Annotated in this window: 43 protein-coding genes, 2 tRNA genes and 1 rRNA gene; 45 read left to right on the top strand and 1 reads right to left on the bottom strand. The window is 47.1% G+C overall.

What is annotated here, in order from left to right:
* From rrf to rsmI, 10 genes are all read left to right on the top strand, one after another.
* A 5S ribosomal RNA gene (gene rrf / locus KNO96_RS14510) occupies positions 1-84 on the top strand; the annotation flags it as partial.
* A 73-nt stretch (positions 85-157) separates the two neighbouring features.
* The gene (locus tag KNO96_RS14060) at positions 158-1,576 is read left to right on the top strand and encodes an aminotransferase class I/II-fold pyridoxal phosphate-dependent enzyme (RefSeq protein ID WP_214704417.1); all 1,419 of its coding nucleotides are present in this window, start codon (positions 158-160) and stop codon (positions 1,574-1,576) included.
* Between the two features lie 3 nt (positions 1,577-1,579).
* Positions 1,580-2,218, top strand: a complete 639-nt coding sequence (gene tmk, locus KNO96_RS14055; protein ID WP_026824764.1) for a dTMP kinase — start codon at positions 1,580-1,582, stop codon at positions 2,216-2,218.
* Entirely contained in the window at positions 2,218-2,547 is a 330-nt protein-coding gene (locus KNO96_RS14050) for a cyclic-di-AMP receptor (RefSeq protein WP_026824765.1), read from the top strand. The genes tmk and KNO96_RS14050 overlap by 1 nt, the downstream gene beginning before the upstream one ends.
* A gap of 14 nt (positions 2,548-2,561) precedes the next feature.
* Positions 2,562-3,554, top strand: a complete 993-nt coding sequence (locus tag KNO96_RS14045; RefSeq protein ID WP_026824766.1) for a DNA polymerase — start codon at positions 2,562-2,564, stop codon at positions 3,552-3,554.
* A gap of 6 nt (positions 3,555-3,560) precedes the next feature.
* Positions 3,561-4,391: a PSP1 domain-containing protein gene (locus KNO96_RS14040; protein ID WP_026824767.1), complete on the top strand. Its 831-nt coding sequence runs from the start codon at positions 3,561-3,563 to the stop codon at positions 4,389-4,391.
* 23 nt (positions 4,392-4,414) lie between these two features.
* Positions 4,415-4,750, top strand: coding sequence for a DNA replication initiation control protein YabA (gene yabA / locus KNO96_RS14035; protein WP_012727746.1), 336 nt, complete (start codon positions 4,415-4,417; stop codon positions 4,748-4,750).
* A gap of 60 nt (positions 4,751-4,810) precedes the next feature.
* Positions 4,811-5,548: a tRNA1(Val) (adenine(37)-N6)-methyltransferase gene (locus KNO96_RS14030; RefSeq protein ID WP_214704419.1), complete on the top strand. Its 738-nt coding sequence runs from the start codon at positions 4,811-4,813 to the stop codon at positions 5,546-5,548.
* Positions 5,541-5,819: a GIY-YIG nuclease family protein gene (locus KNO96_RS14025; protein WP_214704426.1), complete on the top strand. Its 279-nt coding sequence runs from the start codon at positions 5,541-5,543 to the stop codon at positions 5,817-5,819. The genes KNO96_RS14030 and KNO96_RS14025 overlap by 8 nt, the downstream gene beginning before the upstream one ends.
* Entirely contained in the window at positions 5,791-6,660 is an 870-nt protein-coding gene (gene rsmI, locus KNO96_RS14020) for a 16S rRNA (cytidine(1402)-2'-O)-methyltransferase (RefSeq protein ID WP_214704434.1), read from the top strand. The genes KNO96_RS14025 and rsmI overlap by 29 nt, the downstream gene beginning before the upstream one ends.
* A 16-nt stretch (positions 6,661-6,676) precedes the next feature.
* Here rsmI and KNO96_RS14015 read toward each other — a convergent pair whose 3' ends face one another.
* On the bottom strand, positions 6,677-6,970 hold the full coding sequence (locus KNO96_RS14015) for a transition state genes transcriptional regulator AbrB (RefSeq protein WP_012727742.1): 294 nt from the start codon (positions 6,968-6,970) through the stop codon (positions 6,677-6,679).
* A gap of 330 nt (positions 6,971-7,300) precedes the next feature.
* Here KNO96_RS14015 and metG point away from each other — a divergent pair, with 330 nt between their 5' ends.
* The 35 genes from metG (at position 7,301) to lysS (ending at position 43,499) form a co-directional block, all read left to right on the top strand.
* On the top strand, positions 7,301-9,262 hold the full coding sequence (gene metG, locus KNO96_RS14010; protein WP_214704437.1) for a methionine--tRNA ligase: 1,962 nt from the start codon (positions 7,301-7,303) through the stop codon (positions 9,260-9,262).
* A gap of 51 nt (positions 9,263-9,313) precedes the next feature.
* Positions 9,314-10,081 carry a TatD family hydrolase gene (locus KNO96_RS14005; RefSeq protein ID WP_214704439.1) on the top strand — a complete coding sequence of 256 codons (768 nt, stop codon included), beginning with the start codon at positions 9,314-9,316 and terminating at the stop codon, positions 10,079-10,081.
* A complete protein-coding gene (locus tag KNO96_RS14000) occupies positions 10,078-11,364 on the top strand; it encodes a 3D domain-containing protein (RefSeq protein ID WP_214704440.1) in 1,287 nt (428 codons plus the stop codon). Before KNO96_RS14005 ends, KNO96_RS14000 begins: the two co-directional genes overlap by 4 nt.
* Complete coding sequence (rnmV, locus tag KNO96_RS13995) at positions 11,357-11,917, top strand: ribonuclease M5 (RefSeq protein WP_214704448.1); 561 nt, start codon at positions 11,357-11,359, stop codon at positions 11,915-11,917. Before KNO96_RS14000 ends, rnmV begins: the two co-directional genes overlap by 8 nt.
* Positions 11,914-12,792, top strand: a complete 879-nt coding sequence (gene rsmA, locus KNO96_RS13990; protein WP_214701484.1) for a 16S rRNA (adenine(1518)-N(6)/adenine(1519)-N(6))-dimethyltransferase RsmA — start codon at positions 11,914-11,916, stop codon at positions 12,790-12,792. Before rnmV ends, rsmA begins: the two co-directional genes overlap by 4 nt.
* An 82-nt stretch (positions 12,793-12,874) precedes the next feature.
* Entirely contained in the window at positions 12,875-13,111 is a 237-nt protein-coding gene (locus KNO96_RS13985) for a Veg family protein (RefSeq protein WP_026824776.1), read from the top strand.
* Positions 13,112-13,211: 100 nt separating this feature from the next.
* Positions 13,212-14,075 (top strand): 4-(cytidine 5'-diphospho)-2-C-methyl-D-erythritol kinase, encoded by an 864-nt coding sequence (ispE, locus tag KNO96_RS13980; RefSeq protein ID WP_214704455.1) that lies wholly within the window; start codon positions 13,212-13,214, stop codon positions 14,073-14,075.
* Positions 14,076-14,148: 73 nt separating this feature from the next.
* Positions 14,149-14,973 (top strand): pur operon repressor, encoded by an 825-nt coding sequence (purR, locus tag KNO96_RS13975; protein ID WP_214704457.1) that lies wholly within the window; start codon positions 14,149-14,151, stop codon positions 14,971-14,973.
* Positions 14,974-15,113: 140 nt separating this feature from the next.
* The gene (gene spoVG, locus KNO96_RS13970; protein WP_026824779.1) at positions 15,114-15,413 is read left to right on the top strand and encodes a septation regulator SpoVG; all 300 of its coding nucleotides are present in this window, start codon (positions 15,114-15,116) and stop codon (positions 15,411-15,413) included.
* Between the two features lie 184 nt (positions 15,414-15,597).
* Positions 15,598-16,953 carry a bifunctional UDP-N-acetylglucosamine diphosphorylase/glucosamine-1-phosphate N-acetyltransferase GlmU gene (gene glmU / locus KNO96_RS13965; RefSeq protein ID WP_214704464.1) on the top strand — a complete coding sequence of 452 codons (1,356 nt, stop codon included), beginning with the start codon at positions 15,598-15,600 and terminating at the stop codon, positions 16,951-16,953.
* Between the two features lie 45 nt (positions 16,954-16,998).
* A complete protein-coding gene (locus KNO96_RS13960; protein WP_012727731.1) occupies positions 16,999-17,955 on the top strand; it encodes a ribose-phosphate diphosphokinase in 957 nt (318 codons plus the stop codon).
* A gap of 56 nt (positions 17,956-18,011) precedes the next feature.
* Positions 18,012-18,569, top strand: coding sequence for an aminoacyl-tRNA hydrolase (gene pth, locus KNO96_RS13955; protein WP_214704466.1), 558 nt, complete (start codon positions 18,012-18,014; stop codon positions 18,567-18,569).
* Positions 18,570-18,614: 45 nt separating this feature from the next.
* Positions 18,615-22,142 (top strand): transcription-repair coupling factor, encoded by a 3,528-nt coding sequence (gene mfd / locus KNO96_RS13950; protein ID WP_214704481.1) that lies wholly within the window; start codon positions 18,615-18,617, stop codon positions 22,140-22,142.
* A complete protein-coding gene (locus tag KNO96_RS13945) occupies positions 22,126-23,673 on the top strand; it encodes a polysaccharide biosynthesis protein (protein WP_214704483.1) in 1,548 nt (515 codons plus the stop codon). The genes mfd and KNO96_RS13945 overlap by 17 nt, the downstream gene beginning before the upstream one ends.
* A gap of 1 nt (position 23,674) precedes the next feature.
* Positions 23,675-25,090: a bifunctional methyltransferase/pyrophosphohydrolase YabN gene (gene yabN, locus KNO96_RS13940; protein ID WP_214704485.1), complete on the top strand. Its 1,416-nt coding sequence runs from the start codon at positions 23,675-23,677 to the stop codon at positions 25,088-25,090.
* The gene (locus tag KNO96_RS13935; protein WP_026824785.1) at positions 25,087-25,359 is read left to right on the top strand and encodes an RNA-binding S4 domain-containing protein; all 273 of its coding nucleotides are present in this window, start codon (positions 25,087-25,089) and stop codon (positions 25,357-25,359) included. The genes yabN and KNO96_RS13935 overlap by 4 nt, the downstream gene beginning before the upstream one ends.
* A 42-nt stretch (positions 25,360-25,401) precedes the next feature.
* A complete protein-coding gene (locus KNO96_RS13930) occupies positions 25,402-25,776 on the top strand; it encodes an FtsB family cell division protein (protein WP_214704494.1) in 375 nt (124 codons plus the stop codon).
* Positions 25,777-25,851: 75 nt separating this feature from the next.
* A complete protein-coding gene (locus KNO96_RS13925) occupies positions 25,852-26,358 on the top strand; it encodes a S1 domain-containing RNA-binding protein (RefSeq protein ID WP_214704495.1) in 507 nt (168 codons plus the stop codon).
* 203 nt (positions 26,359-26,561) lie between these two features.
* The gene (locus tag KNO96_RS13920) at positions 26,562-29,174 is read left to right on the top strand and encodes a YhgE/Pip domain-containing protein (RefSeq protein ID WP_214704497.1); all 2,613 of its coding nucleotides are present in this window, start codon (positions 26,562-26,564) and stop codon (positions 29,172-29,174) included.
* A gap of 141 nt (positions 29,175-29,315) precedes the next feature.
* Positions 29,316-29,392 (top strand) — tRNA-Met (locus KNO96_RS13915).
* Between the two features lie 9 nt (positions 29,393-29,401).
* A tRNA-Glu gene (locus KNO96_RS13910) sits at positions 29,402-29,473 on the top strand.
* 69 nt (positions 29,474-29,542) lie between these two features.
* Entirely contained in the window at positions 29,543-30,790 is a 1,248-nt protein-coding gene (tilS, locus tag KNO96_RS13905; protein WP_214704520.1) for a tRNA lysidine(34) synthetase TilS, read from the top strand.
* A 35-nt stretch (positions 30,791-30,825) separates the two neighbouring features.
* Positions 30,826-31,371, top strand: a complete 546-nt coding sequence (hpt, locus tag KNO96_RS13900; RefSeq protein WP_026824790.1) for a hypoxanthine phosphoribosyltransferase — start codon at positions 30,826-30,828, stop codon at positions 31,369-31,371.
* Positions 31,372-31,476: 105 nt separating this feature from the next.
* Positions 31,477-33,501 carry an ATP-dependent zinc metalloprotease FtsH gene (gene ftsH, locus KNO96_RS13895; RefSeq protein WP_214704522.1) on the top strand — a complete coding sequence of 675 codons (2,025 nt, stop codon included), beginning with the start codon at positions 31,477-31,479 and terminating at the stop codon, positions 33,499-33,501.
* 92 nt (positions 33,502-33,593) lie between these two features.
* Positions 33,594-34,358 carry a type III pantothenate kinase gene (locus KNO96_RS13890; protein ID WP_026824792.1) on the top strand — a complete coding sequence of 255 codons (765 nt, stop codon included), beginning with the start codon at positions 33,594-33,596 and terminating at the stop codon, positions 34,356-34,358.
* Positions 34,359-34,377: 19 nt separating this feature from the next.
* Entirely contained in the window at positions 34,378-35,307 is a 930-nt protein-coding gene (gene hslO, locus KNO96_RS13885) for an Hsp33 family molecular chaperone HslO (RefSeq protein ID WP_051545931.1), read from the top strand.
* A gap of 84 nt (positions 35,308-35,391) precedes the next feature.
* Positions 35,392-36,345 (top strand): cysteine synthase A, encoded by a 954-nt coding sequence (cysK, locus tag KNO96_RS13880; RefSeq protein ID WP_214701496.1) that lies wholly within the window; start codon positions 35,392-35,394, stop codon positions 36,343-36,345.
* A 94-nt stretch (positions 36,346-36,439) separates the two neighbouring features.
* Positions 36,440-37,819 carry an anthranilate synthase component I family protein gene (locus KNO96_RS13875; protein WP_353047602.1) on the top strand — a complete coding sequence of 460 codons (1,380 nt, stop codon included), beginning with the start codon at positions 36,440-36,442 and terminating at the stop codon, positions 37,817-37,819.
* Positions 37,816-38,400 carry an aminodeoxychorismate/anthranilate synthase component II gene (gene pabA, locus KNO96_RS13870; protein WP_214701497.1) on the top strand — a complete coding sequence of 195 codons (585 nt, stop codon included), beginning with the start codon at positions 37,816-37,818 and terminating at the stop codon, positions 38,398-38,400. Before KNO96_RS13875 ends, pabA begins: the two co-directional genes overlap by 4 nt.
* Positions 38,384-39,202 carry an aminotransferase class IV gene (locus tag KNO96_RS13865; protein WP_214704525.1) on the top strand — a complete coding sequence of 273 codons (819 nt, stop codon included), beginning with the start codon at positions 38,384-38,386 and terminating at the stop codon, positions 39,200-39,202. The genes pabA and KNO96_RS13865 overlap by 17 nt, the downstream gene beginning before the upstream one ends.
* An 11-nt stretch (positions 39,203-39,213) precedes the next feature.
* A complete protein-coding gene (gene folP / locus KNO96_RS13860) occupies positions 39,214-39,999 on the top strand; it encodes a dihydropteroate synthase (RefSeq protein WP_214704527.1) in 786 nt (261 codons plus the stop codon).
* The gene (gene folB, locus KNO96_RS13855; protein ID WP_026824799.1) at positions 39,992-40,357 is read left to right on the top strand and encodes a dihydroneopterin aldolase; all 366 of its coding nucleotides are present in this window, start codon (positions 39,992-39,994) and stop codon (positions 40,355-40,357) included. The genes folP and folB overlap by 8 nt, the downstream gene beginning before the upstream one ends.
* Entirely contained in the window at positions 40,354-40,851 is a 498-nt protein-coding gene (folK, locus tag KNO96_RS13850) for a 2-amino-4-hydroxy-6-hydroxymethyldihydropteridine diphosphokinase (RefSeq protein ID WP_026824800.1), read from the top strand. The genes folB and folK overlap by 4 nt, the downstream gene beginning before the upstream one ends.
* 70 nt (positions 40,852-40,921) lie before the next feature.
* Positions 40,922-41,860, top strand: coding sequence for a tRNA dihydrouridine synthase DusB (dusB, locus tag KNO96_RS13845; RefSeq protein ID WP_051546003.1), 939 nt, complete (start codon positions 40,922-40,924; stop codon positions 41,858-41,860).
* 148 nt (positions 41,861-42,008) lie between these two features.
* Entirely contained in the window at positions 42,009-43,499 is a 1,491-nt protein-coding gene (gene lysS, locus KNO96_RS13840) for a lysine--tRNA ligase (RefSeq protein ID WP_214704540.1), read from the top strand.
* Positions 43,500-43,843 lie beyond the last annotated feature (344 nt).

Genomic DNA, 43,843 nt, shown 5'->3' with positions numbered 1-43,843 from the left:
CCCATGCCGAACACGGAAGTTAAGCGTCTCAGCGCCGAAAGTAGTTGGGGGATCTCCCCCTGTGAGGATAGGACGTTGCCAGGCAAACGTAGAAGACGATCAAGCATACGCTTGATCGTCTTTTTTTTAATATTCAACAATTTAGGAGGAATAACAAATGGCTCCTTCTCGGAAAAACCCTTTTACGTTTCTAGAGACTTTAGAACAGCATGTACGTGAACGTCGCGTGTCTTTTCATGTACCGGGTCATCACAACGGTACGGTGGGCAATGATGGATTACCGAGTGCATTCGCAAGAGTCATGCCTTATGATCTGACTGAATTACCACATTTAGATGATTTGCACGATGCTTCCGGGATTATCGAGCAAGCTGAAACAGCACTAGGTAACCTGTATGCGAGTAAAAGTAAATGGCTTGTCAACGGATCGACCGTTGGAAATTGGAGTATGCTTGCGGCAACGGTAAAACGTGGGGAACGCGTATATGTGCAACGGAACTCACATAAGTCTGTTTGGAACGCGATTGAATGGTTAGGATTAAAACCGGTTTTATTAATGCCTATGATTGAGCGTGGTACAGGTATTCCAACAGTCGTAACGCTAGAAACGATTGAACAAGCCGTTCAAGAATTCCCTGGAGGGCGGGCCGTCATGTTGACGTCTCCTACGTATTATGGAGATATGGCTGACATTCGTGCAATTTCGGATTATTTGTCTCATTTAAACATTCCGTTGCTTGTCGATGAAGCACATGGCGCTCATTTGATTCACCCACAGTTGCCCCAGCGTTCTGCAATCTTTGAAGGAGCGAGCGCGGTGGTACAGTCCGCACATAAAACGTTACCTGCCTTAACGATGGGAGCTTGGATTCATTATAAAGAAGATATCGATGAAGTTCAGTTGAAACATGCGTTATCATCCTTTCAAACATCGAGTCCATCTTATCTTATTATGGCTTCATTGGATTATGCACGTTCCTATTTAGAAAGTTTAACGGATGAAGCATGGTCTTCTATTCAGAAAAGTCATGTATCTTTCGTGCTTGAATTGAAACGTGCAGGTTTTTCGGTAAAAGTCGGGGACGATTTCACAAAAGTGACCATCATGACATACCCGAAAAATGGATTAGTCTTTTGTGAGCACCTTGCATCAATTGGAATAGACATCGAATTGGCTGCAGTTGACCACGTGTTATTGTGTCTACCATTAAGGGAAATAAACAAACAGGAAATTGAGCATTGGGTCACATTGATGAAAAAGGCTGCGACTCATGTGCCAATAATCGATGAGGATGAAACCATCTTCCCGTTCCCTTCAACACACCGGGTATCTGAACTGTATACGATGGCAGGGGATGAGCTAATACACCGTGTATCCTTTAAAGAGGCTGTCGGATCGATTTCAGCAGAGACGGTGATTCCTTACCCGCCGGGCATCCCATGGATTTTGAAAGGAGAGCGAATTACAGAAGAGAAAATCCGTGTACTCCTGGAATGGATTTCTTTAGGGAGGAAGCTTCAAGCCGGTAAGCATGTTATGATAGAGCAAATTGACGTTATTGTAGAGGAGTTTTAAAAAGTGAGCGGAATGTTTATTACAGTTGAAGGACCCGATGGATCAGGAAAATCCACACAACTTCAATTATTAGTCGAGAGCCTGAAGCAAAAAGGGTACGATATCGTTGTTACCCGTGAACCTGGAGGAACAACTGTCGGAAACCAGATTCGGGAAGTATTATTATCTCCGGACCATCATGAGATGACACCACGAGTTGAGATGATGCTCTACGCCGCTTCGAGAGCGCAAAACGTGGAACAAGTAATCCGTCCTGCATTAGAGAGAGGTGCGATTGTGCTTTGTGATCGATTCATCGATGCATCTATCGCCTATCAAGGATATGGCTTACAGTATGACCTCGATCAGATTCGGTCACTGAATGAGTGGGCAACAAACGGTTTAACACCCGATTTGACATTTTTGTTTGATTTGAGGCCGGAAAGAGCGAATGAACGAATGAAAGATCGTGGACAACTTGACCGGATTGAAAGTCGCGATCAGACCTTCCATGAGCGTGTCTACAAAGGATTCCAAACTTTACTCAAACAGTACCCCGAACGTATCATTCGAATTGACGCTGATCAATCGATTGAATGCATTCAAGATGAGGTACTTGACTATACAATCGAACGACTACAACAAGGAGGCGTAAAAAGATGATGAAAATGGTGATTGCAATCGTACACGATAAGGACAGCGCACGTTTGTCCGACGCATTAGTTGAACGAGATTTCCGCGCAACGAAATTAGCCACGACAGGTGGATTTTTAAAAGAAGGAAATACAACATTTATGATGGGGATTCCGCAAGAACGTCTCGATGATTTGATGGATGTGATTCAATCAAATTGCTCGAGTCGTGATCAAATGATCACGCCAATCTCACCGATGGGAGGACATGCCGATTCGTATATTCCTTACCCTGTCGAAGTACAAGTCGGAGGTGCGACTGTTTTCGTCTTGCCGATTGAAGGATTCCATCAGTTTTAATGGGAGTTGGGCATATGCGTTTTCAGGAATTACATGAGTCCCAAACAGTGGTGGCTCAAATCATAAAAAATTCAATCGTTTCAAATAAAGTGGGCCACGCGTACATCTTTTCGGGGGACTATGAGCCATTCTTAATTGACACGGCTACGTTGTTTGCGAAAGCGTTATTTTGTGAAACCCCGCAAGGAGCTGAACCGTGTGGACTGTGTCGAAACTGTCGACGTATGGATTCAAAAAACATCGTGGACTACATCGAAGTAGAGCCGGATGGAGCCAGCATTAAAAAAGAGCAAATTCAGCAATTGCTCAGTGACTTGTCGTTACGAGGAGCTGAAGGAGATCGTCAAGTTTACGTTATTCATCAAGCGCATAAGATGACGACTCAAGCCGCGAATAGTCTATTGAAGTTCTTTGAAGAACCGGGTGTCGGAAAGCTTGCTATTTTAGTAACGACACAACCTCATCTACTCCTTCCGACGATTCGTTCGCGCGCTCAACAACTCGCTTTTCGCCCAATCGACCGTGCGCAATTGGCACAAACCATGTCGGAAGAACTGTCTTGCACATATGATTTGGCATACCTTGCCTTAACCGTTTACCCAAAATGGGATGATGCGAAAGAAGCACTTGGACAGGAGTGGTTTGTACAGGCGTACGGGCTAGTGGTACAATTAATTGAAGTATTGACGAAACGACCTCAAGAGTTGCTCTTGTTTGCACAAGAAAAATGGTTAGGACATTTCAAAGGACGAAATGAGTTACGGGTTGGCCTTGAGTTATTCGAACACTGGCTAGAGGAGGCACTCCATTTAAAAGTGCGAGATACGTATGCTCCGAAGCTATTTAAGAATGAGGTTGCTTTATACAACGCATTTATCCAAAATCGATCTGTCTCTAAACTCACACATGCGATTGAAAGTGTGCATGCGGCCATTCGACGACTCGAGGCAAACGTCAATCCTCAATTAACGTTCGAACGACTTTCGTTCGATTTGCAGAAAGGATAGAAGCGTGTGCTTGAAGTAGTTGGAGTCCGTTTTAAAGAAGCGGGAAAAATCTATTACTTTTCACCAGGCGATGCAACGCTTAAACGCGGGAACCATGTCATCGTTGAAACGGTACGTGGAATTGAGTACGGTGAAGTTGTCCAAGTCGATAAACAGCTCGGCGAAGACGAGGTTGTTATGCCGTTGAAGACAATCCTTCGTGTCGCTGACCAAAAGGATGCAGATATCGTACGCGATAATCGACTGGCAGCCGTTGATGCTCACGCCGTCTGTGAAGAAAAAATTCGAGAGCATCAACTAGATATGAAACTAGTCGATGTTGAGTATACATTTGATCGTAATAAAGTAATCTTTTATTTTACTGCCGAGGGTCGCGTCGATTTTCGAGAGTTGGTAAAAGACTTGGCTAGTGTGTTTCGAACACGGATCGAACTCCGACAAATCGGTGTTCGTGACGAAGCGAAGTTACTAAGCGGGATAGGACCATGTGGTCGAGTTCTTTGTTGTTCGTCATTTCTTGGGGAGTTTGAACCTGTCTCCATCAAAATGGCTAAAGATCAGAATCTCTCGTTAAATCCGAACAAGATTTCTGGGGTATGTGGTCGTCTGATGTGCTGCTTAAAATATGAGAATGACACATACGAAGAATTGAAACGTGATTTACCAGACGTCGGCAAGCGAATCAAAATTCCAGAAGGTGATGGTCGGGTAATCGGTCTCAATATTTTGGACCAACTCATTCAAGTTGAGCTCCACGATCGGACGCGAGTCGTCACATATACAATTGATGAACTCGTTGAGGTGGGTGCGATTAAACGAAAACCGTCAAAACAGTGATGGGGTGCTGAGCAGTGGAAAGAATGGACAAAAAAGAAGTGATGATGCGTGTAGATGCGATTGAGCAACAGATGCAACTCTTAACGGAGCACTTAGGCGTGCTAAAAGAACAGCTCGCTTATTTGCTTGAAGAGAATCAGCATATGTATCTAGAGAATCATCACTTGCGCGAAAAAGTCGAACAATTGGCAGAAGTTGATACGACAAATGGCGATTCACAAATCGCATTGTCGGGGAAAGGGCAGAACAACTTGGCTGCGCTTTATCAAGAAGGCTTCCATATTTGTAACCTCCATTACGGACAGGTACGAAAAGATGGGGACTGTCTCTTCTGTTTGTCGATGCTCAATAAACATTAATACGGGGCGATAGATAGGGGTTCCCTATCCATCGCCTTTCTTTTGTAGAAGGAGGAAATGATGGTAACGGTAAAAGATGGAGAACGCCTCGATGATTTACTCGGACGTCCAGGTAAAATCATTCAGAGTGATGATGTGTTCTCATTTTCATTAGATGCGGTACTGCTTGCAGAGTTTGTATGGGTACCGATTCAAAAAGGTCAGTTAGTCGATTTGTGTGCCGGTACCGGAGCAATCCCACTCTTTTTGTCATATCGTACAAAAGGGACCATTACGGGTGTGGAGATTCAATCGAAGTTAGTCGATATGGCGAATCGAAGCATGGCGGTCAACCGTCTCGAAGAGCGGATTCGAGTGGTGGAGGGCGATGTGAAAACGGTAGCGACACAGCTTGGACATGTGCGATATGACGTGGTGACATGTAATCCTCCCTATTTTTTGGCAAATGATACTTCTCTGCGGAATCAGAATGAGCATCATACAATTGCGCGCCATGAGGTATTGTGTACATTGGAAGATTGCGTTAAAACAGCCAGTCAACTCGTCAAACCAGGAGGGAAAGTGGCGTTCGTGCATCGGCCAGAACGTTTACTGGATATCCTGACGTTGATGCGTGCGTATCGAATTGAACCAAAACGAATGCAACTCGTTTACCCGAAAGCGGGACGCGAGGCGAATACCTTATTAATCGAGGGATCGAAAGATGGAAAAGCAGGTCTTAAAATTTTACCGCCATTTGTTGTATATGAAGAAGACGATACGTATACAGAAGCGATGCGAGCGATTCTCGATGCCTAAACACTATACGTATATCTTGGAATGCGGTGATGGAACGTACTACACGGGCTACACGACAGACGTGGAAAAGCGACTTCTTGCCCATAATGGCGGGAAAGGTGCGAAGTATACGAAAGCGCGACTGCCTGTCCGACTTCGATATGTACAATCGTTTGAGACGAAGCGAGAGGCCATGCGATACGAATGGTCCATCAAGCAATTGACCCGAGCACAAAAAGAGAAGTTGATGGAGGGGACGACCAATGAATTCACAGAAGAGTTACCAAACTGAACAACCGACGTTGTATATTGTACCGACACCGATTGGGAATTTGGAGGACATGACGTATCGAGCGGTACGAACCCTTCAAGAAGTCGATTTAATCGCAGCGGAAGACACACGTCAGACGATGAAGCTTTGCCGTCACTTTGAGATTTCAACAAAACTGATTAGCTATCATGAGCACAATAAAGAAGTGAGTGGACCGAGACTGATTGACGACCTGTTGGCAGGGAAGTCGATTGCAGTCGTATCGGATGCTGGGATGCCTGGGATCTCAGACCCTGGGAGCGATCTCGTTCGATTAGCCATTGAGGCAAACATCCCGGTGGTCGTCTTACCGGGTGCCAATGCAGCACTCACAGCACTCGTCGCATCCGGTCTTGCGACAGAGCGTTTTCTCTATTACGGCTTTTTACCGCGTAAGAAGAAAGACCGCGTTGACGTGTTGGAATCGATTCAATATGAACCGGGCACCGTCATTTTCTATGAGGCCCCTCATCGATTGAAAGAAATGTTAACGGCGGTTCGACAAGTGTTTGGGAACCGACAGATCGTATTGGGTCGAGAACTGACGAAAACGTTCGAAGAGTTTTTGAGAGGGACGATAGATGAAGCGTTGCAATGGTGTGAAGGCGAGGTACGCGGTGAGTTTGTCGTCCTTGTGAGCGGCGCGACAGAAGCGGCCCCTACGACTACGTGGTGGGAGGCGCTTTCTGCATACGAGCACGTGGTCCATTATATAGAAGAAGGACAAAAACCAAACGCGGCAATCAAACAGACGGCGAAAGACCGTGGGGAATCCCGAAACGATATATACGATGCGTACCATCAACTGCATAAAAAAGAGTAAGCAAGGAAATCCTTGCTTACTCTTCGCTGTAGTAGTTTTCGAGCATGTTCTTCAATTCAACGAGAACACGTTGTGCACCTTCTGGTGACAAGATGAGTTTGCCGTCTGCCAATTTGAAGTTATCGTCCGATACTTCGCCTGTAACTTGGCAAGTCATGTTCGGCTTATATTTTTTCAAAACGATTTGATCGTTGTCGACGTAAATCTCGAGAGCATCTTTCTCTGCAATTCCGAGTGTACGGCGCAATTCGATTGGAATAACGACACGACCAAGTTCATCAACCTTACGTACAATACCTGTAGATTTCATTTGTGTTTCCTCCTCCAATGGTGTCGAAATCTCGTGGTGACATGAATCGTCAAAATTCGACAATGTGACTACAGCAAAAAGCATACTAAACTTTCCAATTGCAGTCAACTGCTTACTATCTGGAAAAGTAAATTTTCGAATTTTGTCGAATTGAGAACGATATATACCTAAATTTCCCCGATAGTTTGAACTTGAAACAAAGAAAGGGTATTTTTGGAACATTTATGACGAAGAAAACGCAAAAAAATTCCAAACAATTAGGTTTGGAAATTCTTTTGTCGAACCGTGTATAATGGAAATTGCATATGTCGAAAGGATGGAGAATAAATCATGGCGAAGCCAACTTTTTATATTACAACCCCAATTTATTATCCGAGTGCGAAATTGCACATCGGTCACGCATATACCACGGTAGCAGGTGATGCGGTTGCGCGCTACAAACGCTTAAAAGGATTTGACGTCCGTTATTTGACAGGAACGGATGAGCATGGGCAAAAAATTCAAGAAAAAGCGAAAGAAGCAGGCGTGACGCCACAGGCTTTCGTTGATGAAGTCGTTGAAGAGATTAAAGTTTTATGGGATCGTCTTGAAATTTCGTACGATGACTACATTCGTACGACAGAAGACCGCCATAAGAAAGTGGTCGAACATATTTTTGAGACGTTACTTAAAAATGGGGACATCTATCTTGGTGAGTATGAAGGATGGTATTCAGTTCCGGATGAGACGTACTACACAGAGTCACAACTCGTCGATGGAAAAAGCCCTGACAGCGGGCATCCAGTCGAGCTTGTGCGCGAAGAGTGCTACTTTTTCCGTCTTAGCAAATACGCGGATCGCTTGATTGAATACTTTGAGTCATATCCTGAGTTTATTTTGCCGGAATCTCGTAAAACCGAGATGATCAATAACTTCTTGAAACCGGGACTCCAAGATTTGGCAGTTTCGCGTACTACATTTGATTGGGGCGTACAAGTCCCATCGAACCCGAAACACGTCGTTTACGTATGGGTCGATGCGCTCACGAACTATATTTCGTCACTCGGGTATGGGACAGACAATGACGAGCTCTTCAACCGCTATTGGCCAGCAGATGTCCATTTAGTCGGAAAAGAAATCGTCCGTTTCCATACGATTATTTGGCCAGCTCTCTTAATGGCGCTTGACCTCCCGTTACCGAAGCAAGTGTTTGCGCACGGGTGGCTGCTTATGAAAGATGGAAAGATGTCGAAATCAAAAGGAAACGTGGTCGATCCGATTCCATTGATTGACCGCTATGGGCTCGACTCTGTCCGTTACTATCTTCTTCGCGAAGTGCCGTTCGGAGCGGATGGCACGTTCACTCCGGAAGCGTTTGTTGACCGTTTGAACTTCGATTTGGCAAATGACCTCGGGAACTTATTGAATCGCACCGTTGCGATGATTAAGAAGTACTTTGACGGAAACATTCCGGCCTATAACGGTAATGTCACAGCGTTCGATGCGGAACTGTTAAATATGGTGAAGGAAACGACACGCAAAACGGAAGAAGCCATGGAGCACATGGAATTTTCGGTCGCACTCACAAATATTTGGCAGCTCGTCAGCCGTGCGAACAAATACATTGATGAGACACAACCGTGGGTTCTCGTGAAAGATGAGTCGAAGCGTGAAGAACTCGCTTCTGTCATGACACACCTTGCGGGCGTTCTACGTCACGTGGCTGTTATGATCCAACCATTCATGACACGTGCCCCGAAAGAAATGTTCCGTCAACTCGGGCTCGAGGGAGAGGATATGTCTTGGGAGGCACTCGATACATTCGCGGACTTTAACAATGCGGTTGTGACGGACGGGACGCCAATTTTCCCACGTCGTGATGTGAAGGAAGAAGTGGATGCAATCCAAGAAATGATGCGTCAAGCATCAAAAGCACGGATTGAAGAAACGGAAACGGCGTCAGTGGAAGAAGTCGATGAAGACGTTCGTCCTGAAATCACGATTGATGTCTTTGATCAGGTCGAATTCCGTGTAGGTCAAATCGTGGAAGCCGATAAGATTAAAAAAGCGAAGAAACTGTTGAAACTTCAAGTCGACCTCGGGAAAGAGACGCGTCAAATCGTGTCTGGTATTGCTGAATGGTATGCCCCTGAAGATTTGGTTGGCAAGAAAGTCATCGTTGTCGCAAACTTGAAACCGGTCAAACTTCGGGGAGAACTGTCTCAAGGGATGATTTTAGCGGCAGATCGTGATGGAAAGCTAGAACTCGCAACGGTGTCAGACCAGATGCCGAACGGTGCCATCGTCAAATAATGAAATGGGGGAGACCGCGGTCTCCCTCTCTTTTTCTAAGGAGGAAACAAGATGTTGATTGATACACACACGCACATCAATGCAGAACAGTTCAACGAGGATGTGGGAGAGACAATCGAGCGGGCGAGAGAAGCAGGAGTATCTCCGCTACTTGTCGTCGGATTTGATACGCCGACCATCGATCGGGCAATCGAGTTGGCAGAAGCGCATGAAGACATCTATGCCATTGTGGGGTGGCATCCGGTCGATGCGATTGATTGTACAAATGCGGATTTGGCACGGATTGAAGCACTTATGAGTCATCCGAAAGTGATGGCACTAGGTGAAATCGGTCTCGACTATCATTGGGACAAGTCGCCGAAAGACGTGCAACAGCGTCTCTTCCGCCAACAAATTGCCATCGCAAAGCGCACGAATATGCCAATTGTCATTCATAATCGAGAAGCAACGGCTGATGTCCTTGATATTTTAGAAGAAGAGCATGCTGAAGAAGTCGGTGGTGTGTTCCATAGTTATAGCATGTCCGTTGAACTTTTGCCGCGTTGCTTAGACTTGAACTTCTATATCTCGTTAGGGGGACCGGTCACATTTAAAAATGCGAAGGTTCCAAAAGCAGTCGCACAAGAAGTACCATTGAACCGTCTTCTCGTCGAAACGGATTGTCCTTACTTGACCCCGACCCCGTTCCGTGGAAAACGGAACGAACCGGCATACGTTAAATATGTAGCGGAAGAGATTGCGTCACTTCGAGACATGGCATTCGATGAACTGGCAGAAGCGACGACAGCTAACGCGAAGAAGCTGTTTCGACTTCCATGATTAAACGTGTGCTAGCTAGTATAGGTGTTATCGTGACCGCTTCTGTGGCGTATGTCATGCTACAGCCTGAAGTAATCAAGGTCGTCGATGACGGTGTCGTGATTGAGCATGAGACAAGGGCAGATTCCGTTCTCGAGGTGCTTGAAGAATTAAACATCACGTTAGATGAGACGGATTACGTCACACCAGCACTGAGTGGGGATGTACCGGAAGACCGTCTGATCCGGATTGAGCGTTCACATGAGGTGTCACTTCAAATTGGGTATGGACAAATCGAGTCGATTCAAACGCGCGAAAGGACCGTGGAGGACGTGTTGTTGCGCTACGGAGTGACCGTGCGGGATGGAGACACCGTATATCCGTCCGTGCGTACACCGGTGGCGAATGGGATGACGATTCGTTATCAACCGGTTGTTGCGGTGAATTTGATTGTCGGGCAAGATGCGTTGACGATCTACACGATGGCAACAGACGTTAAACAACTGTTAACAGAAGAGAACATCGATGTGACGGAAAGTGACACGGTCATACCAGCCCTGTCGACATCCATTCGTGAAGGATTGACGATTACGGTCAACACGAATCGTGACGTTGTTCAATATGAGAGCCAGTTGATTCCGTTTGAGGTGGTTGAGGAAGAGGATGAGACGCTCGACGAAGGTGTGAAGCAAACGGTACAAGTCGGGGTTCCTGGACTTGAACGGACAAGGTATGCACTTACTGTGGAAAATGGTACAATTACAAATCGTACGAAAACGGAAGTGGAAACGTTGCGTAAAACGACGCCGCAGATCATCAAAGTGGGAACGAAGGAAGTCGTGGAATCGACTACCGAGCCGACGACTGCGGATGAATCGAGCCCGTTTATACCGGAAGCCGAAGTGGAGATTGTCGAGGCGCCCAAAACGGATGACGTGTTAGATTTCTCATCTGCGAAACAATTGCTTGTAGAAGCGACCGCTTATACGAACAATCCGGAAGATACGGTGACATATAACGGGCGCGTGCTGACAAGAAGTGGATATGATGTGACGGACACGATACTGTTTGAAGGAATGCGGATTATAGCGGTTGACCCTGCTATCATTCCACTCGGGACCCGCGTATACGTTGAAGGGATTGGTATGGCGATTGCCCTTGATACAGGAAGTGCGATCAAAGGCCAAAAAATCGACATCATGATGGATGAAAAGGAAGAGGCCGTGACGTTTGGTCGTAAGCCGCTCACCATCTGGGTGATTCCGAAACAAGAAGAAGAGAAAGAAGGATCAGACAATGCGTGAGAAAATACAAGAAATCATCGTCGTAGAGGGGCGTGACGATACGGCGCGACTTCAAGAGGTATTCGATGTCGATACGATTGAGACGAACGGCTCTGCCGTGTCTGATCAGACGATCGAACGAATTCGTCGTGCACAAGAAAAACGGGGGGTCATCATTTTGACGGACCCCGATTACCCGGGGGACCGGATTCGAGCAATCGTCGAGGAGCGGGTCAAAGGGTGTAAGCATGCCCACCTGCCTCGTGCCGAGGCAAAGGACAAACGTGGGAAAATTGGTGTAGAACACGCGAATCCTGAGTCGATTCGTCGCGTCTTGCGTTCGGTATTTGAACCGCGTGTCGAAACAGATCAACCGATCGTTACACGGAAGATGGTATTAGAGGCTGATTTAATCGGAGGTACAGCGGCTGCGACGCGTCGGAAACGGCTCGGCGTACTGCTTCGCATCGGTGAGCCGAACGCCAAACAATTTGTCAAACGGGTCGAGGCGCTCGGCGTCACGATTGAAGAGTGGGAGCAGGCACTTGCTCAATTAGAGGAGGAACAGGGTTGAAAGACATTGCAACAATCCAACGAACGAAATCAATTTTAGAGCGCCACGGTTTTTCATTCAAAAAATCGCTAGGTCAAAACTTTTTAATCGATTTAAATATTTTAAGTAAGATTGTCGGTGCAGCAGAACTGAGTGAATCAAGCGGAGTACTCGAGATTGGTCCCGGGATCGGTTCGCTAACGGAGCAGTCGGCCAAGCGCGCCAAAAAAGTCGTGGCGCTTGAGATTGACCAACGTCTTTTACCGATTCTCGAAGATACGATGTCACCGTATCCGCACGTGAAAGTGATTCATGGGGATGCTTTAGAATTAAATTTACGTGAAATCGTCGAGCAGGAATTTTTAAATGAAGGTATTGAAGATATATCCGTTGTCGCAAACTTGCCCTACTACGTTACAACACCGATCATCATGCGATTGCTCGAGAGTGGTGTGAAATTCCGTTCACTCGTCATGATGATTCAAAAAGAGGTGGCAGAACGGATTGGTGCAAAACCTGGAACGAAGGCATACGGTTCACTATCGATTGCGATTCAGTACTACGCGGAGACAGAAGTCAGTTTTATCGTTCCGAAAAACGTATTCATTCCAGCGCCGAACGTCGATTCGGCCGTCATCACGCTTCGAATGCGCAAGGAGCCGGCTGTACAGGTGAAGGACGAGGCCTTTTTCTTTGATGTCGCGCGCGCAAGCTTCGCACAACGTCGTAAAACCATTCTGAACAACTTGACAAACTATATTGGAAAAGAACATAAAGTCGAACTCGAACGCTCACTTCATGAGGCGGGAATCGATCCAAAGCGTCGAGGAGAAACGTTGAGCCTAGAAGAATTCGCACGATTATCTGACACAATTTTACCACTTAAAAATAGTTGACGACCTTAAAACTAGTCGTTATAATATAAATCTTTATTTTCATATTTAAATATGCTATACTTGTAACAGTGAGGTGAAGCGTATGCCAAAAACGTTACAAGAAATCAGACAGAAACTCGAATCGCATGTTGGTGAACGATTGACGTTGAAAGCAAACGGCGGTCGTAAGAAAGTCGTTACTCGGTTTGGAACGCTCGTTGAGACATATCCTGCGGTCTTCGTTGTGAAATTAGACGAAGAGTTGCACAATGTTGAGCGTGTCTCGTATAGCTACGCTGATGTCCTAACGGATACAGTTAAAATTGAATTCGGCAATTGATTTATAAATGAGGGGCGGATGCATTGGCAGCTGCTTCTTTTTTTGTGCGCCTGTTTACGGTACAATGTCGAACAGGAGACAAATGGGAAGGGTGAACGTGATGCGCACGATTAGTGTGAAAGCGCCGGCAAAAATTAATTTGACGCTCGATGTTCTCGGAAAGCGTTCGGACGGCTATCATGAAGTAGAAATGATAATGACGACAGTCGACTTAGCAGACCGTTTGGAGTTGACAGTTCTAGAATCGGATGAGATTCGGATTCAATCGGAACATGCCTATGTGCCGAATGATCATCGAAATTTAGCATATCGGGCAGCGGAGTTGTTGCGTGAGCGTTTTAATATTCAACAAGGTATCGAGATTGTGCTCGATAAACAAATTCCAGTAGCTGCTGGTCTTGCCGGTGGATCGAGTGATGCGGCGGCAACGCTTCGCGGGATGAACGAACTGTTCTCATTAAACTTGTCATTAGAGGAACTAGCGGAGCTCGGTGCGGAAATCGGGTCTGACGTGTCATTTTGTGTCATCGGGGGGACGGCGATTGCCCGAGGGCGTGGAGAACGGTTAGAAATGATTCCTGCGCCGCCACCGTGTTACGTTGTGCTCGGCAAACCAAAAATCGGGGTCTCAACCGCAGATGTGTATCGGGCTGTGCGTATGGATGAGGTCCATCATCCAAACACTGAGGCTATGGTGGAAGCGATTCATCAGAAAGATTTTCACGGAATTTGTGAAAACCTCGGGAATTCGCTCGAAAGTGTGACGCTCAAACTTCACCCGGAAGTAAAACAAATCAAAGAGACGATGCGTCATTGCGGGGCGGAAGGTGTTCTCATGAGTGGAAGTGGACCGACTGTCTTTGCGTTGATTGAACACGAGCAAAAAGCGCACCGAATCTATAACGGTTTAAAAGGATTTTGCCCAGAAGTGTTCGTCGTTCGGATTCTCGGCAAAAGACATTGAACAAAAACGAATGAAAGTGATATATTTTCATTAGAACATTCGTTTATTAATGAAGAAGTGAAGGAGAATCCGTATGAAAATTCGTAGGAGTGGTCGTCTCGTCGATATGACCCGTTATTTGCTTGACCATCCGCATCAGCTTGTCTCGTTGTCGATGTTTTCAAGCCGTTATAAAGCTGCAAAGTCCTCGATCAGCGAAGATCTTGTCATTGTTAGTGAAATGCTGTCTCATGATGGAATTGGTAAGCTTGTTACCGTTCCTGGTGCGGCCGGTGGTGTTATGTTTATTCCAGGATGGAGTAAAGACAAATCACTTGAGATGATTGATACGCTCTGTGATCAGTTATCAAAACCTGAGCGTCTATTACCGGGTGGATACCTCTACTTAACCGACGTGTTAGGTAATCCAAACCAGGTGAAGCCGATGGGTCAAGTTTTTGCGTCTGTGTTCGCAGACCGGAAAGTTGATGTCGTCATGACCATTGCGACGAAGGGAATCCCGATTGCTTATGCCGTTGCCGAACAATTAGGTGTCCCATTTGTCATCGTCCGTTCGGATAGTCGTGTCACAGAAGGATCGACTGTCAGTATCAACTACGTATCTGGTTCATCGAAAGCAATTCGTACGATGGCACTTGCACGCCGAAGTCTGCCACGCGGTGCGAATGTACTTTTGATCGATGACTTCATGAAAGCCGGGGGAACAATCCGTGGGATGATGAGTCTCTTGAATGAATTCGAGGCAAACCTTGCGGGTGTCGGTGTGTTGATGGAAGCTGAAGGGGCCGAGAAGAAGATGGTCAGCGAATACGTCAGTTTGATGAAATTGACAAATGTTGATTCAGACGAGGGTCTCGTCACCATTTCACGGGGGAATGTGGAACAGTTCCTAAATTGATTGGCAAAATTTTGATTTCGTTTTATGATTAGAGGGTATAGAGTTATCAATATGGAGTCATGACGTTCGTTTGAAACTAACTGAACCTTGCAGAAGACCACACCATGGCGTAGACAACGACGATAAAGGGGATGCGAAACATGCAGATCACAGACGTAAAAATTCGCAAAGTCGCGACAGAAGGCAGAATGAAAGCATTGGCCTCAATCACACTTGACCATGAATTCGTTGTACATGACCTTCGAATCATCGAAGGGAGTAGCGGTCTATTTGTCGCCATGCCGAGCAAACGGACACCAGAAGGTATTTTTCGCGATATCGCGCATCCGATTAATGGGGAGATGCGACAGAAAGTTGAAGCAGCTGTTTTGGAAACCTATTCCAATATGGGTGTGGACGTCCTTGACCCACAACAAGTGTCTTACGGTATGAATGAATGACAGGAAACGGCGGTTAGGTTCCCTACCGCTGTTTTTTTGCGTTTCAATGGTTAAGGAACGGTACAACTATTGAAACGAAGGCACGGTTTCGATATAGTAGAAACGGTGTAAATAGGATTTAGTTACAGATAAGCCGAACTATACAGACCAATCACAGCTGTTGTGAGATAGGAGCGAATCAAGAATGGAGCGTTTTGCAGTCATTTTGGCAGCAGGAAAAGGGACGCGAATGAAGTCGAAGCTTTATAAAGTACTTCATCCGGTTCTAGGGAAACCAATGGTTGAGCATGTTGTCGACCAGTTAGACCAAATCGGTGTCAGTCGTCAAATCGTAATCGTTGGCCATGGGGCGGAAGCGGTACAAGATACGCTCGGCACACGAGTAGAGTATGCGGTCCAAGAACAACAACTTGGAACGGGACATGCTGTTCAAATGGCAGAAGCAGAGCTTGCGGGTAAATCAGGGGCGACACTCGTCGTCTGTGGAGATACACCGCTACTTACAGCGGAAACGTTAGAAGCCCTTCTCGCTCATCATGAAGCGCAACAAGCGAAAGTCACTGTACTGACTGCGATTGCCGACGACGCGACAGGATACGGTCGTGTGATTCGTGGTGAAGATGGGAACGTGACAAAAGTCGTGGAACATAAAGATGCTTCTGAGACAGAGCTCGCCATCAATGAAATCAATACGGGTACGTACGTGTTTGATAACGAATTGTTATTCGATGCACTTAAACGAGTCGGAAACAATAATGCACAGGGTGAATATTACTTACCTGATGTCATCGCAATCGCAAAAGAATCGGGCGAAGTGGTAGCGGCGCATACAGCACCGACGTTTGATGAGACAATTGGGGTCAATGACCGCGTGGCCTTGTCACAAGCGGAAGCGATCATGCGGAAACGGACGAATGAACGTCTCATGCGTGAAGGGGTTACATTTATGGATCCTGCATCGACATACATTTCTCCAGATGTGGTGATTGGTTCGGATACGGTCATTTATCCGGGGACAGTCATTCTTGGGAAGACGACAATCGGCTCGGAATGTGTGATCGGTCCAAACTCGGACATCCGTAACAGTGTGATTGAAGACAATGCCGTTGTTCGCCAGTCTGTCGTGACAGACAGTCGGGTCGGTGAAGAGGCTCAAGTCGGACCTTTCGCTCACTTGCGTCAACAAGCTGTTCTTGGCGCGAACACACGCGTCGGTAACTTTGTTGAGATTAAAAAATCAACGTTCGGTGATGGTGCGAAAGCTTCGCACTTGAGCTATATCGGGGATGCGTCGATCGGTGAACGTGTCAACTTAGGATGCGGATCGATTACGGTGAATTATGACGGCAAAAATAAGTTTGAGACAGTCGTAGAAGACGATGCATTCGTCGGCTGCAATGTCAACTTGATTGCCCCTGTAAAAGTCGGGAAAGGTGCGATTGTCGCAGCCGGCTCGACGATTACAAATGATGTACCGGAAGAGGCGCTTGCGATTGCACGCGAACGCCAAACGAATAAAGAAGGTTACACAAAACGATAACTTGCTGCCAGTCATTATGGAAAACGATGGAGGAGAATCCTAAACATGTCTACTGTATACGAACGAGAAATTCGTCTATTTAGCTTAAACTCGAACCGCCCGCTTGCTGAAGAAATCGCGAAAGAAATTGGTGTCCCGCTCAGTGATTGCCAAGTCAAACGTTTCAGCGACGGTGAACTCTATATTAACATCGAGGAAAGTGTTCGTGGAGATGATGTGTATGTCATCCAATCAACAAGCTCGCCTGTAAACGAAACGCTCATGGAATTGCTCGTCATGATTGATGCACTCAAACGTGCTTCTGTCCGTACGATTAACATCGTGATGCCGTATTACGGGTACGCACGTCAAGACCGTAAAGCACGCTCGCGTGAACCGATCACAGCGAAACTTGTCGCTGACCTTCTTACGGTAGCGGGTGCGACACGCGTCATCACGATGGATTTGCATGCAGCGCAAATTCAAGGATTCTTCAATATTCCGGTTGACCAATTACTCGGTGTACCGCTCATCTCGACTTACTTTGAAACAGAAGAGTTTCAAGCGAAAGATATCGTGGTCGTTTCTCCAGATCACGGTGGCGTGACACGCGCACGAAAATTGGCAGAACGTTTGAAAGCACCGATTGCCATCATTGACAAGCGTCGTCCGAAAGCGAATGTCGCTGAAGTCATGAACATCGTTGGAAGCGTTGAAGGGAAAACAGCGATTTTGATTGACGACATCATCGATACAGCGGGTACAATCACTCTTGCTGCAGATGCCATCGTCGAAGCGGGCGCGAAGGAAGTATATGCGTCTTGTACGCATCCGGTTCTTTCTGGTCCAGCGATGGAGCGCATCGACAACTCATCGATCAAAGAGTTGGTTGTCCTAAATACCATCGATTTGACGGGTCGCCCTTGCTCGAGCAAGATCAAGCAAATGTCGGTTGCCCATTTACTTGGGGAAGCGATTATGCGCGTACACGAGCATAAATCGGTCAGTACCCTATTCGATTAAAAAAACGAGGCCCGGAGGCATTCGCCTTTGGGCTTTTTTGTTCAGGAGGAAATGATATGAAATGCATCGTCGGTCTTGGAAATCCCGGGAAAAAGTTTGAGATGACGCGACACAATGTCGGTTTTTTAGCGATTGATCGTCTCGCAGAAAAGCATGGCATCTCGCTGAATGAGGCGAAGTTTAATGCCCTTATGGGAACGGGAAGAATCAATGGTGAACGCGTTGTACTCGTGAAGCCGCTTACGTATATGAACTTGTCGGGTGAAGCGGTCCGTCCCATTTTAGATTATTATAAGATTGAGATTGACGACTTATTGGTGATTTATGATGATTTGGATATGGTTCCCGGCAAGCTTCGCTTCCGTCCGAAAGGAAGCGCGGGTGGTCATAACGGAATCAAATCACTTATTCAACATTTAGGAACCACTGAATTCAAGCGATTGAAGCTTGGTGTCGGTCGTCCCCCGCATCCGATTAAAGTTGTCGACTGGGTGTTGATGAACTATCGGAAAGATGAGTTATCGGAGTTGAACGAGACAATCGACAACGCCGTAACTGCAGCAACTGATTTTGTAGATACAGATTGGCTAGCACTGATGAATCGATACAACTAAAGGGTCATCGCACCCTTTTTTGTCGTATGAGTTGGAGGAAAACAAATGAATGCTTTAGAAAGATTTATGGTGGCGCTCCCTGAGACGAATGTCATTCGCGAGCGGCTACAAAAAGTGGACCGTCAATTGGTAACGGGTCTGACGACGAGCGCGAAAGCTCTTGTCTTAGCAGGACTCGTGAAATCGTCAGCGAGACGCCTCGTCGTCGTGACACACAATATGTATCAAGCACAAAAAATGTTTGATCAACTTGAATCACTCATCGGCCCTGATCAAACACTGCTTTATCCAATTGATGAGACGCTAGCAGGTGAACTATCACTGACATCTAGTCCGGAACTGTTGGCCGCCCGAATCGATGCCCGTACCCGTCTCCTTGACCAAACAGGAGGCGTTGTTGTCGTGCCACTCGGTGGATTACGACGTTACATGCCGAGTCCAAAAGCATGGCAAGACAGCCGCGTCATGTTGAAGCCTGGAAGTGATCTCGATTTAGCGGATTTTGCGAAACAATTGTCAGGGATGGGGTATGAACGGACGGCAACTGTAACGACGCCAGGGGAGTTTTCCGTACGAGGTAGCATATTAGACGTTTACCCGCTCACAGAAGCGCGTCCATATCGAATTGACTTGTTTGACACTGAAATTGATTCGATTTTTACGTTTGATGCCGAAACCCAACGTTCGCTCGGGGTGATAGGGGAAGTGTGTATTACGCCTGCAACGGAGTTTGTTGCGACTGAGGAACAGCTGAAACAAGCGGGTAGCGCTCTTCGCAAGCAATACGACAGAACGGTGGAATTGATTACAAACGATGTGATTCGTCAGGCGCTCGATGAAGGAGTCGTGACGGATATCGAACGTTTAGAGCGTGGTGATTTCCCAGATAAAGTAGGAAAGTATTCGCCACTTCTTTATACATCAACGCTTCTTGATTACGTAGGAAAAGACGCCGTACTCATTTTGGATGAAGTGGCACGAATTGATGACGCCGCGGATGTGCAGGACCGGGAAGACGCCGAGTGGTTCTCTTCGCTCATCGAAAAAGGGGAAGCGGTCAGTAACTATACGCTCGCTGTCCCAATGCATAAAGTGTTCCTTGACTTGAAACAAGTGGCCTTCTCATTATTGCCGTCTCGTCGTTCAGGTATACCTGAGACCGACACGGTTCATTTGAGCTGTCGTCCGCTACCGGCATTTCACGGACAGATGCACTTATTGAAACAAGAAGTGGAACGTTGGCAACAAGGTGATCAACGAATTGTCGTGCTCGCGGGAGATCGGTCGCGTGCAGATAAAATAACAGCACTTCTTTCAGACTATGGCATTTCCTCGACGTTTACGAATGTCGATGGAGAGTTAGAGCCGAGACGTGTGTCCGTCATTATCGGTCAAATTGAAGGTGGGTTTGAATTATCTACGAGTCGTCTTGTCGTTGTATCAGAAGAAGAACTGTTCAAACGTGTGACGAAACGGAAACGTCAGACGAAGAACTTGACGAACGCGGAACGAATCAAGAGTTACCAAGAGTTGAAGCCGAACGATTATGTCGTCCACGTGCACCATGGAATCGGAAAGTACTTAGGCATCAAAACGATTGAGGTCGGTGGGATTCATCAGGACTACTTGCATCTCGTCTATGCTGGTGACGATGCCCTTTACGTACCAGTCGACCAAATTGATCTCGTGCAAAAATATGTCGGGGCAGAAGGAAAAGAACCGAAGATTTATAAACTGGGTGGCACGGAATGGAAGAAGGTCAAATCGAAGGTCGCTAAATCGGTTGAAGACATTGCCGATGAGTTGATTAAACTGTATGCGGCACGAGAGGCCTCGGTTGGTTTTGCGTTTCCGTCGGACGATGAAGAGATGAGTCAGTTTGAATCTTCATTCCCGTACGCTGAAACAGAAGATCAAGTTCGCTCGATTGCTGAAATCAAAGCAGATATGGAACGCTCGCGTCCGATGGATCGTCTCTTATGCGGAGATGTCGGATATGGGAAAACGGAAGTGGCGATTCGGGCGGCATTTAAAGCGGTACTCGCCGGAAAGCAAGTCGCATTTCTTGTCCCGACGACCGTCCTCGCCCAACAGCATTATGAGACGATGCTCGAACGATTCAGCGAATTTCCAATCAATGTGTCGGTCATGAGCCGTTTCCGCTCGAAAAGTGAGATGACCGCGACGAAGAAGGGCTTGAAAGAAGGGACGATTGATATTGTCGTCGGTACACACCGCGTGTTGTCTAAAGACGTAATGTTTGCCAATCTTGGTCTCGTCATCATCGATGAAGAACAACGGTTCGGCGTTAAACATAAAGAACGTTTGAAACAACTGAAGACGAATATCGACGTGCTCACGTTGACTGCCACACCGATTCCGCGGACGCTCCATATGTCGATGATTGGAATCCGTGACTTGTCCGTATTGGAAACACCACCTGAAAATCGATATCCGGTCCAAACATATGTCATGGAGTATGACGGGATCGTCTTGCGTGAAGCTTTAGAGCGTGAACTCGCTCGTGGTGGGCAGGCGTTCTTCCTCTATAACCGTGTCGAAGGTATCGAACGAAAAGCGGAAGAAATTCGTGCCCTATTACCGGACGCGCGTATCGCGACGGCACATGGACGGATGACGGAGAGTGAGCTCGAGAGCCAATTGATCAGCTTTTTAGAAGGAGAGGCAGATATTTTAGTCTCGACGACAATCATCGAGACGGGAATCGATATTCCAAACGTCAATACACTTATCGTCCATGATGCTGACAAGATGGGGTTGTCGCAGCTCTATCAACTTCGTGGGCGTGTCGGACGCTCGAATCGAATCGCCTACGCGTACTTCACCTATCGAAAAGATAAGCGATTAACGGAAGTCGCCGAAAATCGACTTCAGGCCATTAAAGAGTTCACGGAGCTCGGAAGTGGCTTTAAGATTGCGATGCGGGACTTGTCGATTCGGGGTGCTGGTAATTTGCTAGGTGCACAACAATCAGGGTTTATCGATTCGGTCGGTTTCGATCTGTACTCACAAATGCTCTCCGAAGCAATCGAGGAGCGGAAAGACCGAATGCGTGGACAAGCAAAACAAGTTGTATTCAAGCCGGAAATTGCATTCCAAGCGGATGCGTATATCCCAGATAATTATTTGTCGGATAGTGAATTAAAAATCGAGATGTACAAACGTTTCAAATATGCGGATACGCCAAGCGCATTATTCGCCCTTCAAGACGAATTGATTGAGCGATTTGGTGAATTCCCTGAACCGGTCGCGCTTCTCATTCAACTGACGCGCTTACGTATTTACGGAGAACTGGCAAAAGTGAGTCGGATCAAGCAAACACCGGGACGCATTGAAATCGTCTTATCAAAAGAGTCGACAGCTGCACTTGATGTATCATCCTTCATGGAATGGACAATGCCGCTCGGTCGCAAACTTGGGGTGGGTCAAGAAGATGGGGCGTTGAAACTATCGCTCAGTGGCCGTGTCCCCCTAACAGAGCTCCTAAATGATGCCGATACTGTATTAGAGGAACTGACGAAGCGGTTGGTAGGCGATGCAGTCGCCAAGTAAATTTGCGCAAGGCGTCGTCTTGTTCGCCATTGCCGGCTACGTGTCGAAACTGATTAGCTTCGCTTATCGTGTCCCGTATCAAAACTTAGCGGGTGACTTCGGGCTCTATGCCTATCAAACCGTCTATCCATTCGCTGCGATCGTGGCTTCACTCGGGATTTATGCGATGCCAGTCGTTATTGCGAAAATTGGTGTCGGGACAAAAGGGGAAAATCGAAAGTTGGAAGTGCTATGGGGGAGCTTTTATGCGCTGTTTCTACTATCGATTGTCCTCGTTGTTACGGTATGGGTATTCGCACCGACCCTTGCCGGATGGCTAGGAGATGAGCAGCTGGCACCGGCACTCCGGGTGATCAGTTTAAGTTATTTACTTATGCCAGCCTCGGCCGTATTACGTGGCGCTTTTCAATCGAGAGATGACTTACGACCGAGCGCATGGTCACAAGTGCTCGAGAACTTTGTCCGCGTCACAGTCATGCTGTCGCTATTATGGATCGGGGTACGACTCGGAAAAGATGCATATACGCTTAGCCAATATGCGTACGGTGCGACACTCATCGGTGGAATCGTAGCGATTGTCTTTTTGGTCTATCGAACGCGTGGTTTGCAGATTGTGAAGGTGCGACGGGTCACGTTTCGAAGAGGGATGCGTCTCTTATTGACGACGGGTTTCGCGGTTGGATTCGCTTCGCTCGGGATTCTATGGATGCAACTTGTCGACTCTTTCACCATCGTCAATTTGATGGGGGGGACGTATGACGCGAAGGTGAGCAAAGGAGTGTTTGATCGGGGATACCCGCTCGTCCAATTCGCCATCTTGTTCACGACGACCATCGGGATGGCCAATGTGCCGATGCTCGTCCGTCATTATCGGGCGGGACATCTACAAAAGACGACACAAGGACTCCGTTCGATGATTCGGGTGACGACTGCGATTGCTGGTGCAGCGACGATCGGCTTGATAGGGGTCATGTTCTTCTTGAACGTGGCACTATTTGAAGATGAGTCAGGAACACAAGCACTTATGTTTTTAGCTACAAGTACGTTTGCTGCCTCTTTGGCGATTGTAAGTATGACTTGTTTGCAGGCGATTGATCGAGAATGGGTCGCCGCTCGTAGTATGGTCGTCGCGATTTTGGTGAAGAGTGTGACGAATGCATGGCTTGTCCCAATCTATGGGATTGAGGGGGCGGCAATTGGTACCTCGATCGGCTTTTTGGCGATGGCATTCTATAACTTTAAAGCGCTCGACCGTTCGATTCCGCTCGGCTCGTTTCGGTCGAAACATTACAAATCGCTATGGAAAGCCCTGGTACCCATGATATTCCTCATTGCCGTGTTAAACTGGGTTGGTCAGATGTGGGTCGATTCAAGAATCACTGCTTTCGGATGGTTGATCGGGATGGTGAGTAGCGGGGCCGTCCTCTATATATGGAGATTATGGAGCACACGGATGTTGTCACTTGCGGAATGGGAGTTGATTCCGTTCGGAAGTCGTCTACTCGATGTGCTCGAGAAAAAGGAGAACTGATATGGGTTATACAATCACGGTGGTCGGACTCGGGTCCGGCGAGTTAAATCAATTACCACTCGGTGTGTACCGCCATTTAAAACAGCAACCACTCGTCTGGTTGCGGACGAAAGAGCATCCGGTCGTTCGTGAGTTAGAATCAGAAGGGCTCGTATTCGATTCTTTTGATTCGATTTACGAATCAAGCGAAACTTTTGAAGAGGTCTATAATCAGATTGTTGAGACATTAATGAATAAATGTGAAGAAATGGCGATCACTTATGCTGTACCGGGTCATCCTTTCGTAGCAGAACGGACCGTTGAACTGTTGGTGGAACGCGGAGCCGATCTTCATGTGCTTGGCGGTCAAAGCTTTTTAGACGCGATGTTTCAAGCGCTTCAAATCGATCCAATCAATGGATTTCAACTGCTTGATGCGACAGCCCTCGACCTTGAACGACTGCAGGTCACCCAGCACATTCTTATTGGTCAAGTGTACGATGGATTTGTAGCAGGGGATGTCAAAGTGCAGCTAATGGAGCGTTATCCGGATGAGCATCCCGTCACCCTTGTGACCGCTGCAGGAACTACACAAGAACGAATCGAACACATTCCGCTATTCGAGATGGACCGTGTGGCGGAAGTGAACAATTTGACGACGCTCTATGTGCCACCGCTCGTCGACGAATCGTATTTAGCGAAAGATTTTGCGACACTCAAACAGATTATTGCAACACTTCGGGGTCCGAACGGCTGCCCATGGGACCGCAAACAGACACATGAGTCGCTTCGGAAGTATTTACTGGAAGAAGCGTACGAACTGATTGAAGCCATCAATGCAGAAGATGATAATGCGATTATTGAAGAACTGGGCGACGTCTTGCTCCAAGTCATGTTACATGCTCAAATCGGTGCAGATGAGGGGTACTTTGATATTCGTGATGTGATTGGTTCGATTAGTGAAAAGATGGTACGTCGTCATCCACACGTCTTTGGGGACATCACAGTTGAAAACGCCTCCGAGGTCGTGAAAAATTGGAACACGATTAAACAAGCCGAAAAAGGGGAAAAGAAACAATCGCATCTCGATGGTGTGCTCATCGACCAACCTTCATTGATGAGGGCGGAACAACTTCAAAAGAAAGCCGCCCAAGTAGGGTTTGAATGGGATGACGTATCCGGGGCCTTCACGAAGCTCGAAGAAGAATTGAACGAATGGCGTGAGGAACTTGGTGACGAATCAGAATTGGGAGATGTATTGTTTTCCATCGTCAATATCGCGAGATACGTTGGGCTGAATGCCGAGCAAGCTCTAGAACAGACGAACCGAAAGTTTAAACGTCGATTCGAATACATTGAAGTAAATGGGGACCTTCAGCAGATGACACTCGAACAAATGGATGAACTTTGGAACGAGGCAAAGGAGAAAGGTTTATGAGACTAGATAAATTTTTAAAGGTATCACGTTTGATCAAGCGTCGTACGTTAGCGAAAGAAGTAGCAGATCAGGGACGGATTCAATTGAATGGACAAGTCGCAAAGGCGAGCACAGACGTCAAAGTCGGAGATGAACTACAAATCCGGTTCGGAAATAAGCTCGTTACGGTCGTTATTGATTCAATCGCGGAACATGCACGTAAAGAAGATGCGAAAGAAATGTATCGTTTACTTAAAGAAGAGAAGATGGATGGTAGTATCAACTCGTAAAAAAAAGTATACTTAGTGTATTAAGAGGAGGGGGATGAGGCGATGAATGGACGTAATCCGATGGATCGACAACGGCGCATTCGTGCGCTAGACGAGCGTAGAGAACAGCTGGAAAAAGACACACATCGGCGACGAATTCATCTTCGCCGTCGTTTGGCGGCGGCCTCACTCCTATTTTTATTTGTTATGGTCTTGATTGGGCAGAGTTACTTTTCAAAAGTCGGCTATGTGTCGGACCAACGACAAGCATACGCTCAAGCAAAAGTAGAGTTGCGTGAACAACAAGACGAGCAAGATGAATTGAAAGAGCAAGCGGAGCGATTACAAGATGAGGATTATATCGCAAACTTAGCGCGAAATGAGCTGCTTTTCTCTAAAGATGGAGAGATTATTTTCTACTTCTCACCAGAAGAATAAGTTGGTTCGTTGACCGTTGAGGAAACGACTCGTATAATTGTAAAGAATCAATCAAAAAAAGGAGTACATTATTTTATGTCAATTGAAGTAGGAAGCAAGGTACAAGGTAAGGTCACAGGGATTACGCATTTCGGAGCGTTCGTCGAGCTCCCGAACGGCAAAACAGGTTTAGTGCACATCAGTGAGGTGGCAGACTCTTACGTCAAAGATATCAATGAAGTGTTGACAGTCGGTCAAGAAGTCACGGTGAAAGTATTGAACGTCGAAAGCGATGGGAAAATTGGATTATCCATCAAAAAAGCAGTAGACCGCCCTGTAAGCGAACGTCCAGAGCGTCCGGCCGGTGAGCGTTTCTCTCGTGGTCCACGCCCGGGTGGCCCTAGTCAAGGCGGTCCACGTCCTGGTGGACGCAGCGGTGGTGGCCCACGTGGTGGTGGTGGTCGTCGCGAACCGCAGCGCCGCGAGCCAGAAACATTTGATACATTGATGAGTAAATTTTTGAAAGATAGCGACGAGCGTCTTACGACTTTGAAACGTCAAACAGATTCGAAACGCGGTGGACGTGGAGCCAAACGCGGGTAATCCTTCGAATACCAATTAGCTTCTACTCGTAACTATATAGGTCTTAATACAAGACGAGTCGTGAACATTTTTGTTCGCGACTTTTTTTGTTTTGAAAAAAAATTATGAAAAATAACTAAAATAGTTGCTTTTTTTCGAGGAAGGGAGCAAAATAGGGAACATGAAAAAATAGTTATGTTTTATAAGTGAAGGTGGAGAGAAAAATGAATGGATGGAAACTGTGGACGGCGGAGTGGCGAAGTATCTTTAAGAACCCACGTGTGTTGGTTCCGATTCTCGCAGTCGCACTCGTACCGCTAATGTATGCCGGTATGTTTTTATGGGCTTTCTGGGATCCTTACGGACAGATGAAAGATTTGCCGGTCGCCATCGTCAATGAAGACAAAGGGGCAACGTTTGAAGGGGAGTCGCTTGAGATTGGGGACGATCTCATTGACAAGTTATTGAAGTCGGAAGCGTTCGAGTTTGTCGAGACGACCGAAAAAGAAGCGGAATCTGGATTGGAAGACCATGATTACTATATGGCGATTGAGATTCCGGAAGACTTTTCGGAAAAAGCAACGACAGCTTTGGATGAGGATCCAGAGCAACTTGAATTGAAGTATATTGCGAATGAATCGTATAATTTCTTAGCTGCGCAAATCGGTGGTTCCGCGATGGAGCAAGTAAAAGCGGAGCTTTCGACCGAGGTATCGAAACAGTACGTCAGTGCGTTGAAAGATGGGCTGAATGATGTAGCTGACGGACTTGGTGAAGCGGCAGACGGTGCAACAAAACTTGCAGAAGGCTCAAAAACAGCTAAAGACGGTGCCGTCAAATTGGCGGATGGGACGGAGTTACTTGCTTCGAAACAACGTGAGCTAGCAGATGGAGCAAGTCAGTTAAATGATGGGATTGCCCAGTTGGCCGATGGTTCCTCTGAGCTAGCAGATGGAACAAAACTACTCGCTTCGAAACAGCGTGAACTCGCAGATGGAGCAAGTCAATTAAATGATGGCGTGACTCAACTGGTTGATGGTTCCTCTGAACTTGCAGATGGGAGTCAACAAGTTCATGAAGGCTCAGCCTCTCTTTCAGATGGTGTACATCGTGTCAGCGATGGTGCCTCCGCGTTACAAGACGGAACGAGTCAACTCGTTGAAGGCACAGGAACTTTTGCATCAAAACTAGATGAACTGCATACAGGTGCAAAAACGTTGAACCAAGGCGTTCAAGACCTTTCTGCAGGAATTGAACGCTCGAAAGAGGGTGCGTCCGCATTAAATGACGGCGCAAATCAACTTGCGGGTGCATTGACCACCGCGAAAGACGGTAACGCGGCACTTGTCGTGGGTCAAACGGAATTGGTCAATGGAATCGGACAAATGAAATCTGAGTTGACCGCGAAGCAAGATGAGTTGATTGGACAACTGACGGCACTCGCCGAATCGGGTCAATCCGCGTCACCTGAAATGCTTCAAGCCATCGCTGCGCAACTAAGCGATGGAAAACAAGAAACGGCGGCAGGTTTTGATCAATTAGCTGCTGGTGCGACGAAAGTGAAGGATGGACAAACCTCATTAGCTGCTGGTCTAGAGCAAGCAGAGGCAGGTGCTGGAGAACTTTCGTCAGGACTTTCTGAATTAAGCACAGGTCAAACAAAATTGGTCGAAGGCGCTAAAGCATTAGCCAGTGGCTCTAGTCAAATCGAGCAAGGCACGCAAACAGCGGCCGGTCGCTCACAAGAGCTTGTGGCAGCCAGTTCGAAACTCAATCAAGGTGCGACGCAACTTCAAGATGGGACGAATGAACTCGTAACAGGCAGTGATAAGCTCGTAGCCGCGACTGGACAACTCTCTGAGGGAAGTGTGAAGCTTGCGGATGGTGCGAAGAGCGCTAGTGCCGGAACAAGTGAGTTAGCCAACGGCGCGAATCAGTTAGCTGATGGCGGTCAAAAACTTCAATCCGGTAGTCGTGAGCTTGCAGACGGCGCGCAGGATGCTGGTGCCGGAACAAGTGAGCTAGCGAATGGCGCGAGTCAGTTAGCAGACGGTGGACAAGAACTTCAATCCGGTAGCGGTGAACTCGCCGATGGGATGACAGACCTTGCATCCGGTAGCGATGAACTTCGTGACGCCTTACTAAAAGGCGCGGAAGATGCAGATATCGGGTTAACTGACAATAATGTGGAGATGATGGCAGGTCCGGTTGCGCTCGTCGACAACTCGATTCACGAAGTGCCGAACTACGGTACAGGATTCGCTCCGTACTTCATGTCACTTGGACTCTTTGTCGGGGCACTCCTTCTCTCGATCGTCTATCCATTGTACGATCCAGTGGGGCGTCCAAAACGGAGTCTGTCATGGGTGATGTCGAAGTCTGGCGTTCTCGTTGTCGTCGGATTCCTTCAGGCCTTGATTCTCGATGTGGCAATGGTGCAACTACTCGGTCTTGAAGTGAGCGAGCCGTTGAAATTCTTCGGTTTCAGCTGGTTGACGAGCATCACGTTCCTCTTTATCGTGCAGTTGCTCGTGACAACGCTCGGAAATCCGGGGCGTTTTGTGGCAATCGTCTTGTTGATTTTGCAATTGACGACGTCTGCGGGAACGTTCCCGCTCGAATTGATTCCAAGAGCGTTACAACCGTTCAATGCACTGCTTCCAATGACATATACGGTTGCTGGGTATAAAGAAATTCTATCGGCAGACGGTGCACAGTACTTGCAGACAGCTACCATCTATTTAACGTTTGTGGCTGCCGGATGCTTTGCATTGCTGTGGGCGTACTTCCGAATCGCATGGAAGAAAAAATATCGCCCAATCGCATCAGAAGCATGATGTAAAAACGTTATAAAATCGTGTATAGTGGGGAAGACGACGCTATACACGATTTTTTTATTAAAAAAATATAAAAAAGAATTGACACTCGAATGATGACTGGTTATTATAGAAAATGTGCTTAGGACACAACAATAACATGGCGGTGTAGCTCAGCTGGCTAGAGCGTACGGTTCATACCCGTGAGGTCGTGGGTTCGACTCCCTCCGCCGCTACCATTTTATTTAGGCCCGTTGGTCAAGCGGTTAAGACACCGCCCTTTCACGGCGGTAACACGGGTTCGAATCCCGTACGGGTCACTTAGCCTAAGCGAAAAGAAGCCATCTCAAACGAGATGGCTTCTTTTGTTATACCTAAGGAGGGAATTCATGAAAAAGGTGCTCGTCGCTGTGTCTGGCGGTGTGGATTCGATTGTCCTTTTAGACCGCCTTGTCAAACAAGGATGGAACGTAGCGGTGGCTCATATCCATCATGGTCTACGAGAAGCATCAGATGAAGAGTATACGTTCGTCGCAAATATAGCGGCATCCTATCAAATCCCGTTTCATGGGAAGCGTCTTGATTTTCAAAAAGGAAAATCACAAGAGCGATATCGAGAGGCCCGATATCAATTCTTTGAAGACGTCATGAGTGAATATGGATATGACACATTGGCAACGGCACATCATGCGGACGATGAGTTAGAAACGGTGCTCATTCAACTTCATCGAAACGTGATTGAAGTGAAAGGGATTCCCGAAATCCGGAAATTTGGTAACGGGAGACTCATCCGTCCGTTGTTATATGAGTCGAAAGCTCAACTGATTGAGTATGCCCGACAGAACGAATTAGAGTGGCGCGAAGACGCAACAAACCAAGAACGCACCTACTTAAGGAATCTTATTCGCCATGAGATCGTGCCGAAACTGAAACAGACGTGGCCATCGGTTGTGAAAGAAGTCAGCGAAGCGGCAAAATTGGCCCGTGCCGACTGGGATAGACGGTACCAATCGTGCGAACGGTGGGTGGAGGCATATGTAGAACTCGAAATGAAAGCGTTTCATGTGAAACTTGATCACGTTGAACGTTTGTCATCGCTCGAACGGTACACGGTCGGTCGGTTGTTGTCCGCTCGTTACGAGGTAAATGTGACTGAGGCGATCGAAAAACTATTGATGAGTCAAAAGGATACAGGCATTTATCATCTCCAGGGGGAATGGTTCATGACCAAGCGGAATAGGGTACTTAATCTTGTACAACGTTTAAACATCTATCCGCTCCATCCGATTCAAGTTGAAACGCTACCGACTGTGGTTCAATTCGGAGAGCGGACAATCTCCCTGTCTATCGAGGAGGGGGAAGAGGGCATCCCATTACATGAAATCACATATCCGCTCATAATTCGTACAATTAAACCGGGTGATCGGATGCGTTTAACCGTAGGGACAAAAAAAGTGGCTCGAATTTTAATTGATGAAAAAATTGATCGATCCATTCGTCCGATGCTGCCACTGCTTGAAGACGCTTCTGGACGGATTCTCGCGATTATTGGTGTAAGAGTTTCAGATTTTCTAGACAAGTCGGATGCGAATTGTCTACGATTAGATGCGAATTGTCTACGATTAATGGTAAAATGATGATTGTGTCGAAACAGAAAGAGGAGGATTTCAAGATGTCATTAATCAACGATATGGAAAAAATTTTAATCTCGCGTGAAGAGATTCAAGAAAAGGTACAAGAACTTGCCGGAACACTTAGCGAAGATTATAAAGAAGAGTTCCCGCTTCTCGTATGTGTATTGAAAGGCGCGATGCCGTTCATGTCGGACCTCGTTAAAGAAATGGACATCCACTTAGAGATGGATTTCATGGACGTATCGACGTATCATGGTGGCACATCGTCAACAGGTGAGGTTAAAATCGACAAAGATTTAAATACATCTGTAGAAGGACGCGACATCTTGATTGTAGAAGATATTATTGATAGTGGATTGACGCTTGGTTATCTCGTCGATCTTCTTAAATACCGTAAAGCGAAATCTGTGAAGATTGTCACGCTTCTCGACAAACCGACAGGGCGTAAAAATGGTTTATCAGCAGACTATAGCGGCTTCGTTATCCCACACGAATTTGTCGTTGGCTACGGTTTGGATTATGAAGAGAAATATCGTAATCTTCCTTACGTCGGTGTGCTCAAACCGAGCGTTTACGGGGGCTAACATTTTTCTTTTGAAAATGTGACGTGGTAAGATAAAAGAAATCCCCAAAGTATAGGCATATACTGAATGGGCGAGAACATCGTTTCTCGGAATAGGAGGCAGAGAATGAATCGTGCAGTGAAAAACACATTGGTTTTTGGTGTGATTTTCCTAGCCTTGATCTTGTTCCTTCAATATTTGCAGAATCCGAATAGTCAGAGTGAAACACTCTCGTATTCGAAATTCCTAGAATATGTGGAAGATGATCGGATTGAGACGGCAACCGTACAAGAAATCCCGGGGGCTATCTCGATTACAGGCGATCTTACAGGAGATGAAGACCAGCGTTATGAAACAAATATTCCAGCGAACGAAGCTGAGTATGCAGATGTATTAACACAGCTTCGAGCGAATACGGATATTCAAATCGAGGAAGCTGAATCGAACAGTAGTTGGTTCAGTATCATCTTTGCGATTTTACCGTTTATCATCATCTTCATCTTGTTCTTCTTCTTGTTGAACCAAGCGCAAGGTGGTGGCGGTGGTGGTCGTGTGATGAACTTCGGGAAATCGAAGGCCAAATTATACGACCAAGAGAAGCGTCGTGTCACATTTGAAGATGTGGCCGGAGCAGACGAAGAGAAGCAAGAACTCATCGAAGTCGTTGAATTCTTGAAAGATCCTCGTAAATTCTCAAAACTCGGTGCACGTATTCCAAAAGGTGTGTTACTCGTTGGTCCTCCGGGGACAGGTAAAACACTATTGGCCCGTGCGGTAGCTGGTGAAGCGGGTGTACCATTCTTCTCGATCTCAGGTTCGGACTTCGTTGAGATGTTCGTCGGGGTCGGTGCGTCACGTGTTCGTGACTTGTTCGAAAACGCCAAGAAGAATGCTCCGTGTATCATCTTTATCGATGAAATCGATGCGGTCGGACGCCAACGTGGTGCCGGACTAGGTGGTGGACACGATGAGCGTGAACAAACATTGAACCAATTGCTCGTTGAGATGGATGGATTCAGCGACAACGAAGGGATTATCATGGTTGCGGCGACAAACCGTCCGGATATTCTTGACCCTGCCCTCCTTCGTCCAGGTCGTTTTGACCGTCAAATCACGGTCGATCGTCCTGATGTAAAGGGACGGGAAGAAGTATTGAAAGTTCATGCGCGTAACAAGCCACTTGATTCGACAGTGGACTTAAAATCAATCGCACAGCGTACACCAGGATTCTCTGGAGCGGACTTAGAGAACCTCTTGAACGAAGCGGCACTCGTTGCGGCACGTTCGAACCGCGCAGCGGTATCGGTTGTCGACGTGGAAGAAGCGATTGACCGCGTCATCGCCGGTCCTTCGAAGAAAAGCCGAATCATTTCGGATAAAGAACGCAAGATTGTCGCTTATCACGAAGCGGGTCACACAATCATCGGTCTCGAACTTGAGAATGCGGATGAAGTACACAAAGTGACGATTGTCCCACGTGGAAACGCGGGAGGATATGTCGTCATGCTCCCGAAAGAGGACCGTTACTTCATGACAAAACCTGAGCTCGAAGATAAGATTGTCGGTCTCCTTGGTGGACGTGTCGCCGAAGATGTCATCTTTGGTGAAGTGTCGACTGGAGCGAGCAACGACTTCCAGCGTGCTACTGGTATTGCACGTAAGATGGTCATGGATTATGGGATGAGCGATAAGCTCGGACCACTCCAACTCGGTTCGAACCACGGTGGACAAGTCTTCCTTGGTCGCGATTTCCAGACGGAACAGAATTATTCAGATGCAATCGCACAAGAAATCGACTTAGAGATTCGTGACATCATCAACCACTGCTATGCGAAAGCGAAGCAGATTTTGACAGAACGTCGTGAAGATCTCGAACTCGTTGCGAAGACGTTGCTTGATGTGGAAACGCTCGATTCGAAACAGATTCGTCATTTGATTAAAACACGCGAATATCTCCCGCATGAACCGGAAGAAGACGTGGATGCATCAACGGACTCAGATGAAGCAGCGAAGAAAGATGAGGCAGCCGTTCAGCACGGTCAAGTCATCGATCAACCCGAAGCTGTTCAAGAAAGCCAACCGGATGTTGTGCCTGAAGGCGATAAGCCCGAGGCGACACCGACGGAGCGTCCGAATAACGAATCACGTTAATCAGTAGACGAATGCCCTTGACGAGGCATTCGTCTTTTTTCATGTTATAATTCGAGCGAACTGCAATTGACAACAAAGTGAGGAACTATATCATGATTTTAGTGATTGATGTTGGAAATACAAATATTGTTCTCGGGATGTACGATGAAGATAATCTCGTACACCACTGGCGCATCTCGACCGATCGTACGAAAACAACTGATGAGTACGGCATGCTTGTGAAGTCGCTATTCGACCAATCGAACGTCTCGTTTGAGCAGGTTGAAGGTGTCATCTTATCCTCTGTCGTGCCCCCGGTCATTTTTCCACTTGAACAAATGTCACAGCGATACTTCAATGTACGACCGATCGTTGTCGGTCCAGGTGTGAAGACGGGATTAGACATTCACGTTGAGAATCCACGCGAAGTTGGAGCCGATCGAATTGTCAACGCTGTGGCTGGAATCGCCAAGTATGACGGTCCGCTCATAATTGTTGATTTTGGAACGGCAACCACGTATTGTTACATCGATGAGAAACGTCGCTACCACGGCGGCATCATCTCACCAGGTATCATGATTTCAGTAGAGGCACTCTATCAGCGTGCTGCGAAACTACCACGAATTGAACTGGCAACCCCGCCATCGGTCGTTGGGAAAAATACGATTCAAGCGATGCAATCCGGAACGTATTATGGTTACGTGGCTCAAGTGGACGGTATCGTGAATCGAATGAAGCGTGAAGTTGGTGAAGCGACTGTCATTGCGACTGGAGGATTGGCACGATTGATCAGTGAACATGCAGAAACGATTGATCATGTGGATTCGTTCCTGACACTCGAAGGCCTCCGCCTCATTTACGAGCGCAATCAAAAGTAAACTAAAGGAGTTAAAGTATATGATTCATACAGAACAACAAGCATTACTCGATCAAATGAAAGACGATTATCTCGTTCGAGCTCTCGGGTTCAACGGAGAAGTACGAGCGTTTGCAGCACGTACGACAAAGACAGTGTACGAAACACAACTTCGTCATCAGACGACACCAGTTGCTTCAGCAGCCCTCGGACGGACGATGACAATTGGCTCGATGATTGGTGCGATGCAAAAAGGTGCGGCACGCGTCACGCTTAAAGTCGAAGGTGATGGTCCAATCGGGAAAATTATCGTGGATGCAGATACAGCGGGGGATGTCCGTGGATATGTATCGTATCCGCGTGTCGATGGTGGAACGTTCGTCAACGAACAAGGATTGACGAAGTTGAAAGTAGGCGAAGTCGTCGGAAAAGGAACCATCTCAGTCATTAAAGATTTAGGGTTGAAAGATTATGTTGGTGGTTCTTCAGAGATTCAAACAGGTGAAATCAGTGAAGACTTCACGTACTACTTCGCAACATCAGAACAAGTGCCATCGGTCGTTGGAGCCGGTGTTCTCGTCTTACCGGAAGACGAATCGATTCTTGCGGCAGGCGGTGTGATCGTACAATTGCTTCCGAACGCTTCTGAAGAAACGGTGCAGGCGCTCGAAAAAGCACTTCAGACGTTCCCGCCCGTATCTGTCTTGATTGGTGAAGAAAAGACACCAGAGGAGATGCTTCAATTACTACTTGGCGATAGTCTCGATGTCCTCGACCGTAATCCGATTCAATTCAACTGCACATGTAGTCGCGAACGAATGGAAAACGCCATTATCGGTCTCGGAAAAGAAGAGATTCGTCAGATGATTGAAGAAGATGGTGGAGCCGAAGCGGTTTGCCATTTCTGTGGGGAAAAGTATCATTTCTCAGCGGAACAATTAGAGACGATGAAAGAGCAAGCACAAGCGTAAGCAACGTTCCAAATTGCATATTTTCAATTCGATAGGGTATGATAACAATATCGGAATAGTCGGAATTATGAAGGAGGAAATGTAATGCGAATCGTAAACTCAGTGACAGACTTGATTGGAAAGACCCCGATTGTGAAATTGAACGGAATGACTGGACCAGAGGATGCCGATGTGTATCTGAAGCTTGAATATATGAACCCGGGATCAAGCGTCAAAGACCGGATCGCACTCGCGATGATTGAAGCGGCTGAAAAAGACGGCATCTTGAATCCTGGTGATACAATCATCGAGCCAACGAGCGGAAACACGGGAATCGGTCTCGCGATGGTCAGTGCCGCGAAAGGATACAAAGCCGTCCTCGTCATGCCTGAGACGATGAGCATGGAGCGTCGTAATCTTCTTCGTGGATATGGAGCCGAACTCATCTTGACACCAGGTTCTGAAGGGATGGGCGGGGCGATTCGTCGTGCCACTGAAGAAGCTGAGAAGCACGGCTACTTCCTCCCGCAACAATTCAATAACGCGGCCAACCCGAACGTTCATGAAATGACGACGGGACCTGAGATTGTGGAAGCGTTCGAAGAAACGGGACTTACGGTGGATGCACTTATCGCAGGAGTCGGTACTGGTGGTACGATTACCGGAGCAGGAAAAGTCGTGAAGGCGAAATATCCAGATGTGAAGATTTTGGCAGTTGAACCGATTGATTCACCAGTCTTGTCTGGTGGGAAGCCGGGTCCTCACAAAATTCAAGGAATTGGTGCCGGGTTCGTCCCATCCATTCTCGATACAGAAATTTACGAGGGTGTTCTTCAAATCACGACAGAACAAGCGTTTGAATATGCTCGCCAAGCAGCGCGCACAAATGGTGTGCTCGGAGGTATTTCTTCAGGGGCCGCGATTGCGGCGGCGCTTGATACAGCGAAGCGTCTCGGTAAAGGGAAGAACGTGTTGGCGATCATCCCGTCAAACGGAGAACGTTACTTGAGTACACCACTCTATCAATTTGATGAAGAGTCGAACGAGAGTCGGGTATAACATTTTAGGCAGTAATCGAGAGACATTCTCTTTCGGTTGCTGTCTTTTCTTGTGTACAATAAAAAGCATGAATGAATAGACGGAGGAATGACATGTGAGATCGACAGCGTTCAGAACGAAGCGGATGACGAAAGAAAAAATGTATGAAACATACATGACGTTGACAGCAGATCAGCCGTACCATGCATGGCTAGAAAGCGGGAGGGCAGGGCGGTATACGATTGCAGGAATTGAACCGTTCGGTCGCTTCTATGTAAAAGACGGCGTCGGTCTCCTTCAAATCGGAAATAGGACTGAAACGATGTACGGGGAACCGCTCGAATTGGCCAGTGAAGTTCGGAAGCGGTTTGAGGCTGAACGTCCAGAAGGGACCCCTCCATTTTTCGGTGGTATGATCGGTTATGTCAGTTATGATGTGGCTCGGACGATTGAACGTCTCCCTAACCAAGCGGCAGATGATTTATCGACGCCAGACGTCTCGTTTCTTCTATTTGACGAAGTGGCTGTGTTCGACGAAGAGTCGTCGACCCTTTACTTAATGGTCACAGCAGAACGTGATGTGGAGCGCAAAGTGGAACGGTGGGCAGCCATGTGGAACGTCGAGTCGCATTATGCGTTCAAACCGACGGAACATCTCCCTGTAGAGCGATCGCGCTCCATGTCTCAGGAGGAGTTCGTCGAAGCTGTCAAACAGATTCAGTCATATATCGTGGAAGGTGATGTGTTTCAAGTGAACTTGAGTGTTCGTCAATCAGAACCGCTTCTCGCTGACCCACGTCGGGTGTACGATACTCTCCGTCGAATGAATCCCTCTCCATACATGGGGTATTTTGTGGACGACGCATTGACAATGGTCTCCGCGTCACCAGAGTTGTTGCTTGAGAAACACCAATCTGACATTTCGACGCGTCCGATCGCGGGTACGCGTCCGCGTGGGAAAGATGATGCGGAAGATTTGGAATTGGCGAACACGCTACTTGAAAATGAAAAGGAGCAAGCGGAACATGTCATGCTCGTTGACTTGGAGCGGAACGACCTCGGGAAAGTTGCGGCGTACGGTAGCGTTCATGTGGATGAATTGATGGTGATTGAAAAATATTCACACGTGCAACATATCGTTTCGAACGTACGTGGCACCATTCGTGATGAGATTTCTGGAGCCGAAGCGTTGGCAGCGATGTTCCCAGGTGGCACGATTACAGGAGCGCCTAAAATTCGAACGATGGAAATCATTGAAGAACTCGAACCGGTTCGCCGGGGACTCTACACCGGCTCGTATGGTTGGTTAAGTTGGAATGACGACCTCGTCTTCAATATCACGATTCGGACGATGGTCGTGAAAGATGGAATCGCATACGTTCAAGCAGGAGCGGGAATCGTCATCGATTCGGACCCGGTCTCAGAATATGAAGAGTCACTGTCCAAAGCGAAGGCGCTATGGACGGCGAAGCAAATGGCGGAGGAAACGACATGATTGTACTGATTGATAACTATGACTCATTCACGTATAACTTGGTGCAGTATTTCGGTGAACTTGGTCAGGAACTAATCGTGTATCGAAACGATGAAGTATCGATTCAAGAAATCGAGGCGCTTTCCCCAAGCTATCTTGTCATTTCTCCAGGACCTTGTACTCCGAATGAGGCAGGGATCAGCGTAGAGGCAATCCAAGCGTTCGCGGGCCGTATTCCGATTTTAGGTGTCTGTCTCGGTCACCAAGCGATTGCGCAAGCGTTCGGCGGTGAAGTCGTTCATGCGGAGCGACTCATGCACGGGAAAACGTCGAAGATTCAACATGACGGAAAATCGATTTTCAAAGACATTCCTCAACAGACAATCGTGACCCGTTATCACTCATTGGCCGTGGAGCATTCGACTCTACCGGAATGTCTAGCGGTCACTGCGGAGACGGAGACTGGGGAAATCATGGCGCTCCGTCACCGAACGCTTCCGATTGAAGGGGTGCAATATCATCCTGAAGCGATTTTGACTGAGCATGGGAAAGAGATGATTCGAAACTTTATCGAGGAGTATCGTCATGTTGTATTGGCATAACGGCGATATAGTCGAGCAAGAGAAGGTGTTGATTCCGGTTGAAGATCATGGTTTCTTGTATGGAATGGGCTTATTTGAAACGTTACGGACCTATAATTTTGTGCCGTTTTTGTTCGATGCACATTGGGAGCGTCTGAATAAGAGCATGGAAGCGTTATGGATTGATTTTCCGTATACGAAAGCAGAAATTGAGACAGCGATTCAACGACTGTGTCGGCAAAATGATGCGCCTAATTTATATATTCGGTTAAATGTGTCGGCAGGTGTCGCGCCCCTCGGTCTGTACGCCGGGCGCTATGAAGCACCGAACGTCACAATGATCGTAAAACCGTTACCTGCAGAAGTTGTACCACAGGAGAAACAAGTGGAACCAATCCCTTTCCCGAGAAGTCGTCCTGAAGCGGCGTTTCGATTAAAGTCGCATCATTATATGAACAATATCCTCGGAAAACGGGCTCTCCAAAATCCGGATGCGGAAGGTCTATTTGCTGACGAAAATGGACACGTGGTGGAAGGTCTCGTGTCGAACATCTTTTGGGTCGGACCGGATGATGTGTTATACACGACACCACTCTCGAGCGGACCGCTCGCAGGTGTGACGCGGAAATGGGTGATGGAACATTTCTCTGTAGTCGAACAATCCGTGACGTTTGAAGAATTATCTGTAGCGAAAGAAATCTGGATGACGAACTCGATTCAACAAATTGCCCCGGTGACTCAGTACGGAGATCACTCCTTCCCCGGTAAAGACGGGGTGCGATTTAAAGAAGCGTGGACGGAACTTATTCGTTCACTTGGATAGGAGGCGGAAGTATGACGAAAATCATGGGAATTTTAAACGTGACCCCGGACTCCTTTTCGGATGGAGGGCGATATACGGCAATCGAGGAAGCCGTACGTCACGCGAATCAGCTCGTACAAGAAGGTGCCGATGCGATTGACGTCGGTGGTGAGTCGACGAGACCGGGCGCGGAACTCGTATCCGAAGAAGAAGAGATTGAACGTGTCGTCCCAATCATCAAGAGGTTAACAGAAGAGATTGATGTGCCCATCTCGATTGATTCGTATAAGCCAACGGTGGCGAGAGCGGCATTAGAGGCGGGAGCGACAATCATCAATGATGTGTGGGGTTCTAAATGGGGAGACCAATCGATGGCGCGTGTCGCCGTTGAATATGGTGTGCCCATCATTCTTATGCATAATCGGAAAAAGCGGGAATATAACCGTTTCATTGAGGATGTGGTCAGTGATTTACAGGAATCGATTAGGATTGCTCACGCATCAGGTGTAAGGAATGAACACATTTGGTTAGACCCGGGCATCGGATTCGCGAAAGACGTGGCACAAAATCTAGAACTCATGAATCATCTCGATGCAATCACTCGTCTTGGTTATCCAGTGCTACTCGGTACGTCCCGTAAATCATTTATCGGGCACACGCTCGATTTACCGACAGAAGAGCGAGTAGAAGGGACGATTGCGACAACCTGTCTCGGGATTATGAAGGGATGCTCATGGGTACGAGTACATGATGTGAAAGAGAATGCCCGCGCAGCGAAAATGATGGATGCGATGATTGGGGGGGATGGACATGGATAAAATTTTTGTGAACGGAATGCGTTTTTACGGTTATCATGGTGTGTTTGAAGAAGAGAATCGTCTCGGTCAAAGGTTTCACGTGGATTTAATGTGTGAGCTGGACCTTGCACCTGCGGGGCGTTCCGATGATTTGAATGAAGGGGTCAGTTATGCCGGCTTATATCAATTGACAGAAGAGATTGTGACGGGTGATCCGGTCAATTTACTTGAAGCACTTGGAGAACGGATTACTTCAGCTGTTTTGGCTCATCATGAGTTGATTCAAAGTGTGACGGTGAAAGTCATCAAGCCGGACCCGCCGATTCCAGGACATTACGACTCGGTGGCAATTGAGATGACAAGGAGACGGACACCATGATTTATATCGCATTAGGAGCGAACATTGGGGAGCGGGCTGCGCAATTGTCTGCTGCAATCGATGAGATGGAGAGAGCGAGTCTCAAAGTCACAAAGCAGTCATCGGTCTATGAGACGGCTCCTGTCGGTTACACGGAGCAACCGTCGTTTTATAATATGGTGGTCGAGGTAGAGAGTTCGCAGTCAGCGGCCGGACTGCTAGAAACCCTTCAACAAATTGAGCGAGAGCTAGGTCGAAAGCGCCTGTTTAAGAACGGACCACGTACAATCGACCTTGACATCCTCTTTTATAATGGGGAAGATATTCAATCAGAACACTTGACGGTTCCGCACCCACGTATGCATGAGCGTGCGTTTGTGCTCGCCCCGTTAACGGAAATTGCGCCGGAACTGGTTGTAAAAGGAAGAACGGTGACTTCTTGGCTTGACGCGTTACCGGAAGTAGACCGTCAAGATGTCGTTCGATTGCAGTTATTAATGAATTTGGTGAAATGAAGGATGTGTTGTCTTGACTGGCTTTAAGATTGGAAACATAGATATTAAAAACCGCGCAGTTCTTGCACCGATGGCAGGCGTGACCAACCCGGCTTTTCGCTTGATTGCGAAAGAGTTCGGAGCGGGACTCGTATGTGCGGAGATGGTCAGCGATAAAGGGATTTTGCTTGAAAACACCCGAACAATGCGTATGCTATATGTCGATGAACGGGAGAAACCACTCAGTTTACAAATCTTTGGAGGCTCTAAAGATACACTCGTCAAAGCCGCACAATACGTCGATCAAAACACAAATGCGGATATCATTGATATCAACATGGGTTGTCCCGTACCGAAAGTAACCAAGTGTGACGCCGGAGCAAAATGGTTACTCGACCCGGATAAAGTGTATGAGATGGTCAATGCCGTCACCAAGGTAGTCGAAAAACCAGTCACGGTGAAAATGCGCCTTGGCTGGGATGACGATCATATCTTTATTTTGGATAACGTCAAAGCGGCTCAGACGGGTGGGGCGGCGGCCATCGCCATTCACGGACGCACGCGGGCCCAACAATATGAAGGAACCGCAAATTGGGACTGGATTGGCGAGGCGAAGAAAGTGGCGACCGTACCAATTATCGGGAACGGAGATATCGCGACCCCGCAGGACGCGAAACGTGTGATTGACCAGTACGGTGTGGATGCCGTCATGATTGGACGCGCAGCACTTGGGAATCCATGGATGCTTTATCAAACAATCCAGTACCTTGAAACGGGAGAACTTCCGCCGGAACCGCAAGCTCGTGAGAAAATCGATATCTGTATGCTCCATCTCGATCGATTGAGTGCGATTAAAGGTGAACTGACAGCTGTACGCGAAATGCGTCAACACGCGGCCTGGTATTTGAAAGGACTCAAGGGCAGTGGTCCGATCCGTAAACGAATTAATGAAACAGAATCACGTGAGGCGTTCGCGGCGGTCCTTTACGGATTTGTCGATCAACTCGAACGACAACTGTCAGAAGTGTGAACTAGTGAAAAGAACTAATTTATGGTAAGCTTGTTTGGCGAAAAAGTGCACCACAACGAATGAACGGCTTCGGCTGTGCTGTTGGCCAACGGGTCGACAGTTTTTTGTTAGAGAGAAACCCAATATGGATAGAGGAGTGAATGGAATAGTGAGCCACGAGTTAGAAATGAATGATCAAATGCAGGTTCGTTTTGAGAAGATGACCGATATGCGTGAGCGCGGTCTTGACCCGTTCGGTCACCGCTTTGATCGTTCTGCGCACGCAGGTGAATTACACGAGCAGTATGAATCGATTGAAAAAGAGGCTTTGGCTGAACAGGACGTAGAAGTCACATTGGCTGGACGCATCATGACGAAGCGTGGGAAAGGGAAAGTATTCTTTGCCCACATTCAAGATGTGACAGGTCAAATTCAAATTTACGTCCGGAAAAACGATGTCGGGGATGAGCCGTTTGACTTGTTCAAGTCTTCAGACCTTGGTGACATCGTCGGTGTGAAAGGGAAGCTCTTTAAAACCAATGTGGGTGAGCTCTCAATTCACGTAGAAGAGTTTGAATTATTAACGAAGGCGCTTCGTCCGCTTCCGGACAAATATCATGGGTTAAAAGATGTGGAACAACGCTATCGCCAACGCTATCTCGATTTGATCACAAATCAAGATTCGCGTCAGACCTTCATTTTGCGTAGCCGCATCATTTCAGAGATTCGTAACTTTTTAAACCAAAAAGGATATCTAGAAGTGGAAACACCGATGCTACACACGATTGCCGGCGGAGCAGCAGCACGTCCGTTCTTAACGCATCATAATGCATTAGATATGGAACTTTACATGCGTATCGCAATCGAACTCCATTTGAAACGTTTGATTGTCGGTGGACTAGAGCGTGTGTATGAAATCGGGCGTGTCTTCCGTAACGAAGGAATCTCTACGCGACACAACCCTGAATTCACGATGATCGAATTGTATGAGGCGTATGCGGATTACAACGATATCATGGATTTGACAGAAGAATTAGTCGCACACGTGGCGAAAGAAGTACTCGGTACAACGGATGTACAATACGGTGAAGATACGATCCATCTTGGAATCGGTTGGAAACGTGCACACATGGTCGACCTCGTTAAAGAAGAAACAGGTGTCGACTTCTGGCAACAAATGTCCGATGGTGAAGCACGTGCACTTGCAAAAGAACACGGTGTAGAAGTACAAGATCATATGACGTTTGGTCATATCGTGAATGAATTCTTCGAGCAAAAAGTTGAAGATACGTTGCTTCAACCGACATTTGTCACAGGACACCCTGTTGAAGTGTCGCCATTGGCGAAGAAGAATGAAACGGATTCACGTTTCACAGATCGTTTTGAGTTATTCATCGTTCGTCGTGAACATGCGAACGCTTTTACAGAGTTGAACGATCCAATCGACCAACGTGAACGTTTTGAAGCGCAGTTGCTTGAAAAAGAAGCGGGTAACGATGAGGCACATGAACTCGATAATGATTTCCTTGAGGCACTTGAATATGGTATGCCACCAACAGGTGGACTTGGAATCGGGATTGACCGCCTCGTCATGTTATTGACGGACGCGCCTTCAATCCGCGATGTTCTTCTTTTCCCAACGATGCGTCACCAACAATAATCAATTGAAGGGCCAGATCATACGTGAGTATGAGCTGGCTTTTTTATGTTTGTCAGTCTAGAAACGCATAAGGAAGCCGTTAAACAGGATAGAACATATAAATAAAAAACTTTTTCGGAAAAACTTTAATAAAAACCCTTGCGTTAATGAGAAGTGTACGGTAAAGTAATAAACGTTGCCGCTGATGGCAGCGGAAAAGAAATAAAAAAGTGGTTGACAACTGTGTCGATGACTTGTATTATTTTAAGAGTCGCCAAGAGCGGCAGACGAACTTTGAAAACTGAACGATGAGGCAAAAATAAGTTTTACAATTTTTGAATGAAGCGCAAGCTTCGTCAATTTAA

Source organism: Exiguobacterium sp. s89 (assembly GCF_018617735.1).
Classification (GTDB): Bacteria; Bacillota; Bacilli; order Exiguobacteriales; family Exiguobacteriaceae; genus Exiguobacterium; species Exiguobacterium marinum.
This window is presented reverse-complemented; position numbering and strand designations above follow the sequence as displayed.

Excerpts from the sequence above, each read along its gene's own strand:
- KNO96_RS14060 (WP_214704417.1), top strand. The coding sequence starts at position 158 with ATGGCTCCTTCTCGGAAAAACCCTTTTACGTTTCTAGAGACTTTAGAA.
- KNO96_RS14050 (WP_026824765.1), top strand. The coding sequence starts at position 2,218 with ATGAAAATGGTGATTGCAATCGTACACGATAAGGACAGCGCACGTTTG.
- KNO96_RS14045 (WP_026824766.1), top strand. The coding sequence starts at position 2,562 with ATGCGTTTTCAGGAATTACATGAGTCCCAAACAGTGGTGGCTCAAATC.
- yabA (WP_012727746.1), top strand. The coding sequence starts at position 4,415 with ATGGACAAAAAAGAAGTGATGATGCGTGTAGATGCGATTGAGCAACAG.
- KNO96_RS14030 (WP_214704419.1), top strand. The coding sequence starts at position 4,811 with ATGGTAACGGTAAAAGATGGAGAACGCCTCGATGATTTACTCGGACGT.
- KNO96_RS14025 (WP_214704426.1), top strand. The coding sequence starts at position 5,541 with ATGCCTAAACACTATACGTATATCTTGGAATGCGGTGATGGAACGTAC.
- rsmI (WP_214704434.1), top strand. The coding sequence starts at position 5,791 with ATGAATTCACAGAAGAGTTACCAAACTGAACAACCGACGTTGTATATT.
- KNO96_RS14015 (WP_012727742.1), bottom strand. The coding sequence starts at position 6,970 with ATGAAATCTACAGGTATTGTACGTAAGGTTGATGAACTTGGTCGTGTC.
- metG (WP_214704437.1), top strand. The coding sequence starts at position 7,301 with ATGGCGAAGCCAACTTTTTATATTACAACCCCAATTTATTATCCGAGT.
- KNO96_RS14005 (WP_214704439.1), top strand. The coding sequence starts at position 9,314 with ATGTTGATTGATACACACACGCACATCAATGCAGAACAGTTCAACGAG.
- KNO96_RS14000 (WP_214704440.1), top strand. The coding sequence starts at position 10,078 with ATGATTAAACGTGTGCTAGCTAGTATAGGTGTTATCGTGACCGCTTCT.
- rnmV (WP_214704448.1), top strand. The coding sequence starts at position 11,357 with ATGCGTGAGAAAATACAAGAAATCATCGTCGTAGAGGGGCGTGACGAT.
- KNO96_RS13985 (WP_026824776.1), top strand. The coding sequence starts at position 12,875 with ATGCCAAAAACGTTACAAGAAATCAGACAGAAACTCGAATCGCATGTT.
- ispE (WP_214704455.1), top strand. The coding sequence starts at position 13,212 with ATGCGCACGATTAGTGTGAAAGCGCCGGCAAAAATTAATTTGACGCTC.
- purR (WP_214704457.1), top strand. The coding sequence starts at position 14,149 with ATGAAAATTCGTAGGAGTGGTCGTCTCGTCGATATGACCCGTTATTTG.
- spoVG (WP_026824779.1), top strand. The coding sequence starts at position 15,114 with ATGCAGATCACAGACGTAAAAATTCGCAAAGTCGCGACAGAAGGCAGA.
- glmU (WP_214704464.1), top strand. The coding sequence starts at position 15,598 with ATGGAGCGTTTTGCAGTCATTTTGGCAGCAGGAAAAGGGACGCGAATG.
- KNO96_RS13960 (WP_012727731.1), top strand. The coding sequence starts at position 16,999 with ATGTCTACTGTATACGAACGAGAAATTCGTCTATTTAGCTTAAACTCG.
- pth (WP_214704466.1), top strand. The coding sequence starts at position 18,012 with ATGAAATGCATCGTCGGTCTTGGAAATCCCGGGAAAAAGTTTGAGATG.
- mfd (WP_214704481.1), top strand. The coding sequence starts at position 18,615 with ATGAATGCTTTAGAAAGATTTATGGTGGCGCTCCCTGAGACGAATGTC.
- KNO96_RS13945 (WP_214704483.1), top strand. The coding sequence starts at position 22,126 with ATGCAGTCGCCAAGTAAATTTGCGCAAGGCGTCGTCTTGTTCGCCATT.
- yabN (WP_214704485.1), top strand. The coding sequence starts at position 23,675 with ATGGGTTATACAATCACGGTGGTCGGACTCGGGTCCGGCGAGTTAAAT.
- KNO96_RS13935 (WP_026824785.1), top strand. The coding sequence starts at position 25,087 with ATGAGACTAGATAAATTTTTAAAGGTATCACGTTTGATCAAGCGTCGT.
- KNO96_RS13930 (WP_214704494.1), top strand. The coding sequence starts at position 25,402 with ATGAATGGACGTAATCCGATGGATCGACAACGGCGCATTCGTGCGCTA.
- KNO96_RS13925 (WP_214704495.1), top strand. The coding sequence starts at position 25,852 with ATGTCAATTGAAGTAGGAAGCAAGGTACAAGGTAAGGTCACAGGGATT.
- KNO96_RS13920 (WP_214704497.1), top strand. The coding sequence starts at position 26,562 with ATGAATGGATGGAAACTGTGGACGGCGGAGTGGCGAAGTATCTTTAAG.
- tilS (WP_214704520.1), top strand. The coding sequence starts at position 29,543 with ATGAAAAAGGTGCTCGTCGCTGTGTCTGGCGGTGTGGATTCGATTGTC.
- hpt (WP_026824790.1), top strand. The coding sequence starts at position 30,826 with ATGTCATTAATCAACGATATGGAAAAAATTTTAATCTCGCGTGAAGAG.
- ftsH (WP_214704522.1), top strand. The coding sequence starts at position 31,477 with ATGAATCGTGCAGTGAAAAACACATTGGTTTTTGGTGTGATTTTCCTA.
- KNO96_RS13890 (WP_026824792.1), top strand. The coding sequence starts at position 33,594 with ATGATTTTAGTGATTGATGTTGGAAATACAAATATTGTTCTCGGGATG.
- hslO (WP_051545931.1), top strand. The coding sequence starts at position 34,378 with ATGATTCATACAGAACAACAAGCATTACTCGATCAAATGAAAGACGAT.
- cysK (WP_214701496.1), top strand. The coding sequence starts at position 35,392 with ATGCGAATCGTAAACTCAGTGACAGACTTGATTGGAAAGACCCCGATT.
- pabA (WP_214701497.1), top strand. The coding sequence starts at position 37,816 with ATGATTGTACTGATTGATAACTATGACTCATTCACGTATAACTTGGTG.
- KNO96_RS13865 (WP_214704525.1), top strand. The coding sequence starts at position 38,384 with ATGTTGTATTGGCATAACGGCGATATAGTCGAGCAAGAGAAGGTGTTG.
- folP (WP_214704527.1), top strand. The coding sequence starts at position 39,214 with ATGACGAAAATCATGGGAATTTTAAACGTGACCCCGGACTCCTTTTCG.
- folB (WP_026824799.1), top strand. The coding sequence starts at position 39,992 with ATGGATAAAATTTTTGTGAACGGAATGCGTTTTTACGGTTATCATGGT.
- folK (WP_026824800.1), top strand. The coding sequence starts at position 40,354 with ATGATTTATATCGCATTAGGAGCGAACATTGGGGAGCGGGCTGCGCAA.
- dusB (WP_051546003.1), top strand. The coding sequence starts at position 40,922 with ATGGCAGGCGTGACCAACCCGGCTTTTCGCTTGATTGCGAAAGAGTTC.